The sequence below is a fragment of the Pseudarthrobacter sp. 10T415 genome (assembly GCF_056394175.1).
In genome coordinates this window covers 169,964-224,563 of the sequence record NZ_JBFTHJ010000003.1, presented here as the reverse complement: position 1 = coordinate 224,563, position 54,600 = coordinate 169,964, and the positions used below count along the sequence as shown (strand labels likewise).

At 68.6% G+C, this 54,600-nt stretch carries 60 protein-coding genes (2 of these 60 only partly in view); 42 read left to right on the top strand and 18 right to left on the bottom strand.

Features of this window, described 5'->3' with window-relative positions:
* Positions 1-800, bottom strand: partial view of a 1,2-phenylacetyl-CoA epoxidase subunit PaaA gene (gene paaA / locus AC1DBN_RS06715; protein ID WP_477722834.1) — the 5' portion only. 220 nt of this gene lie to the left of the window's left edge; the window shows 800 of its 1,020 coding nt (coding positions 1-800); the start codon lies at positions 798-800; its stop codon lies off the left edge, out of view.
* 357 nt (positions 801-1,157) lie between these two features.
* On the opposite strand from paaA, the gene AC1DBN_RS06710 reads away from it, so the two are divergent.
* The 8 genes from AC1DBN_RS06710 to AC1DBN_RS06675 all read left to right on the top strand — a co-directional run bounded on the left by AC1DBN_RS06710 (position 1,158) and on the right by AC1DBN_RS06675 (position 9,690).
* A complete protein-coding gene (locus AC1DBN_RS06710) occupies positions 1,158-2,450 on the top strand; it encodes an RNA polymerase factor sigma-54 (protein WP_477722833.1) in 1,293 nt (430 codons plus the stop codon).
* A 214-nt stretch (positions 2,451-2,664) separates the two neighbouring features.
* Complete coding sequence (locus tag AC1DBN_RS06705) at positions 2,665-3,369, top strand: hypothetical protein (RefSeq protein ID WP_477722832.1); 705 nt, start codon at positions 2,665-2,667, stop codon at positions 3,367-3,369.
* A 48-nt stretch (positions 3,370-3,417) separates the two neighbouring features.
* Positions 3,418-4,203 carry a hypothetical protein gene (locus AC1DBN_RS06700; protein WP_091722546.1) on the top strand — a complete coding sequence of 262 codons (786 nt, stop codon included), beginning with the start codon at positions 3,418-3,420 and terminating at the stop codon, positions 4,201-4,203.
* Between the two features lie 44 nt (positions 4,204-4,247).
* Positions 4,248-5,573, top strand: coding sequence for a hypothetical protein (locus tag AC1DBN_RS06695; protein WP_477722831.1), 1,326 nt, complete (start codon positions 4,248-4,250; stop codon positions 5,571-5,573).
* A 2-nt stretch (positions 5,574-5,575) separates the two neighbouring features.
* Entirely contained in the window at positions 5,576-7,138 is a 1,563-nt protein-coding gene (locus AC1DBN_RS06690; RefSeq protein WP_091722551.1) for a hypothetical protein, read from the top strand.
* 19 nt (positions 7,139-7,157) lie between these two features.
* Positions 7,158-8,267 carry an aminotransferase class I/II-fold pyridoxal phosphate-dependent enzyme gene (locus AC1DBN_RS06685; protein WP_477722830.1) on the top strand — a complete coding sequence of 370 codons (1,110 nt, stop codon included), beginning with the start codon at positions 7,158-7,160 and terminating at the stop codon, positions 8,265-8,267.
* Positions 8,267-9,088 carry an amidohydrolase family protein gene (locus tag AC1DBN_RS06680; protein ID WP_477722829.1) on the top strand — a complete coding sequence of 274 codons (822 nt, stop codon included), beginning with the start codon at positions 8,267-8,269 and terminating at the stop codon, positions 9,086-9,088. Before AC1DBN_RS06685 ends, AC1DBN_RS06680 begins: the two co-directional genes overlap by 1 nt.
* A complete protein-coding gene (locus AC1DBN_RS06675; protein ID WP_477722828.1) occupies positions 9,079-9,690 on the top strand; it encodes a hypothetical protein in 612 nt (203 codons plus the stop codon). Before AC1DBN_RS06680 ends, AC1DBN_RS06675 begins: the two co-directional genes overlap by 10 nt.
* Here the strand turns inward: AC1DBN_RS06675 and AC1DBN_RS06670 are convergent.
* Both AC1DBN_RS06670 and AC1DBN_RS06665 read right to left on the bottom strand, forming a co-directional pair.
* The gene (locus tag AC1DBN_RS06670; protein WP_477722827.1) at positions 9,687-11,099 is read right to left on the bottom strand and encodes a sigma-54-dependent transcriptional regulator; all 1,413 of its coding nucleotides are present in this window, start codon (positions 11,097-11,099) and stop codon (positions 9,687-9,689) included. The genes AC1DBN_RS06675 and AC1DBN_RS06670 overlap by 4 nt on opposite strands.
* 169 nt (positions 11,100-11,268) lie before the next feature.
* Entirely contained in the window at positions 11,269-12,024 is a 756-nt protein-coding gene (locus AC1DBN_RS06665; protein WP_477722826.1) for a bacterial transcriptional activator domain-containing protein, read from the bottom strand.
* A gap of 93 nt (positions 12,025-12,117) precedes the next feature.
* Here AC1DBN_RS06665 and AC1DBN_RS06660 point away from each other — a divergent pair, with 93 nt between their 5' ends.
* The 5 genes from AC1DBN_RS06660 (at position 12,118) to AC1DBN_RS06640 (ending at position 15,622) form a co-directional block, all read left to right on the top strand.
* Positions 12,118-12,264 (top strand): hypothetical protein, encoded by a 147-nt coding sequence (locus AC1DBN_RS06660; RefSeq protein WP_231994337.1) that lies wholly within the window; start codon positions 12,118-12,120, stop codon positions 12,262-12,264.
* A 210-nt stretch (positions 12,265-12,474) separates the two neighbouring features.
* Positions 12,475-13,236, top strand: a complete 762-nt coding sequence (locus AC1DBN_RS06655; protein ID WP_477722825.1) for a phosphatase PAP2 family protein — start codon at positions 12,475-12,477, stop codon at positions 13,234-13,236.
* A 10-nt stretch (positions 13,237-13,246) separates the two neighbouring features.
* On the top strand, positions 13,247-13,963 hold the full coding sequence (locus AC1DBN_RS06650) for a DedA family protein (protein ID WP_477722824.1): 717 nt from the start codon (positions 13,247-13,249) through the stop codon (positions 13,961-13,963).
* Positions 13,964-13,967: 4 nt separating this feature from the next.
* Positions 13,968-14,639, top strand: coding sequence for a response regulator transcription factor (locus tag AC1DBN_RS06645; RefSeq protein ID WP_477722823.1), 672 nt, complete (start codon positions 13,968-13,970; stop codon positions 14,637-14,639).
* Entirely contained in the window at positions 14,636-15,622 is a 987-nt protein-coding gene (locus AC1DBN_RS06640) for a sensor histidine kinase (protein WP_477722822.1), read from the top strand. Before AC1DBN_RS06645 ends, AC1DBN_RS06640 begins: the two co-directional genes overlap by 4 nt.
* A gap of 126 nt (positions 15,623-15,748) precedes the next feature.
* Here the strand turns inward: AC1DBN_RS06640 and AC1DBN_RS06635 are convergent, their stop codons facing one another.
* The 3 genes from AC1DBN_RS06635 to AC1DBN_RS06625 all read right to left on the bottom strand — a co-directional run bounded on the left by AC1DBN_RS06635 (position 15,749) and on the right by AC1DBN_RS06625 (position 17,453).
* Positions 15,749-16,093, bottom strand: a complete 345-nt coding sequence (locus AC1DBN_RS06635) for a YciI family protein (RefSeq protein WP_091722576.1) — start codon at positions 16,091-16,093, stop codon at positions 15,749-15,751.
* 120 nt (positions 16,094-16,213) lie between these two features.
* Positions 16,214-16,972 (bottom strand): phosphotransferase, encoded by a 759-nt coding sequence (locus AC1DBN_RS06630; protein WP_477722821.1) that lies wholly within the window; start codon positions 16,970-16,972, stop codon positions 16,214-16,216.
* A gap of 64 nt (positions 16,973-17,036) precedes the next feature.
* Complete coding sequence (locus tag AC1DBN_RS06625; protein ID WP_477722820.1) at positions 17,037-17,453, bottom strand: MmcQ/YjbR family DNA-binding protein; 417 nt, start codon at positions 17,451-17,453, stop codon at positions 17,037-17,039.
* A 100-nt stretch (positions 17,454-17,553) separates the two neighbouring features.
* Here AC1DBN_RS06625 and AC1DBN_RS06620 point away from each other — a divergent pair, with 100 nt between their 5' ends.
* Complete coding sequence (locus AC1DBN_RS06620) at positions 17,554-17,811, top strand: hypothetical protein (protein WP_314214376.1); 258 nt, start codon at positions 17,554-17,556, stop codon at positions 17,809-17,811.
* Entirely contained in the window at positions 17,808-18,299 is a 492-nt protein-coding gene (locus tag AC1DBN_RS06615; protein ID WP_314214377.1) for a hypothetical protein, read from the top strand. The genes AC1DBN_RS06620 and AC1DBN_RS06615 overlap by 4 nt, the downstream gene beginning before the upstream one ends.
* A gap of 35 nt (positions 18,300-18,334) precedes the next feature.
* Here the strand turns inward: AC1DBN_RS06615 and AC1DBN_RS06610 are convergent, their stop codons facing one another.
* Together AC1DBN_RS06610 and AC1DBN_RS06605 are read right to left on the bottom strand one after the other, a co-directional pair.
* Positions 18,335-18,715 carry a hypothetical protein gene (locus AC1DBN_RS06610; RefSeq protein WP_091722587.1) on the bottom strand — a complete coding sequence of 127 codons (381 nt, stop codon included), beginning with the start codon at positions 18,713-18,715 and terminating at the stop codon, positions 18,335-18,337.
* 96 nt (positions 18,716-18,811) lie between these two features.
* Entirely contained in the window at positions 18,812-19,714 is a 903-nt protein-coding gene (locus AC1DBN_RS06605) for a helix-turn-helix transcriptional regulator (RefSeq protein ID WP_477722819.1), read from the bottom strand.
* Positions 19,715-19,801: 87 nt separating this feature from the next.
* Between AC1DBN_RS06605 and AC1DBN_RS06600 the strand changes: the two genes are divergently transcribed.
* The 5 genes from AC1DBN_RS06600 to AC1DBN_RS06580 all read left to right on the top strand — a co-directional run bounded on the left by AC1DBN_RS06600 (position 19,802) and on the right by AC1DBN_RS06580 (position 24,596).
* Positions 19,802-20,692, top strand: a complete 891-nt coding sequence (locus AC1DBN_RS06600) for an aldo/keto reductase (RefSeq protein ID WP_477722818.1) — start codon at positions 19,802-19,804, stop codon at positions 20,690-20,692.
* A gap of 34 nt (positions 20,693-20,726) precedes the next feature.
* Positions 20,727-21,557: an oxidoreductase gene (locus tag AC1DBN_RS06595; RefSeq protein WP_477722817.1), complete on the top strand. Its 831-nt coding sequence runs from the start codon at positions 20,727-20,729 to the stop codon at positions 21,555-21,557.
* A 193-nt stretch (positions 21,558-21,750) separates the two neighbouring features.
* Positions 21,751-22,125, top strand: a complete 375-nt coding sequence (locus tag AC1DBN_RS06590; protein WP_477722816.1) for a hypothetical protein — start codon at positions 21,751-21,753, stop codon at positions 22,123-22,125.
* A 95-nt stretch (positions 22,126-22,220) separates the two neighbouring features.
* Positions 22,221-23,747: a glycosyltransferase family 39 protein gene (locus AC1DBN_RS06585; protein ID WP_157693496.1), complete on the top strand. Its 1,527-nt coding sequence runs from the start codon at positions 22,221-22,223 to the stop codon at positions 23,745-23,747.
* Positions 23,748-23,849: 102 nt separating this feature from the next.
* The gene (locus AC1DBN_RS06580; RefSeq protein WP_477722815.1) at positions 23,850-24,596 is read left to right on the top strand and encodes an ABC transporter permease; all 747 of its coding nucleotides are present in this window, start codon (positions 23,850-23,852) and stop codon (positions 24,594-24,596) included.
* A 117-nt stretch (positions 24,597-24,713) separates the two neighbouring features.
* Here AC1DBN_RS06580 and AC1DBN_RS06575 read toward each other — a convergent pair whose 3' ends face one another.
* The gene (locus AC1DBN_RS06575) at positions 24,714-25,070 is read right to left on the bottom strand and encodes an SPW repeat domain-containing protein (protein ID WP_091722609.1); all 357 of its coding nucleotides are present in this window, start codon (positions 25,068-25,070) and stop codon (positions 24,714-24,716) included.
* A 207-nt stretch (positions 25,071-25,277) separates the two neighbouring features.
* Between AC1DBN_RS06575 and AC1DBN_RS06570 the strand changes: the two genes are divergently transcribed.
* The 6 genes from AC1DBN_RS06570 (at position 25,278) to AC1DBN_RS06545 (ending at position 28,673) form a co-directional block, all read left to right on the top strand.
* Entirely contained in the window at positions 25,278-25,607 is a 330-nt protein-coding gene (locus tag AC1DBN_RS06570; protein ID WP_091722612.1) for a PadR family transcriptional regulator, read from the top strand.
* Between the two features lies 1 nt (position 25,608).
* A complete protein-coding gene (locus tag AC1DBN_RS06565; RefSeq protein WP_091722614.1) occupies positions 25,609-25,980 on the top strand; it encodes a DUF1048 domain-containing protein in 372 nt (123 codons plus the stop codon).
* The gene (locus tag AC1DBN_RS06560; RefSeq protein WP_477722814.1) at positions 25,977-26,747 is read left to right on the top strand and encodes an ABC transporter ATP-binding protein; all 771 of its coding nucleotides are present in this window, start codon (positions 25,977-25,979) and stop codon (positions 26,745-26,747) included. The genes AC1DBN_RS06565 and AC1DBN_RS06560 overlap by 4 nt, the downstream gene beginning before the upstream one ends.
* Positions 26,747-27,511 (top strand): ABC transporter permease, encoded by a 765-nt coding sequence (locus AC1DBN_RS06555; protein ID WP_477722813.1) that lies wholly within the window; start codon positions 26,747-26,749, stop codon positions 27,509-27,511. The genes AC1DBN_RS06560 and AC1DBN_RS06555 overlap by 1 nt, the downstream gene beginning before the upstream one ends.
* A 109-nt stretch (positions 27,512-27,620) precedes the next feature.
* On the top strand, positions 27,621-28,028 hold the full coding sequence (locus AC1DBN_RS06550; protein ID WP_477722812.1) for a hypothetical protein: 408 nt from the start codon (positions 27,621-27,623) through the stop codon (positions 28,026-28,028).
* A 3-nt stretch (positions 28,029-28,031) separates the two neighbouring features.
* The gene (locus AC1DBN_RS06545) at positions 28,032-28,673 is read left to right on the top strand and encodes a CDP-alcohol phosphatidyltransferase family protein (protein ID WP_477722811.1); all 642 of its coding nucleotides are present in this window, start codon (positions 28,032-28,034) and stop codon (positions 28,671-28,673) included.
* 58 nt (positions 28,674-28,731) lie between these two features.
* On the opposite strand, the gene AC1DBN_RS06540 is transcribed toward AC1DBN_RS06545, so the two are convergent.
* The 3 genes from AC1DBN_RS06540 to AC1DBN_RS06530 form a co-directional block, all read right to left on the bottom strand.
* Positions 28,732-29,721 (bottom strand): alpha/beta fold hydrolase, encoded by a 990-nt coding sequence (locus AC1DBN_RS06540; protein WP_477722810.1) that lies wholly within the window; start codon positions 29,719-29,721, stop codon positions 28,732-28,734.
* Between the two features lie 46 nt (positions 29,722-29,767).
* Complete coding sequence (locus AC1DBN_RS06535; RefSeq protein WP_314214399.1) at positions 29,768-30,142, bottom strand: cupin domain-containing protein; 375 nt, start codon at positions 30,140-30,142, stop codon at positions 29,768-29,770.
* Positions 30,143-30,333: 191 nt separating this feature from the next.
* Positions 30,334-31,536: a carboxylate-amine ligase gene (locus tag AC1DBN_RS06530; protein WP_477722809.1), complete on the bottom strand. Its 1,203-nt coding sequence runs from the start codon at positions 31,534-31,536 to the stop codon at positions 30,334-30,336.
* Between the two features lie 290 nt (positions 31,537-31,826).
* On the opposite strand from AC1DBN_RS06530, the gene AC1DBN_RS06525 reads away from it, so the two are divergent.
* Both AC1DBN_RS06525 and AC1DBN_RS06520 read left to right on the top strand, forming a co-directional pair.
* Positions 31,827-32,111 carry a DUF1540 domain-containing protein gene (locus AC1DBN_RS06525; protein WP_091722630.1) on the top strand — a complete coding sequence of 95 codons (285 nt, stop codon included), beginning with the start codon at positions 31,827-31,829 and terminating at the stop codon, positions 32,109-32,111.
* Positions 32,112-32,332: 221 nt separating this feature from the next.
* Positions 32,333-33,058 (top strand): GAF and ANTAR domain-containing protein, encoded by a 726-nt coding sequence (locus tag AC1DBN_RS06520; protein WP_477722808.1) that lies wholly within the window; start codon positions 32,333-32,335, stop codon positions 33,056-33,058.
* Positions 33,059-33,114: 56 nt separating this feature from the next.
* Here the strand turns inward: AC1DBN_RS06520 and AC1DBN_RS06515 are convergent, their stop codons facing one another.
* Both AC1DBN_RS06515 and chrA read right to left on the bottom strand, forming a co-directional pair.
* Entirely contained in the window at positions 33,115-33,852 is a 738-nt protein-coding gene (locus AC1DBN_RS06515; protein WP_477722807.1) for a GAF and ANTAR domain-containing protein, read from the bottom strand.
* A 132-nt stretch (positions 33,853-33,984) separates the two neighbouring features.
* On the bottom strand, positions 33,985-35,208 hold the full coding sequence (gene chrA, locus AC1DBN_RS06510; RefSeq protein ID WP_477722806.1) for a chromate efflux transporter: 1,224 nt from the start codon (positions 35,206-35,208) through the stop codon (positions 33,985-33,987).
* A gap of 146 nt (positions 35,209-35,354) precedes the next feature.
* Here chrA and AC1DBN_RS06505 point away from each other — a divergent pair, with 146 nt between their 5' ends.
* The 4 genes from AC1DBN_RS06505 to AC1DBN_RS06490 all read left to right on the top strand — a co-directional run bounded on the left by AC1DBN_RS06505 (position 35,355) and on the right by AC1DBN_RS06490 (position 37,590).
* Entirely contained in the window at positions 35,355-35,789 is a 435-nt protein-coding gene (locus AC1DBN_RS06505; protein WP_314214409.1) for an arsenate reductase ArsC, read from the top strand.
* Between the two features lie 53 nt (positions 35,790-35,842).
* Positions 35,843-36,820, top strand: coding sequence for a thioredoxin-disulfide reductase (trxB, locus tag AC1DBN_RS06500; protein WP_477722805.1), 978 nt, complete (start codon positions 35,843-35,845; stop codon positions 36,818-36,820).
* A gap of 222 nt (positions 36,821-37,042) precedes the next feature.
* Complete coding sequence (locus AC1DBN_RS06495; RefSeq protein ID WP_056076092.1) at positions 37,043-37,267, top strand: hypothetical protein; 225 nt, start codon at positions 37,043-37,045, stop codon at positions 37,265-37,267.
* 89 nt (positions 37,268-37,356) lie between these two features.
* Positions 37,357-37,590 (top strand): hypothetical protein, encoded by a 234-nt coding sequence (locus tag AC1DBN_RS06490; protein ID WP_314214411.1) that lies wholly within the window; start codon positions 37,357-37,359, stop codon positions 37,588-37,590.
* A 70-nt stretch (positions 37,591-37,660) separates the two neighbouring features.
* Here AC1DBN_RS06490 and nhaA read toward each other — a convergent pair whose 3' ends face one another.
* Positions 37,661-39,034 (bottom strand): Na+/H+ antiporter NhaA, encoded by a 1,374-nt coding sequence (nhaA, locus tag AC1DBN_RS06485; RefSeq protein WP_056076098.1) that lies wholly within the window; start codon positions 39,032-39,034, stop codon positions 37,661-37,663.
* 196 nt (positions 39,035-39,230) lie between these two features.
* On the opposite strand from nhaA, the gene AC1DBN_RS06480 reads away from it, so the two are divergent.
* Positions 39,231-39,668 carry a hypothetical protein gene (locus AC1DBN_RS06480; protein WP_477722804.1) on the top strand — a complete coding sequence of 146 codons (438 nt, stop codon included), beginning with the start codon at positions 39,231-39,233 and terminating at the stop codon, positions 39,666-39,668.
* 5 nt (positions 39,669-39,673) lie between these two features.
* Here AC1DBN_RS06480 and AC1DBN_RS06475 read toward each other — a convergent pair whose 3' ends face one another.
* Both AC1DBN_RS06475 and AC1DBN_RS06470 read right to left on the bottom strand, forming a co-directional pair.
* Positions 39,674-40,510, bottom strand: coding sequence for an alpha/beta fold hydrolase (locus AC1DBN_RS06475; protein WP_314214414.1), 837 nt, complete (start codon positions 40,508-40,510; stop codon positions 39,674-39,676).
* A 96-nt stretch (positions 40,511-40,606) separates the two neighbouring features.
* Complete coding sequence (locus AC1DBN_RS06470) at positions 40,607-41,431, bottom strand: PAS and ANTAR domain-containing protein (RefSeq protein WP_056076107.1); 825 nt, start codon at positions 41,429-41,431, stop codon at positions 40,607-40,609.
* Between the two features lie 299 nt (positions 41,432-41,730).
* Between AC1DBN_RS06470 and AC1DBN_RS06465 the strand changes: the two genes are divergently transcribed.
* The 7 genes from AC1DBN_RS06465 (at position 41,731) to AC1DBN_RS06435 (ending at position 50,360) form a co-directional block, all read left to right on the top strand.
* Positions 41,731-43,899, top strand: coding sequence for a heavy metal translocating P-type ATPase (locus AC1DBN_RS06465; protein WP_477722803.1), 2,169 nt, complete (start codon positions 41,731-41,733; stop codon positions 43,897-43,899).
* Between the two features lie 57 nt (positions 43,900-43,956).
* The gene (locus AC1DBN_RS06460) at positions 43,957-44,577 is read left to right on the top strand and encodes a DUF305 domain-containing protein (RefSeq protein WP_091722665.1); all 621 of its coding nucleotides are present in this window, start codon (positions 43,957-43,959) and stop codon (positions 44,575-44,577) included.
* 208 nt (positions 44,578-44,785) lie between these two features.
* The gene (locus AC1DBN_RS06455) at positions 44,786-45,442 is read left to right on the top strand and encodes an arsenate reductase/protein-tyrosine-phosphatase family protein (RefSeq protein ID WP_056076116.1); all 657 of its coding nucleotides are present in this window, start codon (positions 44,786-44,788) and stop codon (positions 45,440-45,442) included.
* A 98-nt stretch (positions 45,443-45,540) separates the two neighbouring features.
* Positions 45,541-46,680 (top strand): LCP family protein, encoded by a 1,140-nt coding sequence (locus AC1DBN_RS06450; RefSeq protein WP_477722802.1) that lies wholly within the window; start codon positions 45,541-45,543, stop codon positions 46,678-46,680.
* An 83-nt stretch (positions 46,681-46,763) separates the two neighbouring features.
* Positions 46,764-48,461 (top strand): alkaline phosphatase D family protein, encoded by a 1,698-nt coding sequence (locus AC1DBN_RS06445; RefSeq protein WP_477722801.1) that lies wholly within the window; start codon positions 46,764-46,766, stop codon positions 48,459-48,461.
* Positions 48,462-48,607: 146 nt separating this feature from the next.
* A complete protein-coding gene (locus tag AC1DBN_RS06440; RefSeq protein WP_200937682.1) occupies positions 48,608-49,384 on the top strand; it encodes a histidine phosphatase family protein in 777 nt (258 codons plus the stop codon).
* Positions 49,362-50,360 (top strand): ADP-dependent NAD(P)H-hydrate dehydratase, encoded by a 999-nt coding sequence (locus AC1DBN_RS06435; protein ID WP_477722921.1) that lies wholly within the window; start codon positions 49,362-49,364, stop codon positions 50,358-50,360. The genes AC1DBN_RS06440 and AC1DBN_RS06435 overlap by 23 nt, the downstream gene beginning before the upstream one ends.
* A gap of 376 nt (positions 50,361-50,736) precedes the next feature.
* Here AC1DBN_RS06435 and AC1DBN_RS06430 read toward each other — a convergent pair whose 3' ends face one another.
* On the bottom strand, positions 50,737-51,159 hold the full coding sequence (locus tag AC1DBN_RS06430; protein WP_056076127.1) for an Hsp20/alpha crystallin family protein: 423 nt from the start codon (positions 51,157-51,159) through the stop codon (positions 50,737-50,739).
* Positions 51,160-51,999: 840 nt separating this feature from the next.
* Between AC1DBN_RS06430 and AC1DBN_RS06425 the strand changes: the two genes are divergently transcribed.
* Together AC1DBN_RS06425 and AC1DBN_RS06420 are read left to right on the top strand one after the other, a co-directional pair.
* Entirely contained in the window at positions 52,000-54,237 is a 2,238-nt protein-coding gene (locus AC1DBN_RS06425) for a S9 family peptidase (RefSeq protein ID WP_477722800.1), read from the top strand.
* A 164-nt stretch (positions 54,238-54,401) separates the two neighbouring features.
* Positions 54,402-54,600, top strand: partial view of a hypervirulence associated TUDOR domain-containing protein gene (locus AC1DBN_RS06420; protein WP_091722674.1) — the 5' portion only. It continues 8 nt past the right edge of the window; only the first 199 of its 207 coding nucleotides appear in the window; its start codon is at positions 54,402-54,404; the stop codon falls past the right edge of the window.

Below are 54,600 nucleotides of genomic sequence, written 5' to 3'. Positions count from 1 at the left end.
GGGAGGGTGAGGCCCAGGACCCGGACCTGCTCCACCATCATGCCCACGAAGCGGCTGCGGAGCTCGTCATTGCTGAACCGCTTGATGTTCCAGGCCATGGACTGCTTGGAATTGGGCGAATCGTCATCCGGCGGGCCGAACATCATCAGCGCCGGGGCGTACCAGCGGTTCACGGCGTCCTGCGCCATCTGCTTCTGCGCTGCCGTTCCGTTGGAAAGCTCAAGGAGGATCTCGAAGCCCTGGCGCTGGTGGAAGGACTCTTCCTTGCAGACGCGCACCATGGCGCGGCCGTAGGGGCCGTAGGAGGCGCGGCAGAGCGGGACCTGGTTGCAGATGGCTGCGCCGTCCACCAGCCAGCCGATGGCGCCCATGTCCGCCCAGGTGCGGGCCGGGTAATTGAAGATGCTGGAGTAGCGGGCCTTGCCGGCGATGAGGTCGTCCATCATCTTGTCCCGGCTCTGGCCCAGGGTCTCGGCGGCGCTGTAGAGGTAGAGCCCGTGGCCGGCCTCGTCCTGGACCTTGGCCATGAGGATGGACTTGCGCTTCAGGCTGGGGGCCCGTGAGATCCAGTTGGCCTCCGGCTGCATGCCGATGATCTCCGAGTGGGCGTGCTGGGATACCTGGCGCAGCAGCGTCTTGCGGTAGGCGGCCGGCATCCAGTCCTTGGGCTCAATGCGTGAATCTTCGGCGATGACGCGGTCGAAGTGGGCCTGGCCGGCTGCGTCCGCTTCTTGCTGGGCCGCCAGGGCCTGTTCAGTTGTGGACTCAGCGGGCACTGACTGCAGGTTCTGCGCTGCCATGGTTGCTCCTATGCAATGACCTTCCGGGACGGCGCGGATTTATTTACCGACCGTTCGTTCAGGATATGCGGAAGCGTTTGGGGCCGTCAAGCGTGCCGCCCCTTTTCGACGCGCGCTCACTTGTGGCGGCTCCCCCGCCGACGCGCGCTCACTTGTGGCAGCTCCCCCGCCGACGCGCGCTCACTCGTGGCGGCTCCCCCAACTGGGTAGCAGTAGATGTCGTTTTGGGGGCTCAGCGTAACGCTGCAGTAACGGCCGTCGTGGCAAATGGAGACCAACCAACCTGAAACCAGTGAGCGCGCGTCCCCTGGGAAGACACCAAAAGTGAGCGCGCGTTTGAGGGGGTACTGAAGGGCCATGGCGAGCGGAGTGGCGGGTCAGAGCCTGCAGCTGCAGACCGGGCTGCACGCTGAACTTCGGGCGCTGCCCGGGCTTCTAAACGCCATGGGCATGCTGGCCCTGACCCACGACGAGGTCACGCAGGCCACAGAACGCGCGCTCGCCGAGAACCCCGTCCTGGAGCGCGCTGACGGCCACCCCTGCCCCGGCTGCGGCCGGCACGTCGCCTCCGGAACCTGCCCCCGCTGCACGGGGCGGGCCACCGCTGCCCAGTTCCCCGGCGGCATGGAACCGGCCTATGACCCCTTCACGACGCTTGAAGCCGACGCCGGAACGGAAGTCCGGTCCGACTGCCGCCACGCGCTCACCCTGGTCATCGCGCACCTGACCCCCCGCGGGCTCCTCGACGCCGGACCGGAAGCGATCGCCGCAGCTGAAAACCTGGAGCCCGGGCACGTCCACGAAGCCGTCCGCGCCATCAAGGCCGTGGGCCCGCCCGGCATCGCCGCCACCAGCATCACCAATTTACTGGCCGCCCAGGCTGACGCGCTCGCGGAGCAGGGCCACGTCCCGCCCTGGCTCCCCCGCCTGGTTCGCGGGCACCTCGGCGACCTGGCCGCGGGAAGCACTGCCGTCGTCGTACGCGCCATGGGACTGACCGAGGCCCAGGTCCGGGAGGGCCTGGCGCTCATCAAGGACCGGCTGAAGCCGTTCGTTTCCGCGGAAACTGCGTCCGTTGCAGAAACGGCTCCAACCGCGGACGTGTTCCTGTACCGCAGGCCCGATGGATCGCTGGAGGTGGAGGTGCCGGCGAGCGCCTGGTTCGGGCTGCAGGTGGCGGACCTCTCCGCCGGCCTGCGCGGGGCGTCAGGCACCACCGAAGCGGCGCAATGGCTCACAGAGCATGAACTTGCGGCGCAGCGGCTCCTCTACCAGATCGACCGCCGCGCCGGCGCCCTCCTCCGCATCACCGAATGCGCTGTGACGCACCAGAAGGACTTCCTGGACCGCGGCACCGGGCGCCACAAACCCTTGACGCGGACCGCCGTCGCGCAGGAACTCGGGCTGCACCCGTCCACGGTGAGCCGGGCGGTCAGCGGCAAGCGGCTCCGGCTGCCCACCGGCTCTGTCACGGATCTCGCCTGCCTGTTCGGCAAGGGCCTGGCTGCGCGGGCTGCCTTGCGGGAATCAATCACGACGGCGGGTCCCGCCTCGGACGAGCAGCTCCGGGAGATGCTGGCGCGCGGCGGGTTCAGCGTCGCCCGGCGGACCGTGAACAAGTACCGTCACACGCTGCAGCAGGGCGCCTGAGCGCAACTTCGCTGCACCAGCCCCACGCGAATCTATTTTCGCCGCGGCGAACCCCCGTTCGGCCCCGCGCTTGTCAGCGCCCGGAAACCCGGCCCCGGAGACCGCAACCCAAGCCCCCAAAGGGTTGGCACGAATTGTGCAGTAAGAGGGTATGCGGTGTTCCGCGGTGGCGCCTCCAACGGCGGCGCCTGCAAGCTCCGGAAAGGAAATACTCATGCACGACATCGATAGGGCACTGTTCGAGGGCCAGGACGAAGGCACCTGGGGCGAGGTGATGGAACAGGAGTCCGGCTACTCCTACGAGGACGAGTCACCGTTCCAGGGCGAAGACGCCGGCGAGGCCGGGAGCCTGTGGGGAGAGGCGGACAGCCGCGAAGCCGACGAGCTCGCCCTCGCCGCGGAACTGCTCGAAGTCAGCGACGAGGACGAACTGGACCAGTTCCTCGGCGACCTGGCCAAGAAGGCCTTCTCCGCCGCCCGCGACTTCGCCGGCAGCGCCGCGGGACAGGCCGTGGGCAACGTGCTCAAGTCCGCCGCAGGGAAGGCCCTGCCCCAGCTGGGTCAGGCGGTGGGCAACTACTTCGTCCCCGGCGCCGGCGGCCAGGCCGGACGACAGGTGGGCAAGTGGCTGGGCAGCAAGTTCGAATCCGGCCTGCAGCTGGAGGGCCTCTCCGCCGAGGACCGCGACCTGGAAACCGCGCGCGCCTTCGTCCGCTTCGCCACCGACACCGCGCAGCGGACCGCCGCCACCCCCAAGAGTGTGCCCGCCGTCCAGGCAGCACAGCAGGCAGCCACCGCCGCGGCCCGGCAACACCTCCCCGGCCTCCTCAAACGCCCCGGCCAGCCCGGCCAGTCCGGACGTTCCGGCGGCCGGTGGATCCGCCGCGGCCGCAACATCGTCATCCTCAACGCACGCTAACCCGGCACAACCCACCCCCGAGCACCACCCAACCCAAAGGACATTGCCATGAGCACCTACTACGAGACCGAGTCCGCCAGCCCCTGGGCGCAGGAAGAAGAGGACGAAGGCGGCTTCAGCGGCTACGAAGGCGAATCGGACCACGAGGGGAACCTCGAAACCGAACTGGCCATGGAGCTCCTCAGCGTCAGCTCCGAGGAGGAACTGGACCAGTTCCTGGGCAGCCTGGCCCGCAGCGTGGTCCGGGGCGCCTCCAAGTTCATCAAGTCCCCCATCGGCAGAGCACTGGGTGGCGCGCTCAAATCGGTGGCAAAGACGGCGCTGCCCATCGTGGGAGGCGCCATCGGCTCCTTCGTGGCTCCCGGCGTCGGGACAGCCATCGGCAGCAAGCTCGGCTCCATGGCCGGCGGCCTGCTCGAAGCCGACGAAGCCGAGTCCATGGACGAATCCGAGGCCGAGGAAGAAGCCGCCCGCCGCTACGTCCGGTTCGCCCGGGCCGCCTACCGCAACGCCGCGCGGACCCCCGTCTCGGTCCCGCCCAACGCGGCCGCCCGCGCCGCAGCCACCGCAGCCGCCCGCCGCTACGCCCCATCCCTGCTGCGCGCCCGCCAGGCCGCCCGGCGCGGATCCAGCGGTTCCGGCGGCTACCGCGGCGGCACCCGGATCTACAACAACCAGTACTCCGGAGCCACCTGGGGCGCCCCGGACGAGGGCTGGGACAGCGGCCAGCAGAACGGAAATTCCGACGCCGGCCAGGGCGGCGGCCAGGACGGCGGCGCGGATGAGGGCCGCTGGATCCGCCGCAACGGGCGCGTCATCCTGCTGGGTCTCTGACCGGCGGAGCGGACACGGCAGACGGCTGACGGCAGGCGATCGAGGTGGACACCAACAGCATCGGCACGGCGCTGATCGAGAGTGAAGCGACCGGCCTGATGTCGCGGCTGGACCAGATCAAGCCTTTCGTCATGCACGAAACAATGGTCCTCGCCGCCGCCCTCCCCCGCGACGCCCAGCTGCTGATCGAACGGTTCCTGCACACCGGACGCCACGAACTGCGTGTCCAGATCGGGGACTTCCTCGACTGGCTGCACAGCGACGGGCGGACCGCCACCCCCGCCGAACAGCAGCGCCGTTTCGTCCTCATCCGCCTCCAGTTCAACGTGGTCCTGTCCCAGTTCGACATGTTCACCGAGGTGGTCACCCAGCGCAGCGAACACTCCACGGGGGTCTGGCTTTCCGGGCTGGACATCCTCGCCCAGGATGCGCTGCGGCTGGGACGGTACGACGACGGCGACGCACGGCTGGTGGTGTACCTCGCCCGGGGCGCGGGTGCTGCGATCCGGCGCGCCAAGACCCGGCTGCCCGGCGGCAAGCCCAACCCGGTGGGCATCATCCGGCTACCCCGGGAGCGGATGGTGGGCAGCGGGATCGCGTCCTCCCTGGCGCACGAGGTAGGCCACCAGGGGGCCGCGCAGCTGGACCTGGTCACTTCACTTCGGGCCGAGCTGGACCGGCGGGCAGCGCAGGACCCGGACGGCGGCTGGGACGTGTGGTCCCTCTGGATCAGCGAAATCGTGGCGGACATGTGGTCCGTGGCCACGGTGGGTATCACCTCCACGGTGGGCCTCCTGGCGGTGGTCAGCCTTCCCCGCTATTTCGTGTTCCGCCCCGGCGGCACCGACCCCCACCCGATGCCATACCTGCGGGTGCTGATCTCCGCGGCACTGGGCAACGCCCTCTACCCACATCCGCAGTGGCGGGAGCTGGCGGCGGTGTGGCGGGCGATGTACCCGGTGGCCGGCCTCCCGGACCACCACCTCGCCTGGATCAGGAAACGCGAGTCCCATATCGGCAACCTGGTGGAGGTCCTCATGAACCACCCTGTGGCCTTGGCCGGCGGCCGGAAGCTGGGCACCATCTGGCCCGTCCGCCAGCGGCAGCCCGGCCGGCTGCTGAGCCTGCACGAAGCCTGGGGCAACGATTTCGGCATCATGGCCCGGCAACGGCCCGCCCTGGTGTTCGCCGTGCTGGGCCAGGCGAAGGCCGCCGGCCGGATCACCGCCGGGGAGGAAAGCGCCCAGCTGTCATCCCTGCTCACCGCGTGGGCCGTGCGCAGCAGCCTGGACCTCATGGGCAGCCCGGCACCACCGGGCCTGCCCGCACCGCAGAACCCCACCACACCAGCACTAACAACAAGGAGATAGCCATGGATTTCAATCGACGGCCGGTTGCACCGGTGTACGCCGGACAGGACGTGGGCATCCGGTTCCAGCTGGAATCTTCGGACCCGCTGGGCGACTACGACTTCCAGGTCCTGGACGAACGGGGCAGGAGCGTGCCCATCGGCGGGAACAAGGGCGGCGTTTTCAGCAAGACCATGAGCCGCGGCAAGGCCCTGGACCTGAAAGTCCAGCTTCCCGAGGCCATGGAGTACAGGATCCGGTTCCGGCCCAACATGCGCGGCATCGTAGGGAACTGGACCATCATCGACCGGATCGATGTGCAGGCGCCCGAGTCCGCACCGGTGGTCAAGGTGGCCCTGGAACCGAATGCCTCCCCCAACAGCGGCCATTCCCAGCTTTGGGAGTTCATTTCCGGGGTATCCGGGAACCTGACCTACACCAACTTCGCCGCATTCGCGAAGACACGGAAGAAGAGCTTCAATGCCTTCCCGCCCTTCGGCGGGATGACGTACCAGAACCTGCACGCCCTCTCGGTCGAATTCGTTTCCAAGGGGGCGCTGGGCAACAAGTTCGGATCGGGCAAGAAGGGCACCAGTTGGGGACCGGCCCCGCACAGCAGCCAGGCCATTCCGCTGTCCTACGTCAGCGACCAGGACAAGGACCTCGCCAGCCCCTTCCCGAGCGGCATCCCCAACGGCCCCTACCCGCTGGACCTGGTGCCCTTCGTCGAGCTGATCTACGTGTACTGGCTGGAGGAGGGCATGCTGTTCCAGTCGCTGAACCGGATCATTGCCCGGTTCCAGAACCGGCGGACCCCGGCCGGCGGGGACGCGTTGTCCCGGCTCGCCGTCAGCCCGCTCCTGCCGCTGAGAGGCCTCCTTTGGGGGCTGGCCGAGGCGGAGAAGGACCGGCTCTCGCTGCGCCGCCGCGCCGCCGAGTACGAGTACCAGTACGGGCTGCAGCTGATCGGCCGGGCCATCCCGCCGTCGGAGACGCTCGTGGAACGGCGGACCCAGTTCCTGGACGCCTTCCATGGCCTGCTCAACGCCTGCCACCGCTACTACAAGGAGTTCAGCGACAAGACCGTGGACGCGGACGCCTTTCCGCTGCTGAGCAACCTGCAGGAACTGCACCTGGTCCTCGCGGCCGGAGCCAACAACCAGTTCGCCGACGTTTCACTGACCGCCCGGATCGAGACCCTGGACGTGCAGTGGATGCTGGCCCAGCCGGAGATGCGCGAGTTCCTGGGCGGCCGCACCATGGTGCCCTACCAGGAGGAATGGATGGGCCGGGTGGACACCATGAAGCTGATGCAGGAGTGGGCCGATACCAGCGTGACCCACTTCTACGATCTGGCCGTCCACGGCGAGCAGCTGCTGCTGTCCGTCCGCCACGGCCGGTGGAACGAGTCAGGCATGGCCAGCGACGACGCCAAGAACTGGGCGCTCAAGTGGAAGCCGTCCGTGCAGCGCTACATCCACGCCTACCGGGCCGTGACAGGGGCGGACCTCAGCGAGCGGGTGGACACCACCATGCCGTCCGCGCTGCTGCAGCGCCGGCTGGCCCGGAAGCTTGTGCGGTACTAGGCGATGGCCGGGTCAGGAGATGCCTAGCCCGCTGCAAGGGACGGACTTCACCTCCGCACTGTTCCTGGGCCAGCGCCACCCCAGCGCCTCACTGGCGCCGTGGGCGGAGTTCACCACGGGGGTGCCGGCAGCGCTGCGGGAGCTGCCGGCCGCCGCGGACCTCGCCTCAACTGTGGCTTCCCGCCAGCACGCGGGCGCCGGGCTGGTGGCGCGCTCTGCGCTGCACGGCATGATGGACGTCCTGCAGTCGCTCCCCCGCCCGGGGGACCTTCTCCTGGTGGACGAGGGCGCCTACCCCCTCACCCACTGGGCCTGCCGGGCCGGCGTGTCCCGCGGCGTGCGGGTGACGACGTACCCGCATTTCCGGCCGCCCGCCGTCGTGCCCTCAACGCGGACGTGGCTGGTGACCGACGGCTGGTGCCAGGGCTGCGGACGGCCTGCTCCCCTGGCCCGGCTGCAGGCGCTGGCCGGAAAGACCGGCGGCCGGGTGATCGTGGATGATTCGCTGGCGTTCGGCGTACTGGGCAGGAGGAATCACGACGGCGGACGTCGCCCAGGCGGGCACGGCGGCCTTGGCGATACGGACTTTGCGGGAGGCGGCTTTGGCGACGGGACCGGCACGGCGCGCTGGCTGGGGCTGAACCACGAGCATGTGCTGTGGCTGGGGTCGCTGGCCAAGGCGTACGGCACCCCGGTCACGGTGATCACCGGCGACCGTGCCGCGATTGACCTGCTGGCCCGGCACGGGGAGAACCGGATGCACAGCAGCCCGCCGTCGGCCGCCGACCTTGCCGCCGGGATCGGGGCCCTCCGCAACGGCCGCCTCCCCGCCCTGCGGGCCAGGCTGTGGCGGCTGACCCGGTGGCTCCGGCAGGCGTTCCGCGGGCTGGGGCTGCCTCCGATGGGACAGCCGTTTCCCATCGTGGGAACCCAGGTGGCGTCGCTGCCGCTGGCGCGACGGTGGCATGCGGCCCTGGCTGCGAGGGGTGTGGAGGCACTCGTCCAGCTGCCCCGCTGCCGGCCCGGCGCCGTGCTGTCCGCGGTGGTGCGGTCCGACCACACTCAGGCTGACCTCGACCGGCTGGTGCGCGGACTTTCCGCCGTGGCGCGGGACAGGCGGGCGGCCTGATGGACATCGTGGACTCGCACGTCCATGTGGGGACCGCCGGGGTGCCGCTGGGCCCTGCCGACCCCGCCGCCTCCTTTGCGCTGTGGCGGAGGCGTGCTGCCGCCGTCGGGATTTACCGGGCGGTGCTGATGGCCGCACCCGTGGGTGCCTACGCTGCCGCCAACCGGACCATGGCGAGCCTGGCCGGGCGGGCCCCGCGCCGGTGGCTCTGGTACGTGTTCGTCAACGCCGCCGCGGATCGGGGACGGGTAGGCAGCATCGTGGCGGACGCCCACACCCATGGGGCCTGCGGGATCAAGGTGCACTGGTCCGACGGGCCGGCCACGGACGAGGTGGGCCTCGCCGCGGAACGCCACCGGATGCCGGTGCTCTTCGACCCCGGCGGCGACGTGGAGCAGGTTGTGTGGCTGGCAGAGCGCCATCCCGGGGTGGCGTGGATCGTGCCGCACCTGTCTTCCTTCTCCGATGACTGGCGGGCCCAGAGCCGGCTGATCGGTGCGCTGGCCATGGTGCCCAACATCTTCACCGACACCTCCGGAGTGCGGTACTTCGACCTGCTGGCGGAGGCGGTGGCCCGGGCGGGGGCGCGGAAAGTGCTGTACGGCAGCGACGGCCCCTACCTGCACCCAGCCCCCGAACTCGCCAAGATTTTCGCGCTGGACCTGCCGCCCGCCGAACGGGCCCTCATCCTGGGCGGCAACGTCCTGCAGCTGACCGGCCCGGCGCGCAGGACCGGCGGGCGCCGCACCGCCTTCGCTGGCAATGGGCGAAGTCGCACCGATCAAAGTGGCACCGACAGGAGGAACACGGCATGGCTATGAAAACAACCGGACTGGCAGTCGGAGGCAAGGCCGTCGGCGGGCCAGGACTTGCGGAGATCAAGCCGCACAACGATGCGGCGATCCGGAAGGGCCTGTATCAGCTGCAGCGCTACGTGCAGCAAAGCGCGGCGGCCCGGGGAACCTCCACGGGCAAGCGGCCGGCGTGGATGGCGGGCAGCGAACCGGACCGGACCTCGGTGTGGCTGGTCACCTACTCGCCCTGGTCGGACAAGGGCCCGCCCACCCACGTCCGCGTGTTCGCGCATGAGCTGAAGCGCGACGACCTGCTGAAGAAGGGCCCGCTTCCCAGCCTGGAACGGCTGCTGGTTTCGCGCCGGGAGCTGACCAAGGTTGAGCTGCCCAAGACGATGCCGTTCCCCCACCCCGGCAAGCCGGATCTGTTCGGCCTGGCGGTGGAGCCGCTGGTCCGGCAGCGGTTCGCCGGCACCTTCCACCGGCCGCAGCAGAGGCCTCAGCGGCTGCGCAGGAAGGGACCTGACGTGCTCTGGCGGGAGCTGGGGGATTTGTTCCGGGAACTCGCCGACGAGACCGGCGACCGGTACTGGCGGGAAGTGGCCAACGAGCTGTCCCACGGCGTTTAGGTGCCCTCGCCAGCGGCCGGATCTGTTTGCGGACCTGTCTTGCGGGCCTGCCGCTGCTGGACGGCGCGGTCCGTGAGCCCCAGCATGGAGGCGGCCGCATGGACGTTCCCGCCGCTGCGCTCCACCGCCAGCGCAACGGCTGCCTCCGCGGCGCGCTCCTTGATCTCGCGCAGCCCCAGGCCCGCGTCAACGGCCCAAGCCACCGCGGCGGTGAGCGGATTCGCGGCGGAGGCACCGCCGTCGTACGCGTCTTTGCCCAGCGGCCCCCGGGATGGTTGCGGCCTGTCATCGCGTGGAACGTCGCCGGGGGTGATGGCGCCGGGGCCCACGTGCCGGGCGGCGATGCGGAAGGCGAGCTGCCTGAGGTCGCGGAGGTTGCCGGGGTAGCTGCGGCTGACGAGGGCGTCCTGGACCGCCGGGTCAACCTCGGGATCGGTCCGGGCCCCAGTGGCTTCGCGGCAGAACCTGGCAAACAGGCAGAGGATGTCCTCCAGCCGGTCGCGGAGGGGCGGCATGGTGACCACGGAGGCGGCGATGCGGTGGTACAGGTCGGTGCGGAAGCCGCCGCCGGCCACTTCGCTGAGGAGGTCGCGGTTGGTGGCGCAGATGAGCCGGAACTTGCTGTGCAGCCACCTGTCGCCGCCCACCCGCTTGTAGGTGCCCTCCTGGACCACGCGCAGCAGTTCCGGCTGGAGCTCCAGCGGGAGCTCACCCACCTCGTCCAGGAACAGGGAACCCTGGTCCGCGCCGGAACACGCACCGGTCCGCACGCTGACCGCACCGGTGAACGCGCCACGCTCGTGGCCGAACAGTTCGCTGCCCATCAGGGTGGGGACGATGGTGGTGCAGTCCACCACCACCAGGTTGCCGCGCTGGCTGCTGACCGCATGGGCCACCCGTGCCGCGAGCTCCTTGCCCGTCCCCGTCTCGCCCTGGATGAGGATGGGCGCGTGTCCGAATTTCGCCGCCACCACCAGCTCCCGCAGGGCTGTCCGGAGCGCCGGGCTCTGCCCCGCCAGCTTGTCCCGGACCGGCAGGGAATCGATCACCGATTCGACGTCCTCCACCCGCTGCAGCCACGCCGAAACCGCCGCCGCCTGCTTGTGCCATGCCACGCATTCCGCCGCGCCCGCCTCCAGCACCGGCCAGGGCCGCAACGATCCGTCCGGCGGCCCGATCACCATCACCCGGCACCGGCCGTGCTCCGCAGCCGCGAGCGCCGCCTCCAGGTCCGGGGTCAGTTCCTGCGCCACGATCAACCCCGCTGCCGAACCGCTGCCCGGCGCATCAACGGAATCCAGCGCGATATCCCCGGCACGGAGGGTTGCTATCGCCTCCCCGGCCCAGGCCTGCCGGCCACTGAGGTCCATCACCCACGGCATCGAGCCCCTCGCAGTTCCGCCGCCCACGTTGCCACCGCCTGAGGAAGGAGACCACGGCCGGCGTTACTGCCCCGTTACCGGTGCGTCCCGTCGCGCGGACCGGCTGAGCGGGTGTGCCGATCTTGCGTCAATCTTTCCGTAAAAACAGCGGGTTGCAGACGGTTCCTGCAGCATGATCAGGGCTACAGAGAAGGAGTCAGGTGACAGCATGATCGACGACAGCGCCCCCGCCGGGTCCGCCGCTCCCGCCAGCGGCGGGACGCTTGTCATCCGCACGTGGATTGAGGCCGACGGCGAGCCCGCCTTCCGTGCCCGGGTGACCTTCAGCGAAGGCCCCGGACGCCACGGCAGCCTCGCCGCCGCCGACCGGGAGCAAGTGGTCCAGGCCGTGCGGGAGTGGCTGTGGGACCAGAACGGCTGAATAGTCCACCGGTGTTTTCCGGCCGCTGTGCACCTGCGGATGGACCGGGCCCTGGACTTCGTCGATGAGTTTCACGAGTTCCTCGGAAGGCACCACGCCCATTTCCTGCCACAGGGTCACCGCATACTTTTCATAGGCCAACAGGCCTGAGGCGGAATTTCCCATCCGTATTTCGGCGATGACCAAAGCCCGCACTGCGCTCTCATAAAGCGGTTCAATATCCAGCGCGGCCACCGCGGCTTCCGCAGCGCCTTCACAGTCACCTGCCGTCAGCAGCGAGCGGGACAGCGTGGTCAGGGCCCAGAGCCGGGACTGGCGCAACCGGCCTTCCTCAAAGACCACCCAGTCCTCGTACCACCCTGGCAGCAGCTCGGCTCCGCGCAAGTCCAGGAGCGCCCGGGCGGCCTGCCCGAAGCCGGCGGAGCCGTCCTGGAGCAGGGCACGGACCCGATGCAGGTCAACCTGCACCGCAGGGTCCAGGGCGAGCATCGGTCCGTTCTTCGCCAGCAGCCCCGGCACCTGACGCGTCACCAGATGAGTGCTGACCCTCAGGCTTTCCAGCGCCCTCGGCTCAGGGCAGTTCGGCCACAACAAACCGGCCAGATAGATCCGCAGGCTGGGCCCGTGGACGGCAAGCACGGCGATGAGACGCTGCTGCCTGGCGGCAACGCGGACAATTTCTCCGTCACGGCGCAGTTGCCAATACCGGAGCAAATTCAATTCCAAATGTCCACAGACGCCATTGCCCACGGGACACCTCAACCCGTTTGAATTACCTGAAACACGTAGGAACGAGCATCCCCAGCTTGAAATGGAAAGTCAATGAACGTTAGCCCCTAATCAGGTTGGGAGGGCTGTCTCTCATACACCCATCCTCACCACAGGAACAGGGCACAGGAGTTCTTAAGCCTTTCTTAAGGACGCCTTGGGAGGGTTGAACGTGGGCCGGATAGCGGCCACATCCCCTCTCCAAGGAAGCCGATGCACCAGCCACCAGACAACTCACGCGGTCAACAGCACCCCGCCCCCACGGCTTCCCCGGCCGTCGGCACCCGGTTCCGGGCACTCCCCCAGCCCCGGCACTGGCTGCCGGTGGGAGCGCTGCTGTGCGCTGCCGTCGTGATGATTGGCCTGGCCGTGCAGCTGCTGCCCGGCGATACGGCCGCGGAACTGGGCTTCGACCAGACCCTCAGCCTGCACCACGCCGCCGCACTGACTGCCGTGGCCATGGGGATCAACCTGATGTTCGGCCCGGCGGCGGGGCTCCTGCTCATCGCCGCGGCCGCACTGGCCATCTGGGTGTTCCGGCGAGACCTGGTTGGCGCCGTGGCGTTCGGCCTCACGGCATGCTCGGGCTGGGTGGCCAGCGAGGCCTTCAAGCTGATCTTCGCCCGGCAGCGGCCCAACCCGGCCCTGCTTTTCGACCCCCTTGCCCCGGAGACCGGCTCCAACAGCTTCCCCAGCGGCCACACCTGCTTCGCCGTGGCCCTGGCATTCGCGCTGTACTTCCTCTTCCGCGGCACCCGCTGGGCCAAGACCGTGGCAGTGGCCGGCGCAGTGATGGCCGTGGTGGTGGCCTGGTCCCGGCTCTACATCGGCGTGCATTACCCCACGGATGTGGCGGCGTCCTTCCTGGCCGCGAGCGCCGCAGCGGTCCTGCTCGCCGGGCTCTGGAACCGCTTCGCCCCGCAGCTCCTGGAGCGCCTGCCCGCCGCCACCATGCGCCCCTCGGGCCGGATCTAAGGGACCACACATGCACAACATTCTTGTTTCAGGCGTGGTTCACGCCGCCGGTTCACCGTCCCTGCTGGACCCGGCCAGCCTCCTGGAAGGCCTGGGGCCGGCGGCGCTGGGCGTGATCGCGGCGATGGTCTTCATCGAATCCGGTGTCCTGTTCCCGTTCCTGCCCGGCGACTCGCTGCTCTTCACGGCCGGGCTCCTGCACCAGCAATTGCAGCTGGCCCTGCCTGTGCTGATCGGCGTGATCACCGCCGCCGCCATCGCCGGCGACCAGGTGGGCTACATCATCGGGCGGAAATTTGGCCGCCGCTGGTTCAAGGACGATGCCCGCATTCTCAAGACGGCGCACCTGACCGCCACCGAAGACTTCTTCCGCCGCCATGGGGGCGCCGCCGTCGTCCTCGCCCGTTTTGTGCCCATGGTGCGCACCTTCGCGCCGCTCACCGCCGGGGCCGCCCGCTACCATTACCGGTCCTTCGCGCTGTGGAACATCGTTGGCGCGGCAGTCTGGGCGACGTCCGTGACGCTCCTGGGCACGTGGCTGGGGCACTACGAGATCGTGGCGAAGAACATCGACGTCATCGCCGTGGTGATGGTGCTGGTCTCCGTGGTGCCGTGGGTGGTGGAGTTCCTGAAGCGCCGCCGCAAGGCTGCCGCCGCTGCTGAAACTGCCACCGCTGACACCGCCATCGCCGACAGCACCGCCGCAGAGCCGGCTGCGAAAGAATAGGCGCATGACAAACGCGGAACGGCTGGCCCTGCTGCTCGTTGAGGACGATCCTGTGCTGGGTCCGCTGATCGCCGAGCTGCTGGAGCCGGACTACGCGGTCCGGCTGGCCGCCAACGGGCAGGAGGGCCTGCACCTGGGCCTGACCCAGCCGTGGGACGTGATGGTGGTTGACCGCGGCCTGCCCGTGATGGACGGGGTCAGCGTGATCGCGGCCCTGCGGTCCAAGGGCGTGGCCGCACCCATCCTCATCCTCACCGCGCTGGGCGACACGGACCAGAAAGTGCTGGGTCTGGACGCCGGTGCCAACGACTACATGACCAAGCCGTTCGACGCCGGCGAGCTGGCCGCGCGGCTGCGTGCCCTGACGCGGACCTACAGTACGCCCGGCGGGACGGTGGACATCGGCACCTGGGAGCTGGACCCGGCGTCGCGCGCTGTCCGGTCGGTGTACGGCGACACGGTGTCGCTCACCGCGAAGGAGGCCGAGGTTTTGGCGGCCCTCGCGGCCGAACCGGGCCGGGTGTTCACCCGCGACGAACTGCTGGCGGACCATTTCCACCCCACGGACCAGCCCGGGGTGATCGACACCTACGTCCACCATCTGCGGCGGAAGATTGCCCGGACGGTGGTCCGCACCGTGCACGGCGTGGGCTACCAGATCGGCGACCCGTCATGACGCCGGCTCCCGCATCCGGCGACGCCGAGACGCTCCGGCGGGCCTCGCTGAAGGTGGCCCTGCGGATCACTGCAGCGTGCGCGGTGCTGGTGCTCTGCCTCCTTGCCGCCGCCACCGCCTTCCTGATGTACAAGCTCGCCAACCCGGTGCTCCCGGGGTCCACGGCGCCCGGGAAGGCCTACACGTACCTCGATTCGAAGGACCTGATTGAAGGCATGATCCTGGCCGGGCTGGCAGGCGTTGTGCTGGCCGGCGTGGTGGGGTGGCTCAGCGCCCGCAGCGCCATCCGCCCCCTGGGTGAAGCGCTGGCCCGCCAACGGCAGTTTGTGCAGGACGCCAGCCACGAACTGCGCACGCCCCTCACCATCCTGGACACCCGCATCCAGCTGGCCCAGCGCAAGGCCGACCCCGGTTCCGAAACCGGGCAGGCGCTGGCGCGGATCAGGGAGGATGCCGGCACCATGACCGGGATTGTGAACGAACTCCTCCTGGCTGCCACCGGGGGTGCTGCGGATGCTGCGGAGCCGGTGGATGTGGCGTCCGTGGGCCGTTCGGTGACGGCCGACCTGCAGGACCTGGCGGCGCAGCAGGGGGTCCGGCTGGTGTTCACGTCCAGCGGGGCGCCTTCCGCGCGGATCGACCCCGGTTCCCTGCGCCGCGCGGTGCTGGCCCTGGCGGACAACGCGCTCACGCACACGCCCGACGGCGGGACCATCACCATCAGCGCCTCGGTGGAGGGTTCGTTTGCGGTGCTTCAGGTGGCGGACACCGGTGCGGGGATCACCGGCGTCAACCCGGACCGGATTTTCGACCGCTTTGTCCGTGCACCCGGGCCCGGTAACTCTCCCGGCAAGCGGAGCTTCGGGATCGGCCTGGCCCTGGTCCGCGAGATCGCTTCCGGGGCAGGGGGCACCGTGAAAGTGGCCCGCACCGGGCCGGACGGGACCACCATGCGGCTTGCGTTGCCGGTGGCCCGGGACTGAGGTTTCTGGGCCCGGCCCGACGCTGATCTCCGAATGCAACCCGCATCCTCGATTTCGCCAGGGGTATACGGGATGCGCTCACGGGTATGCGCGTCGAAATCGAAGAAGCGCAGCGCGGCCCGGCTGTCAGCTGGCGGGATCGTACATGAACTCGCGGAGCTCCTGGGCGCAGCGGCAGGCAGCCGCAATCTTTGCCGCCCACTGCTCGGCCTCCGCCCGGGTGGGCACCTCCAGCACGGTAAACCCGCCGGTGATGTCCGAGCCCGGGTAGATGTCCGTGCCAGCGGAGCCGTCGGCCTGCACCAGCACGGGAGCGATATCCTCCGCGATGCCGCCGCCGAAGACGTACACGCCGGCAGCCTTGGCCTCCTCAATCACAGCATGCGACTCGGCCACCACAATGGGGAACTCCTCTTCGGTGAGGTTCATGGCTTGGCCCTTGCCCGGAAACGAAATCAGGTACTTGGTCATGGCTCGATAGTGCCACGCAGCCCTTCACCCGGGAAGGCCCCGATTATGGCTCCGCACGGAGGCCGCCGCGGGTGGCTGCCGAGGCGCCGCTCCGGGTGTTACGGACACGGACGACGGCGGTCAGTCGCCTGGTGCGAGCGCGCCCGCCCAGGCTTTTTGGTTCCGTTCGACATACTGTGCGGCCGCCTGCCAGTGGGCACCGTGTCCGTTGACGTACATGTCCGCCCAGGGCTGGAAGCCGGACTGATGGGAGGATTCCAGGAGCTGGTGCATGGCCGCCGTCCGCCGCGCCATCGCAGCGGGGAGCGCAGCCCGCAAGGAGGCATCGGCGTCGTACCCGTCCACCAAGGCGCGAAGCCGGAGCGCCGCTTCCTGCACCGGCTCGCCTTCGACCAGGAGCCCGAACGACTGTGCCGAATACGCCAGGTCCCACAGCCGGGTACTCGGGCCGGCGCCGTCCCAGTCGATGAACACCCAGCGCTCGCCCATGATGAGGTTCCAGGGTGCGAGGTCGTTATGGCACATCAGGTCCGGTTTCTCGGCGGGCAGCAGCATCTCCCAGGAATCCGGGTTGGGGATGGCAAAGGCTTCGCTGGCGTCGTGGATTTTCCGGATCATGCCGCCCACCCGGATCAGGTCCTCTCTGCCCAGCGGCAGCAGGTCCATGGCTTGCTGTCCGTTGGTGAACTCGACCACGGCCCGGCCCTTCCCGTCGCGGCCCAGCGGCTGGGGAACGTCCACCCCGGCGGACCGCAGCGTGGCCAGGTAGCCCTGCACTGCGGACGAGGTCTCCAGCCAGGGTTTCCGGACAGTATTTCCTACCCGGACAACGCCTGCGGATGCGTTCCCGCCGGTCAGCTCCTGCTCGTCAGCGCTCACCCGGCCACCCTACCGGGGGTGCGGTCGTCCGGATGGTGCCGGCCGCCGTCGTGCACTCCCAAGGTCAGCGGCCGGCGAAGAACTCGGCGGACAGCTTCTTCGGCGCCCGGGTGGCCCAAGCTTCCACCAGGATCTCGGCCAGCTCGTCCCGGGGGATCTCACCGAGGCGGGATTCCTGCACCAGGACCGCGTTGTACCCGTCAAAGTGGGGGATGGTGAAGAACGGAACGGACGGGTCCTCCACCAGGGCTTCCTTCGCTGCGTCATCCGGGACCATGATCACCAGCAGGTCCTGGTACTGCTCCCCCGTGTCCGGGTCTACCGCCGTCTTGTGCGGGGCCCGGTACAGCACGAAGCCCCGCCCTTTCGGCCCGCGCGGCACTTTGTAGGTTGGCCGGTCGCCCCAGGAAATCCCGAGCTCCACCTCGGGCAGGCCACTGCAGATGGCATCGATGTCGTCGGGTACGGCCATGCGTTCCATGGCCACAAGGTAGCCCCGCTCCACGGAAAGCGGCAATACCCGGTGCCGCCGAATCCGGGTCCTGTAGGCTCGGGGAACCAACGCCTGAGGGGGCAGACGCATGGAACACGAACGCTTGAGGGACCACACCAAACCACCGGCTCACGCGAAGTCCCGGGACGAACAGGTCAACATCAAGTTCTCGGCTTGGGCTTCCAGCGTCGTGGCCCTGCTGGTCATGGCGCCGTCAATTTACCGCCTTGGCGCAGGTGCTTTCGCCGGGTGGGACCTGGCGTTCATCGCTGTGGGCATCGGGCTGATTACCTTCCACATGGTGCGGCTGGTCCGGCTCCGCAACGAACAGGGACACCCGCAGTGAAGGCGCAACGGGTCGCAGGCAAGACCCTGAACATGCCGGTCCTCATCATTCTCGCGATCGTCGCCGCGCTGGCTTTGGGGGTGCTGCTGAACCCGCTACCTAAACCCGCAGAGTTAGCCGTGCTGGACCGTCCGGCCACTGCAGCTGACACCCTCCCGGAGGGCGTGACTGCCGTGCCCGAGGGCGAGCACACGCTACGGCTCGTGGCGGACGTCGACGACATCCGCTACTTCGTCAGCCAGAACACAGAGGGCACCACATCCTGCCTGACGGTGTTCCCGGACAACCACCCCCGGCAATGGGTCGCCGGCTGCGGCACCGGGTCCAAGAGCGACCAGGAAATCGTGCGGACGGGGTCCACCGGCATCGTCACCGCTGTCCTGGTTCCGGACGGCTACAACACCGCCGAGCTCGAGCAGGGCGGGTTCAAGAAAGTCCACGAGAACGTCTACGCCGCCGCCACTCCGCGCGTTCCGGGTTCCTTCTAGGAAGCACGACGGCGGGACGGGCTTGGGAGGGTTTGTTACCGCCGGTAGCTGCCCGGGTCCGTGTAGGCCGCCCAATATTGTGCCTTGCTCACGGCCTCGTCCCCGAGGTACCAGCTGACGACGAAGGGCACCAAGGCCAGCACCGCCACCAGTCCGCCGGCAATGATGCGAACCGGCCGGCGGGGCAGGGCGAACATCGAAGCAGCCGCGGTTGCCATCGAAGCAGCGGGTACGGCAACTCCAATAGCCATGATCCACTGGCGCTGCGGGATTTCAGCCTTCCAATACTCCGGCGGATAGTCGTCCGGGTCCCAGTCGAAACCCGACCCGAACACCATGAACGTCGACAGCACTGACAGGAACAGCAACGTGACGGCAAAGACCATCAAGACGCCGCCATCCAACCGTTTCCCCATGCCAACCATCCAACCACGGCACTGGCCACGCCCCTGACCCGCACCTGACCGGGCGTGACGGCGAAACCGGCCTCCCGCCGTCGTCCGCGGTTACCGTTAGGGCCGAAGCTGCTCCTGCGCTGCCAACGAATCCCGGACAGCCCCGTCCAAACTCCGCTGCGTGGCGGCCCAGCTGGCCAGCACCTTCAGCACATCCTCCGACGGCGAGGCGGGCTCGGCTGTGTAGACGTTGATCCGCAGGCCCGGGTCCGCGGGGAGCTCAAGCGCCTCGTAGGTCAGGTCCAGGTCCCCCACCGCTGAGTGGTGCAGGCGCTTGCGGCCGGTGCGGTGGTATTTGACGTCGTGCTTGGCCCAGCGGGTGCGGAATTCCTCGCTGCGGGTGGAGAGCTCGCCGATCAGGTCCGTGAGGTCCTTGTCGAACGGATTCTTCCCGGCCGTGGACCGCAGCACGGCCACAATGTCGTCGGCGCTGCGCTCCCAGTCGCGGAAGAAGGCCCGCGCCTTCGGGTTCAGGAAGGTAAACCTGGCGCTGTTGGGCGGTGTGACTTCCTCGGCCATCATGTCCTGGTACAGCGCCCGGCCCAGCTCGTTGGCGGCCAGGACATCGCCGCGGTCGTTGCGGACCCAGGCGGGCGCCGTCGTAATGGCATCGAGGATGCGCTGCACGCTGGGCCGCACCGTTTGCGGGCTCCGTTTGCGCCGCACACGGGGCGCGGCCGCGGACGCCCGGGCCAGGTCGAACAGGTGGGCGGTCTCGGCGTCGTCCAGCTGCAACGCCCGGGCCAGCGACTCCAGGACGCTGTCCGACGCACCGGACAGGTTCCCGCGCTCCAGCCGGATGTAGTAATCGATGCTCATCCCGGCGAGCATCGCCACCTCCTCGCGCCGCAGCCCCGCCACCCGCCGGTTCCCCCCGTACGCAGGCAGCCCGGCCTCCTCCGGCGTGATCCGGGCACGGCGGGAGGTCAGGAACTTCCGCACATCGTCGCTGTGTGTCATGGCCTCCACGGTACGCGCAGGCCCGGCACCGGAGGGAGGTACCGGCGCACCCTCCCACAACCGCGCAAACCGAAATACCGTGAAGGCATGACCACGGAACTTACCCTCAACAACGGCGTCACCATGCCCGCCCTGGGCCTTGGCGTCTTCCAAAGCCCACCGGAACAGACGACGGCGGCAGTCCAGTCCGCGCTCGACGCCGGCTACCGGCACATTGACACCGCCGCCGCGTACGGCAACGAGCGCGAGGTGGGCGAAGGCATCCGCCGCTCCGGCCTGGACCGCTCCGACGTGTTCATCGAAACCAAAGTGTGGGTCAGCGATTACGGCTACGACGAAACCCTGCACGCCTGGGACAAGGCCGTGGGGAAGCTCGGGGTGGAACAGCTGGACCTGCTCATCCTGCACCAGCCCGCCCCGGACCGGTTCGCCAAGACCATCGCCGCCTACAAGGCCCTGGAGACCCTGCTCCAGGACGGGCACGTGCGGGCCATCGGCGTCAGCAACTTCATGCCACACCACCTCAAGCAGCTGCTCGCCGAAACAGACGTGGTCCCCGCCGTCAACCAGATCGAGCTGCACCCCTACTTCGCCCAGCCGGATGTCCAGGCAGCCGATGCGGCCAGCGGGATCCTCACCCAGGCGTGGTCGCCCATCGGCGGCATCACGTTCTACCCCGGCTGGGGTGATGAGCACCGGCGGAACGTCATGGAAGACCCGGCGATTGCCGCCGTCGGGCAGGCGCACGGCAAGTCGCCCGCCCAGGTGATGCTCCGCTGGCACCTGCAGCAGGGCCGCTCGGCCATCCCCAAGTCCACCAATCCGGGGCGCATCGCCGAGAACTTTGACGTGTTCGACTTCGAACTGAGCACCGAGCAGCTTGCCGCGATCGATGCGCTGGATTCCGGCGTGCGCAGCGGGCCGGACCCTGACGAAGCGCGCCTGGACCGGTTCGCGATGCCCATCCCCGAAGCCTGATCCCGCCCGACAAACACTTCGAAAGGAAAACCCCATGACAACGTGGCTCATCACAGGATGCTCCACCGGACTTGGCCGCGCCCTGGCCCAGGCCGTGCTCGAAGCCGGGCACAACGCCGTCGTCACCGCCCGGAATGCAGCCTCGGTGGAGGACATCGCAGCCGCCCACCCGGACACCTCGCTGGTCCTGCCCCTGGACGTTACGGACTCAGCTCAGGTGGCGGACGCGGTCCGGCAGGCTGAGGATCGCTTTGGCAGCGTGGACGTGCTGGTGAACAACGCCGGCTACGGGTACCGGGCGGCCGTTGAAGAAGCGGACGACGGCGACATCCGGAGTTTGTTCGACACGAACTTTTTCGGCGCGGTGGACATGGTCAAGGCCGTTCTGCCCGGGATGCGGGCACGGAAAGCCGGGGCGATCTTCAACATCTCCTCCATCGGCGCCCGCATCACCCCGGCCGGCTCCGGCTACTACTCCGCCACGAAGGCCGCACTCGAGGGCCTGTCCGGCTCGCTCCGCAACGAGGTGCAGCCGCTGGGCATCAGCGTCACGGCCGTGGAACCTGGCGCCTTCCGCACCGACTTCGCCGGCCGCTCGCTCACCCAGTCCGCGACGCCGATCGGGGACTACGCGGACACGGCCGGGAAGCGACGCAAGGAAAACGACACGATGGACGGCAACCAGGCCGGCGATCCGGTGAAGGCGGCCCAGGCGATCATCACGGTGGCGGAGTCCGCGAACCCGCCGGCCCTGCTGCTCCTGGGCACTGACGCGTACGGCGCCTTCGGCATGGTGGCCGACGCCCAGCTGGCCGAGCGGGAGCAGTGGAAGGACCTCAGCACCAGCACGGACATCACCGGCTAGGCCCCTGCCCCGCCACTGAACCCAACTAAGTCGCATTTGATGTCGTTTTGAGCCCTCATAACGACATCAACTGCGACCCAGTTGCCGGGACGCGTCAAGAACCCGTCAAAATCACCGGCAAACCGGCCTGTTTTCCGGCCCGCAGGCGTGTGATGGACGTGCAGGGTTGGCACGGGCAACAAAGGCAGGGCACATGCGCTGGGATGATCTTCCTCAACACGACAGCGGGGTCCGGTTCGCCGCCCCTCCCGAAAAGGTGGAGGGGTACGGCGGCCGCGGCGTGAACGCGATCGCTCTCCACCCGTCGGGCGGCTACGTCTTCCTTGACACGGGCGGTGCCGGCTGGTGGGTGGTTTTTCAGCCTGATGCCGGGCCTGGTCTGCACTGGCGGCAAAGCCCGGGAGACATCCTGGCGTGCAGCGCCGCCTTCGATGAGATGGTCCACGTGGTGGTGCTGGCCTCGCATATCCGGGGAGCCGACGCCCTGGCTGCCTTCCACTCCGCCATGCCCGCCACCCTGGAAGAGGCCGTGGACGTAGCCGCCGCGCTCACCACCCCAACTAACTAGCAGTAGATGTCGTTTTGGGGCCCCATAACGGCATCTACTGCGACCTAGTTGGGAGAGCGGGAAACTGCGTGCGCCGCCCCGTGTAGGGTCAACGGGTGGAATCTCAGAGGACTGCGACGCTCACGGGCATACTGGACGGACTCGGGAACCGGCGGCAGGGCCCGGACTCAGGAGCAGTAAGTAGCGGATGGAAGCTCCCGGCCGCCCTGGGGCTCCTTGCATTCTGCGTGGCCTTCGTGGGCATGTGGATCCCCTCCTTCTGGGACGACGAGATCGCCACCATCTCCGCCGCCCGCCGCTCCCCCGGCGAACTGCTGCTGCTCCTTCAGTCCGTGGACGCCGTGCACGGGCTGTACTACCTCTTCATGCACTTCTGGACCTCCGTGTTTGGATTCTCGGAGATCGCCATGCGGATCCCGTCAGCCCTGGCCGTGGGGCTGGCGTGCGCCGGAACCACCATCATTGGCCGCAGGCTGGGTTCACCTACCACGGGCATCGCCGCCGGCCTGGTCCTGGCCTTCCTTCCCCGCATGGTCTGGGCCGGCACCGAGGCCCGGCAGTCCGCCTTCGCGGCGCTGCTGGCCGTGGCCCTCACCCTGCTCCTGCTGCGGGCCTGGGAGTCCAACCGCGTCCTCGACTGGGTGCTGTACGGCCTGTGCGCGGTGGTGGGCGTCTGGATGTTCATGTTCTTCGTCCTCGCCGTGATGGCGCACGCAGCGGCAGCGGTAATCCTGCGGCGGCGGGTCCTCGGAACGCTGGTAGCCTCCGCAGTGGCCGGTGCCACGGTGTTGCCGTTCGTCCTGCACGCCCTGGGGCAGAAGGCACAGGTGGACTGGATCCAGAACCGCTCGCTCGCCCAGACCCTCATGACCGCGGCCGTGAAGCAGTTCTTCTACGGCGATGACAGGCCCACCAACAACGCTCCGCCGCAGTGGGTCCTCGGCGCCATGCTGGTGCTCGGCGTGATCGAGGTGGGCCTGGTGGTGTGGGGTATCTGGGCTTCCCGGCGCCACGGCCGGCACCGGACTCTCATCGTCCTGGGCCTCTCCATCATCCTGCTCCCGGCCCTGGGGCTCCTGCTGGTCAGCGTGCTGGCCCAGCCGGTCTACGTGGCCAGATACCTGACCTTCACCGCCCCCGCCTTCGCCCTGCTGGTGGGCCTGGGGATCTCCCAGCTGCCCGCCCGGAAAGCCTGGCTGCGCCCGGTGGCGCTGGCCGCCGTCGTCCTCTGCAGCCTGGTTCCCCAGCTGACCATCAAGAGCGTGGTCAGCGAACCCGCCGACACCGAGCGCCGCGTCGCCGGCATGCTGGACGGGGCACTCCCCCGGCCCGCCGCCGTCGTGTTCGGGGAGCCGTACCTGCGCGACCTCGCCCTGGCCTATCCGGAACACTTCGACGGCGTGGCAGACCTCGCGCTGGAGGCAAGCCCAGCGGAGTCCGGAACGCTGTGGGGCGTGAACTCGCCCGTCGCCGCCGGTGAACTGGCCCGCCGCGGAAATGTCCTCTTCGTCGGCCAGGCCGGCGCGCCGGCCGACCTCTCCGCCTTCGCCGAAGCGGGCTGCCGGGAAACGGACAACCGGCCCTTCGAGCGCATGGTGCTGATTTCCTTCACCTGTTCCTGACCGGCCGCGCTCACATCCCCAACTAGGTCGCAGTAGATGTCGTTTTGGGGCCCCATAACGACATCTACTGCGACCTAGTTGGGGGCGGGATACGCTGGCCTGATGCCCCACATTGCCGACCTGCTGCCCACCCTGGCGGCGCTCGCCATCCTGGTGGCACTCACGGTGGGCGTCCTCTGGGGCTCCCGGACGCCGCAGTACCTCGCCCCCGCCGTGGCCATCCTCCGCGGCGCCGCCCAACTGGCCCTCATCAGCCTCATCCTGGGCGGCATCATCAGCGATCCGCTGTGGGTGGGCGCGGCGTTGCTGGTCATGTTCAGCGTGGCGGCCACGACGGCGGCGCGCCGGCTGGGCTGGTCGTGGCACCGGTTTGCCGTGGTGGGCGGAACGATGGCGCTTGGCATCACGGTGACCCTGGGCGTGGTGTTCGCAACCGGCGCGATCGACTTCACGCCGCGGTACGTGCTGGCGGTGGGCGGCATTGTGATCGGCAACTGCATGAGCATTGCCACCCTGGCCGGGCGCCGGTTCTACGAGGCCGTCAACGAGCAGTGGGACCAGGTGGAAGGGTGGCTGGCGCTGGGTTCCACCGCGGGTGTGGCCACACTGACGCAGGCCCGGCAGTCCGTGCACTCGGCCCTGATCCCCTCCACGGACCAGACCAAAACCACCGGCCTGGTCACCCTTCCCGGCGCGTTCGTGGGCGCCATCTTCGGGGGTGCCTCACCGCTGGAGGCGGGCCGGTTCCAGGTGGTGGTGCTCGCGTCCATCATGGCGGCGGGTTCCATTACCGCCGTCGTACTTCTCCGCTCGCTACGCGGCGTGAAGGTGCGTCCGGCGGTTCCCTGAGCGCCCGCACACCCGGCCCCGAACCAGGGCCGCCGGACATAGCTCCGCCACGGCCTCGGCTGCTGGTGGCGGGCCCAACCCCGCTCCGCGCGGCTCCGGCCGTGGCAGATTCCGGTGCTAATGCGAGACGCGGTAGGCGTGGCGGACGTCGGTGCTCGGCTTGATGGCGGCTGCTGTAACCACCAGCGCGGCGCCACCTGCGATCCACGATGTCAGCGCCGCTCCCGTGGCGCCTGTGTAGGTCCCCAGCCATGGCGAGAGGACCAGCCCTGCGGCGAGGATTGCCTGGACATATTCCATAGCAGGCATACCGGGCATGGCCAGGTTGATCAGGCCACTGACCACCAGCAGCCCGCCGAAAACGAGCATGCAGGTTGTGGACAAGTTGAGCTGCCGGGTCCACAGGACCGCGACCGCAGTGAAGAGTCCGGCGGCGACTGTTGCCCAGTCCTGCCACCGATACCACTTAGTCACTGAATTTCCTTTCTGTCCGGAACGGTCGGGCCCGCTGCCTTTCCGCCCCGCGGACACTGCTGTCCGCAACTTAAGTCAACGCCTCCCTGACCCCATCTTCAAGGGGAAAAAGGCCCTCCGGAACAGCCAGGAAAGACCTCTTGCACCGCCGGTACCCAGTGTTACTATGTAGTGGTAGTCAGCAACACTAAGTAGCAGGAGGAGCACATGGGCAAACAGATGACGGAGATGCTCAAAGGCACGCTGGAAGGCATCGTCCTGGCAATCCTGGCCACCCGGCCCGCCTACGGCTACGAGATCACCACGCGGCTGCGGGACCAGGGCTTCGCGGACATCGCCGAAGGCACGGTGTACGCCCTCCTGGTCCGCATCGAACAGCGCGGCCTGGTGGACGTGGAGAAGGTCCCGTCCGAGAAGGGCCCGCCGCGCAAGGTGTACTCGCTGAACGCAACGGGCACGCAGGAACTTGCAGAGTTCTGGAGGACGTGGAGCTTCCTCGCAGAACGAATCGAACAGCTCCACCAGGAAGGTAACTGACATGGCCGCCAAATGGATCGAAGCACTCACCGGACCGCTGGAGCAGAAGAAGCAGTACAAGCAGGCCAAGGCACGCCTCGATGCGCTGCCCGAGCCGTACGTCACCGCCGCGGCGGCCTTCAACAGGTACCTCATGTACTACGGCGGAGTCACCGAGGGCGACACCATGGTGCAGATGATCTCCGACCTCGCCGACCTCTGGGAACGCGCCGCCATCGACGGCACCCCGGTGGGCGACATCGTGGGTAGCGACCCCGTGGAGTTCGCCGAATCGTTCGCCCAGGCCTACGGGGGCAAGCGCTGGATCGACAAGGAACGCGCCCGGCTGATCGAGGCCGTTGACGATGCGAAGAGGAAGGAATCCAAGCCATGACCGCGGCAGCCGCCCCGGAACCGGCCATCCGAGTGCGGGGCATCGGCAAGTCGTTCAAGGACCTGCATGTGCTGCGGGGCGTCGACTTTGACGTGGCGCCGGGGACCATCTTCGCGCTCCTCGGCTCCAACGGCGCCGGCAAGACCACCCTGGTTCGCATCCTGTCCACGCTGCTGGCGGCGGACGCGGGCACCGCCACGGTGAACGGGTACGACGTCGGCGCGGAGCCGGCTGAGGTGCGCGGGTCCATCAGCCTCACGGGCCAGTTCGCCGCGGTGGACGAGGTGCTCACCGGGCGGGAGAACCTGGTGCTGGTGGCCCGGCTGCGCCACCTGCCCGAACCGCGAGCCATTGCGGACGAACTCCTGGCCAGGTTTGCCCTCACCGAGGCGGGGAACCGCAGGGCCGCCACCTACTCGGGCGGCATGCGGCGCCGGCTTGACATCGCCATGAGCCTGCTCGGCAATCCGCCCGTCATTTTCCTCGACGAACCCACCACCGGCCTGGACCCGCAGGCCCGGCTGGAGGTGTGGGAGACCGTCCGGCAGCTCGCCGGCCAGGGCACCACCGTACTGCTCACCACGCAGTACCTTGACGAGGCCGAGCAGCTGGCAGACCGCATCGCCATCCTGCACCAGGGCACCATCATCCGGAACGGGACCCTCGCCGAACTCAAGCAACTCCTGCCGCCAGCCACGGTGGAATACGTCGAGAAGCAGCCCTCCCTCGAGGACGTCTTCCTGGCCCTCGTTGGAAAGGAACTGTGATGACCACGCACATTCTCAGCGACACCCGTGTGCTCACCGGCCGGTCGCTGCGCCACATCCTCCGCAGCCCGGACACCATCATCACCACAGCGGTGACCCCGGTGGCCATGATGCTGCTGTTCGTTTACGTGTTCGGCGGGGCCATCAGCACCGGCACGGGCGACCCGTACGTCAACTACCTCCTGCCCGGCATCCTGCTGATCACCATTTCCTCCGGCGTGGCCTACACCGCGTACCGGCTGTTCCTGGACCTGCAGGGCGGCATCTTCGAACGGTTCCGGTCCATGCCCGTGGCCCGGCCCAGCGTCCTCTGGGCCCATGTGCTCACCTCGCTTGCCGCAAACTTTGCCGCCGTGGCGATCGTGGTGGGCGTGGCCCTGGTGATGGGCTTCCGGTCCGGGGCGTCCGTGGCGGCGTGGCTCGCCGTCGTCGGGATCCTGGCGCTGTTCACCCTGGCGCTGACGTGGATCGCGGTGATCGCGGGCCTGCTGGCGAAGACCGTGGACGGTGCCAGCGGCTTCAGCTACCCGCTGATCTTCCTGCCGTTCATCAGCTCTGCGTTCGTGCCCACCGGCTCCATGCCCGGCCCGGTGGCGTGGTTTGCCGAGAACCAGCCGGTCACCTCCATTGTGGACACCCTCCGCGCCCTCCTCGCCCAGGAACCAGTGGGCAGCGGCATCTGGACGGCGCTGGCCTGGCTGGTGGGCATCCTGATAGTGGCCTACGGCCTCGCGGCGGCCATCTACCGCCGGAAGTCCGGCTGAACGGTGCCGGTTCAGATGGTGCCGGTTCAGGTGGTTCACCGCAGCCCGCGGTGAACCAGTTCGGCGTTTTGGACGTTTTATCAGTGTGGTCCTCCGAATACTGACGGCTGTGGCATTGTTCATCGACGCCGGGGTGCACCTCTTCCTCGCCCCGGGCCATCAGGACGCGCCGCCCGGCGTCATCAGCCAAGGCACCCTGTTCCTGCTCGAGGCCGCCGCCGCGGTCCTGGTGGGGCTGTGGGTGCTGGTCCGCGGCAGCCGCGCCTCCTATGCCGCAGCCCTGGTGGTGGCCTTCAGCGCGTTCGCCGCCGTGATGCTCTACCGGTACGTTGATGTCCCGGCGTTCGGCCCGTTCCCGGCTATGTACGACCCTGTGTGGTTCTTCTCAAAGACCTTCAGCGCCGTGGCCGAGGGCGCCGGAACCATCCTCGCGGCGGCAGGCCTGGTCCGCAGCAACCGTGCCCGGCGCGGCGCCCCGGACGCCGCTCGTCACGACACTGTGCGCCGGGATACTTAGATGGTGGAGACCATCGCAACCTGGCGTCCGACGCCGGCCGACCGGATCACCCTGGTCCGTGCCGCCCTCGCCGCCGCCTGCGCCGTGCTGGCCGTCCCGCCGCTGTTTGCCGGACCGGTGCCCGGCCAGGTTCCCGGCGAGGGGACCGGCCTGCTCCTGGTAATCCTGGGCAGCACAGCACTCCTGCTCGACGCTGTGGACGGCCCCGTGGCCCGGCGGACCGGGACCGCGTCGGAGGCGGGAGCCCGGTTCGATTCCGCCACGGATGCTTTCCTGGTGCTGGTCCTGTCCGTTGCCACGGTGGCGGTGGTGGGCCTGTGGACGCTGGCCATCGGGTCGATGTACTACGTGGTGGTGGCGGCCGGGCTGGTCCGGCCGCACCTGCGTGAATCTCTGCCGCGGAGTACGGCGCGCAAGGTGATCGGCGCCGTCCAGCCGCTGGCCCTGCTTCTTGCCTTGGTCATGGCCCTGGTCCCGGGCATGCCGTCCGCCGTTGCTGCCGCCGCTCCGGCCGCGGCACTCCCGCTGCTCCTGTTCTCCTTTGGCCGTGACGTCGTCGCGCTTGAACGGCGCCACTTTGCGTCCGCGGCTTCGTCCCGAAGGGCAACTCCGCAGGCGGCACCCGCACACGGCCCCGCCACCTGAGCCAGAGGTCCAGGTTCTCGGCCCAGAAGTTATCTGCCCGGAAATTATCCATTCAGGATTATCCGCTCTGACCGAGGAACGCCCGGATAGCCTCGGCCATCCGTGGAGCCTGGGTCCAGTGCAGGTAGTGCCCGCCCTCGAGGGGCAGCACCTGGTGGCGCCGGACGTTCTGGAGCAGGTTCTCGGCCGCCGAGACCTTCTCCGCAGTCTGGTCAGTCTTTTCATCGGCAACAAAGGCGAGGACCGGCAGGTCGTCCGGGTACGTGACGCCCCGCAGTGCCGCGGCATTGTTGGCGATCCGGGCCGTCTCGTCCTCCACGGCCGGGTTGCCGAAGTTCCAGGACCACATCATGCGCATGCGCTTGAGTTCGTCCTCGGTGAAGGCGGTGCTCCCCGGATCCACGACGGCGGGGGCCACCGACGCCACGGCCCGCAGCAGCCCGGTGGCGGACACGGCGCGGGCCCAGTTGATGCCCGGCTGCGGCTCCGGGACGGGCCCGTCCCCGGGCTTGGGGATGCTGGCGTCGATGCCGATCACCGCCGCCACCTCGCTGCGGTACCGGTTGGCGTAGTCCAGCAGGTAGAACCCGGAGATGGAGTGGCCGGCCAGGACGTAGGGCCGCGGAACCTGCAGCGATTCCAGTGCCTGGTGGAGTTCGTTGCTGATGTTCTCGTTGCTCCGCGGACCGGCTTCCGGATCGCTGTAGCCGTAGCCGAACCCCTCCACCACCGTGACGTCGAAGCCGTTGAGCTCACGGACCAGCGGCTGGAAGTCCAGGCCGGGGGCCGGTGTTCCCAGCCCGCTGAGCAGCACGATGGCCTGGCCCTGCTGCCCGTTCCGCACCACGTTCAGGCTGCCACCGGCCACCGCCACCCGCTCCCCGTACGGCTGGACGGTGGCCCGCTCCCGGGACTCCAGGAACAGGTTCAGCAGCGTGGAGGCCAGGACCAGGCCCACCACGGCGAGCAGGACGAACCCGGCCCGGCGCAACCCGCGCCGGGGCTTCTTCCGAAGCCCGGCGTCGGTGGCTTCCCTCAGGCGGAACATGCGCGGACGGCTTGGTGAGCGGTATCAGGCCGGAATCAGGCGCGGCTCACTCGGGCTTGGCGTACGCGGCGGCGCTCAGGATCTCGTAGCCCACGAAGGTCTCATCGCCTTCCACCCAGGCGTCATGGCCGGGCGGAACGGCGTAGGCGTGGCCTGCGCTGACGGTGGTCCGTGTGCCGTCGTCCATCTGAACGGTCAGCGTCCCCGAGGTGCAGATGCCCACGTGGTTGACCTGGCAGCTGTCCGTGTTGACCACCGTCTTCACCGTCTCGGACCAGCGCCAGCCGCGTTCAAAGGTGAGCCGGGCCAGGGTGGTGCCGCCAACGTGCACCACATCCACCACGGTGTTCGGGGGACGGCGCTTCTCGTCGGGTTCATCAAAGGATTTCGCTTCAAGCGCTGTGGCAGTTTCTCCGGCCATTTCATTCTCCAGACAAGGGAGCATTTTCAACTGTTCGTCCGGGGCGCCGGGGCAGCTCCGGGATGGTTGGCCGCCCGCCCGTGGGTTCAACGCCACGGGTTCCACGCCGGGCTTTCAACAGCCGCGCCGGCGTCCAGGCCGCACCAATGCAGGCCCCAGCGGTAACAGCGTGCGCCCGGGACGGGCCGCTGTCAATCCCTCGGCGTCCCCCGCTGCGCACCCTGGATTTCGGAACCCACGGTGCAGTTGGCGGCGTCGTCCACCACGTCCTCCAGGTCGCCGGTCCGGTGCAGCACCTCGAGCTGGCGGACGGCCCCGGTGCCGGTGTGCAGGAGCTGGTCCGTCAGTTCCTCCACCCGCTGCAGGTCGCCCATGTCCTCCAGCGCCGCGCGGATATGGTGCAGGAGGGAATTGACGACGCCGAGGGACGGCCCGGGCCTGCTGGTCACCGGATCCAGGAGTTCCCCGCGCAGCCCCCAGCGGCTGGCCTTCCACGTGGCCAGCCGCAACAGGGCGGTGGGCACGGGCGCGGGGTCGGTTCCGGCCTTCCATTCGTGGGCGGCCGTTTCCACCAGCCCGCGGACGATCCCGGCAAGCAGCACCGTGTTTTCGGGCATCATGCAGACGTCGGCGATCCGCACCTCCACGGTGGGATAGTGCCGGGACAACCGGGCGTCGAAGTAGATCATGCCTTCATCCATGGCGACGCCGGTGCTCACCATGTCGTGCACCAGCTGGTGGTAGGCCTCGGGGGTGCCCAGGATGTCCAGCGGCCCGGCGGACGGCCACCGGCTCCACACCTGGGACCGGTAGCTGGCGTATCCGGTGTCCTCGCCGTGCCAGAACGGGGAGTTGGCACTGAGGGCCACCAGCACCGGCAGCCAGTTCCGGATCCGGTCCAGCACCGCCACCCCTTCTTCGTCCGAGTCCACGGACACGTGGATGTGGGTGCCGCAGGTCAGCTGTTCCCGGGCGGTCAGTCCGTACTCCTCCACCATGGCCGCGAACCGGCGCAGCCGCACCGGGTGCGGGTCACTTGGCAGGGGCGAGGTGCCCAGGGCGGCCACCCGGACGCCCACGTCCTCCGCGGCCTGCCGGGCAATGTCCCGCCCCGCAACGATGTCCGCCTGGAGACCGGCGAGCGTTGAGTGCGGTGGGGTGACCACTTCGATCATTTCCTGCTGGAACTCGGCCGTCAGCACCGGCCCGGCACTGGACTCGAAGGGCCTGACGTACAGGTCCAGCAGGGCGCCGGCCATGGGCACCGCGTCACCCCTGCCCGGGTCCACCAGCAGCAGTTCCTCTTCAACCCCGAAGGTCCTGGAACCGGGTGATGCGGTGCCGTTATTCCGGAAGGTGTCCATCGCCGTGTCCGCCGTTTCATGCCCGTCCATGCCAGCCCTCCCATTGGCCCAGCCGTGGGTATCTGCTGGCGGTCGCTGCTTGCCGCCGAGAAGTACAGGATAAGCACCCGGATCGGCCGGCGGGAAGGGCGCGCCCGGCAAGCGCATCCGTTGGAAAGGGCGCAGCGCTCGGGGCGCGCACCGGCCAGGGCGAATCGGGCGAGGAAAGCGGTCAGCGGCCAATTAGGCAAGACAATTGGGTCTTTTTGATTGGCCCACCCGGGTCTACGGTGGTCAAACGGAGCTGCCCGCCCAGGGTGGCCGGCCAAGGAGGACTTTCCATGACAACGCACGTCGCAGACTGCAGCGCAACGAACTGTTCCTTTAACGACCACACGAACTGCAACGCCGCCGCCATCACCGTGGGCGGGGACGAAAACCACGCCCACTGCGCCACGTTCATCGAGGTGGGCGTCCACGGCGGCCTGCCCAAGGTGCTCGCCGACGTCGGAGCCTGCCAGCGCAGCGAATGCGTCCACAACGACCACCTGATGTGCAAGGCACCCGAGGTCCATGTTGGCCCGGGCCGGGACAACGCGGACTGCCTCACCTACGCACACGCCTAAACCGTTAATTTCAGGCTCATGCACCCGGGGCGCCTTCTGCTCCGGGTGCACTGCTGTCCCCGCCTGACTCCCGCTGTACTTCCCCCGCTAACGCAGGTACATTCTGAAACGTGACGGGCACCAGGGCCTGTCCTCCCCGGCCCCCTCTGCACAGGCCGGCGCGAGTAGCCGCTGCAGTCCACCGGCGGCAATGGATGCAGACGCGGAACAGGCCTGCAAGCATGAAGCGGCTCCCCCTCGACGACCTCTCGGACACCATCGCACGCATTCGCGGACTGCTGCTGACCGAGGAAAAAGCAAGCCACGCCGTGGCCCTGATGGCCCGGGCCATCAAGGAAACCCTCCCCGGCCACCCGGAGGCGGGGGTGTCCATCCTGGACGCCGGCGGCAACCGGATCAGCAGCGCCGCCACCCATCCCCTGGTGGAGCAGCTGGACGCCGTCCAGTACGAACTCGACGAAGGCCCGTGCCTCACCGCATGGTCCGCCGAAGAAGTGGTGATCGTTGAAGACGTCCACACGGACCAGCGGTGGCCGAACTGGCGCGCAGCTGTCCTGGACACTTCGGTCCGTTCCGTGGCCAGTGCACCGCTGATGGCCGGCGGCCAGGCGCTGGGCGCCCTTAACATCTACTCGGCGCTGCCGGGCCAGTACGACGGGGCCACCGGCCGGGTGCTCCCCCTGTTCGCCGGAACCGCCGCCACGCTGCTGGCGCACATCCAGGGCACCGAGGTTCCGCTGCGGATGGCGGGCGACCTCAAAGCCACCCTCGCCACCCGGGACACCATCAACCGGGCCTGCGGGATGCTGATGGAGCGGCACGGCATCGGCCACGATGATGCCCTGGGCCGGCTCATCACCAAGGCCAGGAAATCCGGCGGCACCCTCGCGGAGGTCAGCGCACAGCTCGTGGCAGGCGCTGCCGCCCCCGGGAACAACGGCGAGTAGGGCACCGTGGCGGCGGGCCGGCGTCGTACGCCCTGCCGTGCCCTGTGACCGCGGCGTCAGGCGTCGAAGTGGGTGCTGACGGTATCGTCGGCGGCCACCGAGGCGATCACGCGGGCAGCGACGTCCCGTAGCTTGATGTTGCGCGTGCTGGAGGCGCTCTTGAGGATGGCCATGGCAGTTTCCTGGTTGCACCGGTTCTGGCCCATGATGGCCCCGGCCGCGAGGTCGATGGTGGTGCGTGAAGCCATGGCGGCGGCGAGGTCGTCGCGCGCATCCGTCAGCTGGGCAATCCGCAGCGCCAACCGCAGGGACTGGCTGGCTTCCCGGGCGAACCGTTCGGCGGAGGCAACGGAGTCCGCGGGGAACGCATCCTTGCCGTCTGAGTAAAGGTTCAGGGCCGCCCGTGCCTCGTTGTCCACCGGGACGGGCACCGCGAGGATGGATTTGAGGGTTCCCTCGTTCACCGCCTCCAGGTACTCCGGCCAGCGGCGCTCATTATGCAGGTCCGGCACGTGGATGGTGGTGGCCAGGCGGAGGGCCGACAGGCACGGGCCGTCATTAAAGGTGTACTGCACCTCGTCCATGGCCCGGGCGCGCCCATCGCTGCTGGCCACCGTTGAGGCTTTCTTCCGCCGCACCACGGTGACGGAACAGGACACCTGCTGCCCCGTCGAGGAGAGTTCGGCTGCTGCCTCAACGGCCAGGTCATGGAGGAATTCTTCAACATGGGAACTGGTGAGGACCAGTTCGCCGAGGCGCTTGGCTACCGGCTCGTCGGTTCTGTCTGTGGCCATGGAGGGCTTCCTGGTGCTGCCCGGCACAGCCACCCACGGACTGAACCGGGACCCGAGCCGCCCAGGACCGGACGGCAATTCCAGCCTACTCCCACGGCGCGGCTTCGGGCCCAGCCACTGGCTTTCCCGGAGTCAGCCGGCGAGCGCCAGCAGCACTCCCCCGGCCGCGCCCACCAGCACCACTGCCCAGGGCGGCGCCTTCCACCCGATGAGCAGCACGAAGCAGACCAGGCCCAGGCAGAACGGGCCCGGCCCGGTGATGGCAGTGGTGAACAGGGGGTTGTACAGGGCGGCGGCCAGGATGCCCACCACGGCGGCGTTGGCGCCCCGCATCAGGGCCTGCGCCCCGGGCCGGGACCGCCATGAGTTCCAGAAGGGCAGCACGCCGGTGAGCAGCAGGAACCCGGGCAGGAAGATGCCGGCGAGCGCGACGGCGGCACCCGCCACGCCGCCCGGACCGTACCCGGACGCCGTGCCCAGGTAGGCCGCGAAAGTGAACAGGGGCCCCGGCACCGCCTGCGCGGCGCCGTAACCTGCCAGGAACTGCTGGTTGGTCACCCAGCCCGGGTCCACCACGCCGGCCTGGAGCAGGGGCAGGACCACGTGTCCGCCGCCGAACACCAGCGCCCCGGCCCGGTAGAAAGCCTCAAACAGGGTGATCCCGGCCGAGCCCGTGGCCAGCGCCAGCACCGGCAGGCCCAGCAGCAGAAGCGCGAACAGTGCCAGGCAGATGATGCCCGCGGTCCGGCTGACGGGGAAGCGCATTTGGCCGGTCAGGTCGGTGGTGCCCCGCCGGCAGACCAGCAGCCCGGCGAGCGCGCCGAACAGGATGGCCGAAATCTGGCCGACGGAACCGGCCAGCAGGGTGGCGGACAGGGCCGCGACGACGGCGATCGCCGCCCGTTCCCGGTCCGGGGTGAGCGCCCTGGCCATGCCCCACACGGCCTGGGCCACGATGGCCACCGCCACGATCTTCAGCCCGGTGAGGATCCCAGACCCCACAGCACCCTGGAACAGCGCGGCTCCCAGCGCGAAGGCCACCAGCAGGGCCGCGGACGGGAGGGTGAAGGCGAGGAACGCGGCCAGCGCGCCGAGGGGGCCGGCGCGGTGCAGCCCCATGCCGAAGCCCACCTGGCTGGAGGCGGGCCCGGGCAGGAACTGGCACAGTGCCACCAGGTCCCCGTATCCCTGCTCGTCCACCCACTTGCGCCGCCGGACCAGTTCGTCGCGGAAATAGCCCAGGTGCGCGATGGGGCCGCCGAACGAGGTGACACCCAGTTTGAGGAAGACCCGGAAGACCTCCCAGGCAGATCCGCGGGCCGTGGTTGACGCCCCGCCTGATGCCTCGCCGGTCATGGGGCTGCCACGGGGAGCTGCGGTGGGGTCATGGGCCCATTATGCAGCGGATTGACAGGGGCCGATGACCATTGCTCCACTGGTAGGGCGCACGCCACGCCGCCTGAAACGCAGGCAGCCTGCCGGCCTGCATTCAAGGAGCACCGTTGACCGCCGACCCCGCCGCGAAACCGTCCGTCCTGTTCGTGTGCGTCCACAACGCCGGCCGTTCCCAGATGGCAGCGGCATTCCTGTCCTCCCTGGCCAAGGGAGCCATCGAGGTCCGCTCCGCCGGATCCCAGCCGGCGGACACCGTGAACCCGGCCGCCGTCGAGGCCATGGCAGAGGTGGGCATCGACATGTCCGCCGAGGTCCCCAAGATCCTCACCACGGAGGCCGTCCGGGAATCCGACGTGGTGGTCACCATGGGCTGCGGCGACGAATGCCCCTACTTTCCCGGCAAGCGCTACGAGGACTGGGTGCTGGAGGATCCCGCCGGCCAGGGTGTGGACGCCGTCCGTCCCATCCGGGACCGGATCAGGACCCGGGTGGAGGCCCTGATCACCGAACTCGTCCCCGCGCAGCACCCCGACGCCCAGTAACCGCACCCGTGACCCGCAAACACCGCAGCCCCGAACCTCCCAAGGAGAACCCCATGAGCAACGAACAGCTGATCATCATCGGCTCCGGCCCCGCGGGCTACACCGCCGCCATCTACACCGCCCGGGCAGGCCTGGCCCCGCTGGTGCTGGCCGGCTCCGTCACCGCGGGCGGCACGCTGATGAACACCACCGAGGTGGAAAACTTCCCCGGTTTCCCCGGCGGCATCCAGGGCCCGGAACTGATGGACGGGCTGCAGCAGCAGGCCGAGAAGTTCGGCGCCAAGGTGGTGTTCGACGACGTCACGTCCGTGGACCTGAAGGGTTCCGTCAAGCGCGTGGTCACCGGCGCCGGGGAGACCCACGAGGCACCCGCGGTCATCCTGGCCACCGGCTCGGCCTACAAGGAACTGGGCCTGCCCGAGGAAAAGAAGCTCAGCGGCCACGGGGTGTCGTGGTGCGCCACCTGCGACGGGTTCTTCTTCCGCGAACAGGACATCATCGTGGTGGGCGGCGGCGACTCCGCCATGGAGGAAGCAACCTTCCTGACCCGCTTCGGGAAGTCCGTGACCGTCGTCGTGCGCAAGGGCGAACTCCGCGCCTCCCGCATCATGGCGCAGAGGGCCAAGGACAACCCCAAGATCCGGTTCGAATGGAACTCGGCCATCACCGCCATCCACGGCGACACCAAGGTCACCGGCGTCACCCTGAAGGACACCCGGTCCGGCGAAACCCGCGAACTCGGCGCCACGGGCATCTTCGTGGCGATCGGCCACCTGCCGCGCACCGAACTGCTCACCGGCCAGGTGGACCTGGACGACGAGGGCTATATCAGGGTGGACTCCCCCACCACGTGCACCAATCTTTCCGGCGTCTTCGCGTGCGGTGACGCCGTGGACCACCGGTACCGGCAGGCCATCACCGCCGCCGGTACCGGCTGCGCCGCGGCCCTGGATGCCGAGCGGTACCTGGCCGCCCTGGACGACGCGTCGAGCATCGCCACCGCCCTGGTGGAGGAGCCCACGCACAGCTGACCGGCCCAAGTAGGCGGCTGACCAGCCCAAGTAGGTAGCAGTAGATGTCGTTATGGATGCCCATAACGACATCTACTGCTACCCAGTTGGGCCGGAAAAAGGCCTCCGGAAAGCCTTGCCGCCCACGGACTTATAAGTACACTTAGTACATTCATCCGATGGGCTTGGGAGAGGCTGCTGCTCCTCCCCGGGGAGGGCTCCCAGCACAAAGGCGGCACCCCCATGTCCGGCAAACCCAAAACTCCGCTGTCCGTCACTGAGGAAGTGGCGCTCCTGGACCTCCAGCTGCAGGCGCTGGAAATCATCGAGGAAATCATGAGCGGCACAGACCCCGCGGAAGCCGGCGCCCGCGCCTCCCTCAGCCTGTTCGTGGACCGCAATCCGGGCCAACCACAGCGCGCCCTGCTTCTCCACATGCTGAGCACCCGGCGCACCAACCTCAGCTGACACAGGAATAACACCCTGCGGAAACACTCCTGCAACCTCGCTGCGGCAAGCTGGGCGTACGGGGACACAACCAGCAGGAGGCAGCCCGCATGGAGGCACAGGGAGTCAGTACCGCTCAGCTCCGCATTGGAGACAACATCGAGGCGTGGCACCGGGGCAAGCTGTTCCACAGCGGCCGGGTGACCGGGGTGGTGCCCGCGCTGGACCTGTTCTGGATCCTGGACGCACGGACCGGCGCACGCAAGCTGCTGGACCCGGAGGCCCTGGAGATCCGGCACATGGAGGCACCCGCGGAACCTTTGCTGGGACTCTCCCCGGCCTAGCCGGCTACAGACAGACCACGACGCCGGCACACGTGTAAGTGCCGGCGTCGTGCGTCCCTGGATAATCCGGTTAAGCGCGGTTCTGGTAGACGTCCGGGATGCCGTCCTGGTCAGCGTCCACTTTTTCCAATTCCTCGGCCTGCCGGTACTGCCGGTTCCGGGTGCGGAGGATAACGCTGGCCAGTAAGGCAGCGAGCAGCGACGCGGTCAGGATGCCCACCTTGGCATGGTCGTCGTGGAGGCTGCCCTGGCCGAAGCTGAGCTCGGCCACCAGCAGGGACACGGTGAAACCGATGCCGGCCAGCAGGGCCACGCCAAAGATGTCGATCCACCGGTAGGAGTCGTCCAGCTTGGCCTTGGTTGTCTTGGTCAGGAGCCAGGTGGCGCCGAGGATGCCCACCGGTTTGCCCAGGACCAGCGCCAGGATGATGCCCAGCGCCACCGGGTCAGCGAGCGCCGACACGAACCCGTCCCATCCGCCGATGGCGACGCCCGCCGAGAAAAAGGCAAACACCGGGACGGCAATGCCTGCGGAAATCGGCCGGAACCGGTGCTCGAAAATTTCTGCCAGACCGGGCCCGGCCTCCGGGCCTCCACTGGCCTGCGACCGGATTACCGGGACGGCGAAGCCCAGCAGCACTCCAGCCACCGTGGCGTGGATACCGGAGGCGTGCACCAGTGCCCAGGCGGCGAAACCCAGCGGCAGCAGGATCAGCCAGGCCGCCGCGGCATGGGTGCCGAAGAACCGGCGGTACTTCTGGACCAGGAACGTGAACACGGCCAGCGGAATCAGGGCCAGCAGCAGCGGGGTGGGCTGGAGGTCGCTGGAGTAGAAGAACGCGATGATGCTGATGGCAATCAGGTCGTCCACCACGGCAAGGGTCAGCAGGAAGATCCGCAGGGCGCTGGGCAGGTGCGATCCGATGACGGCCAGCACGGCCACGGCAAAGGCGATGTCCGTGGCGGTGGGGATGGCCCAGCCGCGGAGCGTGTCCGGGTTGGAGAGGTTCACGACGGCGTAGATCACCGCCGGGACCAGCACACCGCCGGCGGCGGCCAGCACCGGGACGATGGACGTACTGATCTGGCGCAGGTCTCCCGCCACGAATTCGCGTTTGAGCTCCAGGCCCACCAGGAAGAAGAACACCGCGAGGAGCCCGTCGGCCGCCCAGGCGCCGAGGCTTAGTTCGAGGTGCCAGGGTTCGTAGCCGACGGTGATGTCCCTGAGGGCAAAGTAGCTGTCCGACGCCGGCGAGTTGGCCCAGATCAGGGCGATCACCGCGGCGGCCACCAGCAGGGCACCGCCCACCGTTTCCTTGCGGAGGATCTCGCCGATGCGAAGGGCTTCCGAATAGGAGCCCCGGGCGAGGATGGAACGGCGCGGCTGGGGTTGGGCCTGGTGCTTGTTTGGGTGCTTGTGCGGGGGCTGCGGGGCGGAGGTCACGGCAGGGTCCTGACTTTGGGGGTCGACGAAACTATGCCGACCAGACTTCCCGGCGCACCTTCATCCATCCTACCGGCACGGCAGCTTCCCCTTCTACGGACACAGGCGCTGGGGCCAACTTCGGTATGACAAGACCCGCCGGGAACACTGCGGTAGCGTCATTGGCACGGCATTCACAACCTGGGGGACACGGATGATGAAGCTCAAACCCGCGGCAACGCTTGCAGCGCTGACGGTTCCGCTGCTGCTCGGTGGCTGCGCCAGTGACGGGCACGGCATTGATGCGCTGAAAGCCCCCGCAGGACCCGAGGATGCCTTCCCCGCCGATGCAGGCTTCCTGGAACAGGTCGATCCCACCACCCTGCGTTTCCTGGTCGAAGATGGCGGCAGGAAGTTCTTTGCAGCGCAGAGTTCTGATGGCGCACAAGCCTGCCTGGCGGTGGTCAACGTGGATCGGCAGGTCACCGATTACGCGGGATGCGGCGTTGCAGCCGGCAGCTCCAGCAACAAGATCGTGACCGTCAGCGGGTCCGACAGAAGACCCGCCGCCCTGGTGCCGGACTACGCCGACGCCGTCCAATTGGAGTCTGAAGGCTTAAGGCGTATCCACCAGAACGTGTACGTCGGCCCGTAGCCGGCCTACTTCGCCAGGAATTCGATCACCACGCTGTTCCACTCCTCTGCGTGGCTCACGTTGCAGCCGTGCGGCGCGTCCTTGATGACGCGGACCTCACTGTCCGCCAGTGCGGCGTGCGTCCGCCGGCCGGACCCCTCGAACGGCACGGTCGCGTCGCCGTCGCCATGAATCACCAAGGCCGGGACGGTGACATCGGCGAGGTCGCCCCGGAAGTCGGTTCCGCCGAAGGCCGCCATGCAGGCAAGCGCCGCGTTCTTGTTGGCCTGCCCGCACATGGCACCGGCTTCCTTGCGCTGCACCTCGCTGACCTTGAGGACCCCGTCCACGGAGAAGAAGTCGCGGGTGAAGGAATCGTAGAAGGCTGCCTCGTCCGTGACGAGGTCCTCCGCCATGCCGTCCGCCTGCTCCGGGGTCAGGGGCCCATCCGGGTTGCCGTCCGTCCGCATGAGGTAGGGCGTCACGGCGGAGGCGAAGACCACGCTGCGGATACGCGCCGGTCCGTACAGGCCGAGGTAGCGTGCCACCTCACCGCCGCCCATGGAGAACCCCACCAGGGTCACGTCGCTGAGGTCCAGCTCCACCAGGACCTTCTGCAGGTCCTCGGCCAGAACATCGTAGTTGTAGCCCGCCTGGGGCTTGCTGCTGAGGCCGAACCCCCTGCGGTCATAGGTAATGGGCCGGTATCCGGCCTCCTGCAGCGCCGGTATCTGCTCCTCGAAGGATTTCCCGGAGAGCGGCCATCCGTGGATGAGGACCACCGGGCGGCCCGCTCCGCCGGCATCGTCCACATGCAGGTTGGTGTCCTTGAACAGCCCGTGGTGGGCAGTAACTTCGGTCATGGCTGACCTTCCGATATGCGGTTACCGGGCCTCGGTTGACGCCCGAACACCAGTCATTCGGCAGCATGCTGACTTCTGGATGGGTCCCGCTGGGCGTCAGCCCGTGGGGCGGCGGCCGGGACCCGGGCGTCCCGTGGGAGGACGGGGCGAGGGTCCGGGGACGGCGGAGCGTCCGGCAGCTACCGCGGACGGACCTGCGGCGGTCCGGCGTTCAGGTGCTGCCCGGTGGTCCCTGGCGGCCTGGTGTTCCCTGGACTTGCTCCGGTCCCCCGAAACTGCCGGCGCCCGGTCAGCTATGGCCCTGACGGCCCTGACCAGGTACTCCCGGGCGTCTTCCGAGTTGGCCAGCTGCACCAGTTCCGCTGCCACTGCCACCAGCTTGACGTTCCGGTAGCTGCTGGTTGCCACCAGCAGCTGGAAGGCTTCATCGGAGCCAATGCCGAGCAGTCCCATGAGGATGCCCCGCGCCTGGTCGATGACGGTGCGGGTGGACGTAGCCCCGGCCACCGCATCACGGGCGGTCTGCTCGGTCTCGCGCTGCAGGGTTGAGGTGAGGTCCACCATCACGCCCTCGATCACCGTGACCTTGCCGTCCGGGCCGATGATGCCCTCGCCGGAGGACAGCACCCGTTTGGTTTTGCCCCTGGAGTCGATGATCCGGTGGTACATGCAGAAGTACCCGCCGGTCTCGGCAACCTGGGCCACAATGGCTTCGCAACGCGGCCGGTCCTCGGGATGCTTGTGCGCGAACAGCAGTTCCAGGGTGGGGACCACGTCGCCGCGGCGGTAGCCGTGCAGCTGGTACATCCCGTCGGACCAGGAAAGCTTCCAGCCATCCACCTCTGCCGTGTAGGTTCCGGCGACGCAGTCGTCGTCCCCCAAGGCACTCGAGTAGGTGTAAGGGCCGCGAACGTCCTTCACAGGGCCACCTCCATGTAGCATCCGTTCCGCCCGCACAAGCATGCTCTGCCCGTGTGGGCCTTTATACAAGTATGACGGGAGCAAGATCAAGTTGGTAGCCCGGGCTGCTAGCTCTCCCCGGTCACAAGCCGCGCCGAACTCTTGACGACGATACCCCCTAGGGGTATATTAAAGGTGTTGTCAGTGAAGTGGTATGTCCCGGCCGGCGTTTCCAAGCGCCCCGCTTTCACAGCCGTTCAACCCCAGCGCCTGCTTGTCCACAAGGATTCTTCCTTCGCCAAGAAACGGACCTGACTCCCATGCAAGACCATTCCCATCACCATCACGACGGCGGCCGCCAGTCCGCGGGCGGGGTCACCGACGCTCCGGCTGCTGCCGCCCCTGCCGGGCAGGGCCACGCTCCCGGCCACGCGCACACCGCGGCACCCCTGCAGCACGGCGCCCACATGCACCACGATGACGGCCACACCGTGCACACGTCCGGCCAGCACGCCGGGCACAGCACCGCCATGTTCAAGAACAGGTTCTGGCTCACGCTGGCCTTATCTCTTCCCGTGGTCTACTTCAGCCCCATGGTGGGCCACCTCCTGGGCTACATGGCGCCCGTGTTCCCGGGCTCCGCCTGGATCCCGCCTGTATTGGGAACCGTTATATTCCTGTACGGCGGCCAGCCGTTCCTCAAAGGCGGCCTGCAGGAACTGAAGGACCGCCAGCCCGGCATGATGCTGCTGATCGCCATGGCCATCACGGTGGCGTTCGCCGCCTCCTGGGTCACCAGCCTGGGCCTGGGCGGCTTCGACCTCGATTTCTGGTGGGAGCTGGCGCTCCTGGTGGCCATTATGCTGCTGGGCCACTGGATCGAGATGCGCGCCCTCGGATCGGCACAGGGAGCGCTGGACGCCCTCGCCGCGCTGCTGCCGGACGACGCCGAACGCGTCACAGCCTCCGGCACCGAGACAGTACCCGTGTCCGGGCTGAGGCCCGGCGACCTCGTCCTGGTCCGCCCCGGCGCCCGGATGCCCGCCGACGGCACGGTTGCGGAGGGCCGCGCCGAGTTCGACGAATCCATGATCACGGGCGAATCCAAGACCGTTCCGCGCGGGCCCGGTGACGCCGTGGTGGCCGGCACCGTGGCCACGGACTCCGGGGTGCGCGTCCTCGTCACAGCAGTGGGCGACGATACCGCCCTGGCCGGCATCCAGCGGCTGGTGGCCGAGGCACAGGCATCGTCCTCCCGTGCCCAGGCACTGGCCGACCGCGCCGCTGCCTTCCTCTTCTATTTCGCCGCCGGAGCGGGTGTGCTCACGTTCATCGCCTGGACCCTGCTGGGCAGCGTGCCGGAAGCGGTCACCCGGACGGTGACGGTGCTGGTGATCGCCTGCCCGCACGCCCTGGGCCTGGCCATTCCGCTGGTGATCGCGATCTCCACCGAACAGGCTGCCCGCGCAGGGGTGCTGATCAAGAACCGGATGGCCCTGGAGCGCATGCGGACCATCGACGTGGTCCTCTTCGACAAGACAGGCACCCTCACCAGGGGCGAACCCGAGCTCCGGGACATCGCCACAACCGGGACCCTGGATGCTGACGGCCTGCTGTCCCTGGCCGCCGCTGTCGAATCCGACAGCGAGCATCCCGCAGCCCGGGCCATCGTCCGTGCTGCGCGGAGCCGTAGCCTCACCGTTCCTGCCGCGTCCGGGTTTTCGGCACTGGCGGGCCGCGGCGTGCAGGCAACCGTGGACGGCCGTCCGCTGCACGTGGGCGGACCCGCGCTCCTTCGCGAGCTTGGCGTCGTCGAACCTTCCGGCCTGGCTGAGGCCACGCGCAGCTGGCGGGAGCGCGGCGCGTCCGTCCTGCACGTGCTCGACGGCGGCCGTGTCCTGGGTGCCGTGAGCCTGGAGGATGCGGTGCGGCCGGAGTCCCGGCAGGCGGTGGCGGCGCTGCAGAACCGCGGCGTCAAGGTGGCCATGATCACGGGCGACGCGCGCCAGGTGGCGCAGGCCGTGGCCGCGGACCTGAAGATCGACGAGGTGTTTGCCGAGGTGCTGCCGGCGGACAAGGACAAAAAAGTGGCGGAGCTGCAGGGCCGCGGGCTGAAGGTGGCCATGGTGGGCGACGGCGTGAACGACTCCCCCGCTTTGGCCCGCGCCGAGGTGGGCATCGCCATCGGCGCCGGGACGGATGTGGCGATGGAATCCGCCGGCGTGGTGCTGTCCGGCAACGATCCGCGTGCCGTGCTGTCCATGGTGGACCTGTCCCGGGCAAGCTACCGCAAGATGTGGCAGAACCTGGTGTGGGCCACCGGCTACAACGTCCTGTCCGTGCCGCTGGCCGCCGGGGTGCTCGCATTCGCCGGGGTGGTCCTCTCGCCGGCCGCCGGCGCCGTCCTGATGAGCGCCTCCACCATCGTGGTGGCGCTGAACGCCCAGCTGCTGCGGCGGCTCAAACTCAACCCCGCCGATGTGCGCTGACACCGCCACATCCACAAACACTCCATTGCCAGCTACTTTCCTGAAGGACGTTCAACCATGACCACCAAGACCAAAACCCTGATGCTCGCCGTTGCCCTCACAGCCTCCCTTGGCCTGGCAGGCTGCGCCGCCGGTTCGGGAAGCTCCGGTGGAAACACCATGCCCATGAACCACGGCAGCTCCGCACCGATGTCCAGCATGATGCCGGACGCAAACTCCGACCATAACCAGGCCGACATCATGTTTTCCCAGATGATGATTCCGCACCACCAGCAGGCCGTGGAGATGAGCGGCATCATGCTGGCCAAGCAGGATACGCCCGCCCCGGTGGCCTCGCTCGCCACCCGGATCAGGGACGCGCAGACGCCGGAAATCAAACTCATGACCGGCTGGCTGGAGGGCTGGAACGTGCCCACCATGATGAGCGACCAGTCCGGCCACGGGATGGGCGGCATGGTGGACGGGGACGGCATCGCCAAACTCAAGGCCGCGCAGGGCACCGAAGCGGCCAGGCTCTTCCTCCAGCAGATGACCGGGCACCACGAGGGCGCCATCGACATGGCCCGGCAGGAGATCAGCTCCGGCAAGTACCCGCAGACCATCCAGCTGGCCCGCGACATCATCAAAGCCCAGGAAGCCGAGATCGCGGAGATGAAGGAACTCCTGGCCGGCTTCTGACCCCCCACCACCGAAACGCACGCTCACTTCCGGCGGCTCTCACCGAAACGCGCGCCCACCATTCCAGCGCGAGGTGAGCGCGTCAGCTCCCAAGCAACCAAAGGTGAGCTCGCGTGCGGGGTGGGGCGGCCGCCGTCGGGCGTGTGCGTGTTAAGTTGAGAGGCACGGACTGTACGGTCCCGGCACCGGCTGGAAAGAGTAACTTCCCTTGGATATCCCCGCACCAGTAAGAATCCTGACCGTCTGCACCGGCAACATCTGCCGCTCGCCCGTGGCCGAGAGGCTGCTGCAGACAGGACTCAACCAGGTGGTGCCCGGCGGGTTCGAGGTGGCCAGCGCCGGAACCAGGGCCATGGTGGGCGATCCCATGCAGCCGATTTCGGCGGACATCGTGCGGACCTACGGCGGGGACCCGGACGGCTTCGAGGCTCGGCAGCTCAACTCCAAGATCCTTCGCGGGGTGGACCTGGTGCTCACCATGACTTCCGGCCACCGCGGCGAGGTGCTGCAGCAGGACGCGTCCATGCTGAAACGGACGTTCACCATCCGCGAGTTCGCCCGGATGCTCGACGTGCTGGACGGCCGCGCCACGGACGCCCCCGCCGAGGATCCCGGTGACGCCGACCCGCTGGCCGCGAACACCGCGTACTGGCGGAGCCTCCCGGCCCGTGCCGCAGGCGTCCGGCACCTGGCCCTGCCGGCGGATTCCGCGGAGAACGACATCATTGACCCCTACCGGCGCTCCCCCGAGGTGTACCGGCAGATGGAGGACGAGCTGGCCCCCGCCATCGTGTCCATCCTGCGGCATGCCCGCCTCAACTCGGTGCCATCACGACGGCGGCACCCGGCGGTGTCCGGCCCGTGACCACCGTGCAGGTGACAGTTTGGCCACGGCAGTAGCCAACCGGGCACCGGCGGGCGGACACTGATCCCACCACAGTCACGGTGAGGTGAGGGGCCACTATGAGCACACCAGGCGGTTCGGACCCATCCGGTCCTGCGGGACCCGCTTCCCCGGGCGCCCACACGCACGGGCGCTGGCTGGTGGCGCACGGCCGCCGCCGCTGGATCGCCGCGCTGCTGGCCCTGGTCCTGGTGGCTGCTGCCGTCGTGGCCGTCATCAGCCTCAACCGCGCCGGCACCGTCACGCCGCCGGCCGCCCAGGGCACAGCGACCCAAAGCGAAACCACCACCCCCACGCCGTCGGAGACCCCGTCCGAAACGCCCCCGCCACCGGCGCCGGCAGCTCCTCCGCCGCCCCCGCCCATCGCGGAACTGCCTCCCGGGGCCATGAACGTCCTGGTGATCGGCAGCGACATCCGCGGCGGCACACCAGCAAAAGATGCCGCCGCGCACACGGCAGCCACCGGCGAAGCGCAGGACCACCGGGCGGACACCCTGATGGTGGTGCACGTCCCCGCTGACCGCAGCACGCTCTACCTCATCTCGATCAACCGCGACACGTGGGTGAACATCCCCGGCTACGGTGGCGCCAAAATCAACGCCGGGTTGGAATACGGCGGCATCGACATGCAGACCGCCGCCGTCCAGGAGCTGCTGGGAATCACCATCAACCACACCCTGATGCTGGACTTCGGCGGGTTCAAGCTCCTGGTGGACGGCCTGGGCGGCATCGACGTCAACGTGCCCATCGCGTTCCAGTCCACCATCGAGACCCAGCATGTGTTCCCCGCCGGCATGAACCACCTGGACGGCCAGGCGGCGCTGGAGTTCTCCCGGGAGCGGTACGCCTTCTCCGACGGCGACTTCCAGCGGGTCCGCGACCAGCAGATCATGCTCCGCGCCATCCTGGCCCGCCTCACCGCCGGCGGGGCGCTGAACGACGTCACGGCCGTGCGGTCCCTCGTGGAGTTCGCCTCCTGCTGCCTCACCGTGGACAAGGGCTTCGACCCGATCCAGGCCGCCATCCTGGCCTACAGCCTGCGGAACCTGGATGCCAACGCAATCCGCAGCATGACGCTTCCGACGGCGGGGTCCGGGTTCATTGCCGGGCAGTCGGTGCTGTTCCCGGATTACGGCGGCATCGCGGCGGTGGGTGCAGCCCTGCGGGAGGGCCGGATCGGCGAGCTCGCGACGCAGTAGTCAGGGCGCTGTTCAACCCGGGCTTACCCGCAGTTCACCCTGCCGAAAAGACCTGTGTGCACGGCGCCTGAAGGGTGGAGGGCATGACTGACATCTCGCGCCGCACCATCGTCAAGGGCTCCGTGCTCGCCGCCGCACTTGCCTCCGCCCCGGCCGCAGCGAACGCCGCCAACACAGCCACGCCCGCCGCACCCACCCGGTCACCGGCCGGCGTGGCCCTGGTCCGCAACCGGCTCACGCTCCCCAGCGGCATCGCCACCGGGGACGTCACCTCGGATTCGGCCGTCCTGTGGTCCCGGTCCTCGGAGGCTGGCCGCATGACGGCGGTGCTGCGGGCAGTGGACGACGGCGGCGCGGTCCTGCGCGGTCGGGGCGCCTTCGAGCGGGTCATCCGCGGGCCCCGGGCCACCCAGGCGTCCGACTTCACCGCGAAGATCCACGCGGGCAACCTCCCGTCCAACACCCGCTTCGCCCTGGAGATCAGTTTCGAGGACGACGGCGGCGCCACCGGCGAGTCCGCCCGCGGCACCTTCCGCACGGCACCGGACAGGGGCGCGGTCAACGGCAAGGGACGCACCGGCGGGACGGGCAACGGCGGCGACGTCCCGGCGTCGTACGCGCAAAGCTTCGTCTGGACCGGCGACACCGCAGGCCAGGGCTGGGGCATCAACGAGGAGGTGGGCGGCATGTTCGGCTACCGGGCCATGCACCAGACCCGGCCGGACTTCTTCATCCACTCCGGCGACACCGTGTACGCGGACGGCCCGCTCACCGACACCGTGGTGGAAAAGGACGGGCAGGTGTGGCGGAACCTGGTCACCGAGGAGGTGTCCAAGGTGGCCGAGACGCTCACCGAATACCGCGGCCGGCACCGCTACAACATGATGGACGCCAACATGCGGGCCATGTTCGCGGACGTCCCGGTGATCGCCAATTGGGACGATCACGAAACCACCAACAACTGGTACCCCGGCGAGGTCCTGGACGATCCCCGCTACACGGTCCGGGATGTCAACACCCTCGCCGCCCGCGGCCGGCAGGCCTGGCAGGAAAACATGCCCATCGCGGACAGTTCAGCGCTGTGGCGCCCGGGCACGTTCGACGACGGCGGCCAGTACCAGCCGGCCCGCATCTACCGGAAGATCTCCCGCGGCCCGCAGCTGGACATCTTCTGCCTGGACATGCGCACCTTCAAATCCCCCAACACGGACGGCAAGGAGGCGTACACCACCAACATCCTGGGTCAGGAGCAGGTGGACTGGCTGATCCGGGAGGTCTCGAAGTCCAAGGCCACGTGGAAGGTCATTGCCGCGGACCTGCCGCTGGGCATCATCGTTCCGGACGGTGCGGTGAACCAGGAGAGCCTGGCCAACCGCGACGACGGCGCTCCCCTGGGCCGCGAGCTCGAGATCGCCGGGGTGCTGAGCGCCTTCAAGAAGAACCGGGTGAAGAACGTGGTGTGGCTGACCGCCGACGTGCATTACTGCGCGGCCCACCACTACTCCCCCGAGCGCGCAGCCTTCACCGATTTCGACCCGTTCTGGGAATTCGTGGCCGGCCCCATCGCCGCGGGCTCGTTCGGACCCAACTCCATGGACGGCACCTTCGGCCCCGAGGTGGTGTTCGCCAAAGCAGGCCGCTTCCCGGGCGAATCACCGCGCGACGGCGAAAACCAGTTCTTCGGGCACGTCCAGCTGGGCGAGGACAACAGTTTCACCGCCAGCCTCCGGAACGCCAACGGCGCCACGGTGTTCTCCAAGGTGCTGACCCCGGAGCGGTAGGACGCACGACGCCGGCCGGGGCACCCTGGACTCCGCCACCGGGGCACCCCGCCGCGCCCGTCCGCCCGTTTATCTTTCCGGCCCCGTGGGTACGGCCGCTGGTAGTGTTCCGGATTCGGCACGGACGCGGACGGGGAGTGATTTTCATGAACGACGACGGACTGACGGAAGCGGTGCAGGAAGCCGGCGCGGTGGAACTGCTGCTGATCCGGCACGGCGAGAGCGAAGGCAACGTGGCCGCCACCGAGGCCCACCTGGCGGGTGCGGAGATCATCGAGGTCCCGGCACGCGATGCCGACGTGAACCTCTCTGACGTGGGCCAGGACCAGGCTGCGGCACTGGGGACGGCTTTGGCCCGGATCGCCGAGGACTACCGGCCGGACGCTGTGGTGTCCTCCCCCTATGCCCGGGCACACCAGACGGCGGAAATCGCCGTGGGAACTGCCGGCTGGTCCGTGAAGGTGCAGGTGGACGAGCGGCTGCGTGACCGTGAGCTGGGCATCCTGGACCGGCTGACCCGGGTGGGCGTTGAGACGCGCTACCCGGAGGAAGCCGAACGGCGGTCCTGGCAGGGGAAGCTGTACTACCGTCCGCCGGGCGGGGAGTCCTGGGCTGATGTGGCGCTCCGGCTCCGCTCCGTGCTGGCCGAGCTGAACAACCTCGGCACCGGGCACCGGGTGATGCTGGTCTGCCACGACGCCGTGATCCTGCTCTTCCGCTACCTGCTGGAGGGCATGACGGAGCAGGAGCTGCTGGACCTCGCGGCCAGTACCTCGGTGCTGAACGCGTCGATGACCCGGTATGTGCGGCCGTCCGGTGCGGGGCCGTGGACGCTGGAGAGCTTCAACGTCGCTGACCACCTGGCCGAACAGGGCGTCGAAGTCACCGAACATGCCGGAGATGCCAGTGTCCGCCCGCGGTGACTCCGGCCCCGAGCTGGTGACGCCCTCGCTGCTGCGGGACTGGCGGCTGCCTTCCCCGGGCGAGGACAAGTATTCGCGCGGCTCGGTACTGGTGGTGGGCGGTGCACGCGCCACCCCCGGCGCTGCGCTGCTGGCCGGCACCGCCGCGCTGCGTGCCGGCGCAGGGAAGCTGACGCTCGCCGTGGCCGAATCCGTGGCGGTCCAGGTAGGTATTGCCCTGCCCGAGTGCGGTGCCATCGGGCTGCCGGAAACCGTTGACGGCTCGGTCACCGCGGAGGGCGTGGACCGGATGGCGGCCAACCTGGACTCGGCCGACGCCATCCTGGTGGGGCCCGGGCTCGATGATCCGGACCTGGCACGGGAGCTTCTTGAGGCCCTCCTGGCACGCGAAGAGGCAGCCGGCACTTCAGGAGGGGACGCTGATGGTGACGGGCAAGCCGGCGGGAAGCCCGACGACGGCGGCGCAGGCCTCGGCGCGTCCGGCCGGGAAGGAGGTCCCGCGGTCGTCCTTGACGCGTTTGCGCTGGCCGCGCTCGCGGAGCTGGAGGACCGGGTAGGGCCGTGGCGGGGCCGGCTGATCCTGACCCCGAACCCCACCGAGGCCGGCATCCTGCTGGGCCGGGATACTGAGGACCTGGAAACGGACGTGGCCGAAATCGCCCGCCGGTTCGGCGCGGTGGTGAGCTGCCAGGGGCTGATCGCGCGGGCGCCGGGCGTTGGCCCGGAGGAGTCGGGGCTGTGGAAGATCACCACGGGGTACGGCGGGCTGGGGACCTCGGGCAGCGGGGACGTCCTGGCCGGGGCGATCGCCGGAGTGCGGGCCCGCGGAACCACCGGCGCGCAGGCCGCCTGCTGGGGCACGCACCTGCACGCGGCGGCGGCCGACCGGCTGGCCAGCAGGATGGGACCGCTCGGATTCCTGGCCCGCGAACTCGCCGACGAACTGCCGGCGCTCATGCTGGAGCTCGGTACCTGACCCGGCCCGGGCAAGCGGATGGCCCCCCTGCATTAACGTGGAGGGCCACCGTCTCGGAGGGGATCACTCGCAACTGCCGATGCGCTACCGGCGCTGTGGCGTTCCATAGTGGCAATCGCCCAAAACTGGCAGATACAACGCGTTCGGATCCTCCCGGTATCCCCGTTCTACACCCGCCGGGACGCCCATCACAAGGCATCCCCGCCGGTAACTTGGACGGCCCCCGGCCGAAACCGGGGGCCGCCGTATCAGGAAGCGCGAGCACAGCTGCCGGTGCGCTGGCTGGCACTGTGGCGTGCACAAAGTGGCGAATCGCCCAAGAAGGCAGTCAACACAAAGGCCCGGCGTCCCGATCCCTTAGCGAGTTTCAGCGGGGCTAGGCTGCGATTTCCTGCTTGGCCCCCTTCATCTCGATTTCGATCTTGCGCGGCTTGGCCTTCTCGGCAACCGGGATCCGCAACGTCAGGACGCCGGCGTCGTAGCTGGCCTTCACGTTTTCCGTGTCCAGGGTGTCGCCAAGGATCAACTGGCGGCTGAAGACACCGCGCGGCCGTTCGGAGGCGATCAGTTCGGTGTTGTTGGCGGCAGGGTCCGGGCGTTCGGCGCGTACTGTCAGCACGTTGCGTTCAACATCCAGGTCCACGGACTCGGGCGAAACTCCGGGAAGGTCGAAGGCGACCACAAAGTCATGGTCCTCCCGCCAGGCGTCCATCGGCATGGCTGCCGGACGGGCTGCCGTGCCGAGGACCTGCTGGGCCAGCCTGTCCAGCTCGCGGAACGGATCGGTTCGCATCAACATGGCTTCCTCCTCATAAGGGTGGTCCAACACTGAGTAAGTTTTCAGCCGATCTATGGTGGCTGATATAGATTTTTTAGCACCAGCGGCACAGGTATGCAAGCCCGTCCGGCGAAAATTTTTTGGCGGCCAGGGCACGCACCGGGGCACGCCAAAGGGCCCTCCGCCAGATCTGCAGAGGGCCCTTCGATGGGGTTCGTGATGGCTGGCTAGTCCCGCGTGGGATCCGGGCGAAGGGGTGCGGGCCCCGGGTCTGGGACAGGCAGCGGCCCGGGAGGCTCGGGGGTGGGGAACGGGCTGGGCGCCGGAGGTCCGGGGTGGCCGGGCTGCGTGGGATCGGGCGATGTCGGATCCGGGCCGGGCTCCGGCGGGAACGGCGAAGGTTCGTGCACTGGCGGGATGGTCATGGATCTTCCCCTCTCACGCTGGGCGGCGCCTGTACCGAGCTAGGTGCCTTGAACTGAACACGATACGCCTGCCACCCCCGCCCGGACAGGCCCCAGCTTCCCTGCAACGCCCGCTCACATCCGGCGGCTCCCACCCCCACGCGCGCTCACATCCGGCGGCTCCCACCCCAACGCCCGCTCACTCTCTTCAGAAGAGTGAGCGGGCCTTGGGGGTCTCAGGCACCACGAGTGAGCGGGCGTTGGGGTTTTAGGCACCACGAGTGAGCGCACGTTGGGGTTTTAGGCACCACAAGTGAGCGCGGGTTCCCACTCCCCTCCCCGCCCTTTCCCGCGTCCAGAAAATCTCGGCGCCCCATCAAGTAGGGAAACGAGCGGGGTTTCTTCCCCGGTAGCGAACGCCGGCCACGGCGGGGTGCCCGGTCTATATATTGAGTCCATGACCTCCACTCCGCTGCAGAACTCCGCCAGCACGCCAGCGTCCGCCGCCGCCCCGCCCGTGGCCAAGAAGGTGCCCACCGAAAGGACGCACCACGGGGACACCTACGTGGACAACTATGAGTGGCTGCGGGACAAGGAGTCCGCCGAGGTGGTGGAGCACCTGAAGGCCGAGAACGCCTACCAGGAAGCGGTCACCGCCCACCAGGAGCCGCTGCGCGAAGCCATCTTCCAGGAGATCAAGGGCCGCACCCAGGAAACCGACCTCTCGGTTCCGCACCGCAAGGACGGCTGGTGGTACTTCAGCCGCTCGGTGGAGGGCAAGGAGTACGGCATCCAGTGCCGTGTCCGCGCCCACGACACCGATGACAGGATCGCCGACTGGACCCCGCCGGCCGTGGAGCCCGGCGTCGAAATCCCCGGCGAAGAAGTCCTGCTGGACGGCAACGTTGAGGCCGAGGGCAAGCCGTTCTTCTCCGTGGGCGGCACCGCCGTGACCGTGGACGGAACCCTGTACGCCTACGCCGTGGACAACTCAGGCGACGAACGCTTCACCCTCCGGATCAAGGACCTCCGCACCGGCGAACTGCTCCCGGACGTCATTGAAAACATCTTCTACGGCGTCTCCTTCTCGCCCGACGGCTCCCGCCTCTTCTACACGGTGGTGGATGATTCGTGGCGCCCGTACCAGGTGAAGGCGCACGTCCTGGGCACCCCGGTCAGCGAGGACACGGTGATCTACCAGGAGGACGACACCGCCATGTGGCTCGGTTTCGAGCTCTCCTCGGACCGGCGTTACCTGGTCCTGGGCATCGGCTGCTCCGAGTACAGCGAAACCCGGCTGCTCCGCTTCGACGACCCCGCACAGGAGGTCACCACCGTCATTTCGCGGGACGAGCGCGTCCTGTACGAGGCGGAGCCGTTCCTGCTCGAAGGCCCGGACGGCGCCAAGGCCGAGAAGATCCTGCTCACCCACAACCGCGGCGCCATCAACTCCATGGTCTCCCTGGCGGACCCCGCCGAGCTGGGAAAGCCGCTGGCTGAGCAGGCCTGGCAGACCGTCGTCGAGCATTCCGACGACGTCCGCGTCAACGGTGCCAGCGTCACCTCCACGCACCTCATCGCCTCCATCCGCAAGGACACCATCGAGCGCGTCCAGGTGATGGGGCTGGCCGGGCTGGGCACGCCGGCGCAGCAGGCCCCGGTGGAACCCGCGTTTGACGAGGAGCTCTACACCGCTGGGGTGGGCGGCTCTGACTATGAGGCACCCGTCATCCGGCTGGGCTACACGTCCTACTTCACGCCGTCGCGCATTTACGACTTCGTCCTGCCCACCGCGGAGCAGCCCTCCGGCGCGCTGCTGCTGCGCAAGGAAAGCCCCGTCCTGGGCGGGTACGACGGCAGCGACTACGTAGCTACCCGCGAATGGGCGACGGCGGCGGACGGCACGCGCATCCCGCTGTCCGTCCTGCGCCACAAGGGCATCAGGCAGGATTCGACGGCGGCCGGCCTGGTGTACGGGTACGGTTCCTATGAGCTGAGCATGGACCCCGGATTCGGGATCGCGCGGCTCTCGCTGCTGGACCGCGGAGTGGTGTTCGTGATCGCCCACATCCGCGGCGGCGGTGAGCTGGGCCGGCACTGGTACGAGGACGGCAAGAAGCTCACCAAGAAAAACACCTTCACGGACTTCGTGGACGCCACCGACTGGCTGGCCGGTTCGGGATGGGTGGACCCTGCACGGATCGCGGCGCTGGGCGGCTCAGCGGGCGGCCTGCTGATGGGAGCCATCGCCAACATGGCGCCGGAAAAGTACAAGGCCGTGGTAGCCCAGGTACCGTTTGTGGACCCGCTCACCAGCATCCTGGACCCGGACCTGCCCCTCTCCGCCCTCGAGTGGGAGGAATGGGGCAACCCGATTACCGACGCCGATGTGTACGCGTACATGAAGTCCTACTCGCCCTACGAAAACGTGCGCGACGTGGCCTACCCCAAGATCGCCGCCGTGACGTCCTTCAACGACACCCGCGTCCTCTACGTGGAGCCCGCCAAGTGGGTACAGGAACTGCGGAACCGCACCACCGGATCCGAGCCCATCCTCATGAAGATCGAGATGGACGGCGGGCACGGCGGCGCCTCCGGGCGGTATGTGCAGTGGCGCGAACGGGCGTGGGACTACGCTTTCATCGCCGACTCCCTGGGCGCTACCGAACTGCTGCCGGGGGCCGGGCTGAAGTAGGCCTCCTGAAGCGGAGCGTACGACGTCGGCCCCACGCCGCCGTCGTACGCCCGCCTTCTCCCCCGCGCCTGGATGCCGTCCCCTCGACGGGTATCCAGAAATGATCACCATGCTTACCATTGTTGGGCAGTTGTTTTCCGCCGCACGAAGCCGAAGGAGCAGCAATGTCACTCAGCAAGGGAACGCACGTGGAGTGGAACACCTCCCAGGGCAAGACGCACGGCAAGGTCGTGGAGAAGAAAACCAGCGACTTCGAACTGGACGGCAACACCCACCGCGCCAGCAAGGATGAACCGCAGTACGTGGTGGAGTCGGACAAGACCGGCGCCCGGGCAGCGCACAAGGCGTCGGCACTGACCGAGA

Coding starts and splice junctions, on each gene's coding strand:
- AC1DBN_RS06705 (WP_477722832.1), top strand. CDS start 2,665: ATGCACGACATCGATAGGGCACTGTTCGAGGGCCAGGACGAAGGCACC.
- AC1DBN_RS06710 (WP_477722833.1), top strand. CDS start 1,158: ATGGCGAGCGGAGTGGCGGGTCAGAGCCTGCAGCTGCAGACCGGGCTG.
- AC1DBN_RS06625 (WP_477722820.1), bottom strand. CDS start 17,453: ATGGAACGCATGGCCGTACCCGACGACATCGATGCCATCTGCAGTGGC.
- AC1DBN_RS06565 (WP_091722614.1), top strand. CDS start 25,609: ATGGCCGCCAAATGGATCGAAGCACTCACCGGACCGCTGGAGCAGAAG.
- AC1DBN_RS06450 (WP_477722802.1), top strand. CDS start 45,541: ATGAGCACACCAGGCGGTTCGGACCCATCCGGTCCTGCGGGACCCGCT.
- AC1DBN_RS06685 (WP_477722830.1), top strand. CDS start 7,158: ATGCCTAGCCCGCTGCAAGGGACGGACTTCACCTCCGCACTGTTCCTG.
- AC1DBN_RS06650 (WP_477722824.1), top strand. CDS start 13,247: ATGCACAACATTCTTGTTTCAGGCGTGGTTCACGCCGCCGGTTCACCG.
- AC1DBN_RS06535 (WP_314214399.1), bottom strand. CDS start 30,142: ATGGCCGGAGAAACTGCCACAGCGCTTGAAGCGAAATCCTTTGATGAA.
- AC1DBN_RS06655 (WP_477722825.1), top strand. CDS start 12,475: ATGCACCAGCCACCAGACAACTCACGCGGTCAACAGCACCCCGCCCCC.
- AC1DBN_RS06440 (WP_200937682.1), top strand. CDS start 48,608: ATGAACGACGACGGACTGACGGAAGCGGTGCAGGAAGCCGGCGCGGTG.
- AC1DBN_RS06590 (WP_477722816.1), top strand. CDS start 21,751: ATGCGCTGGGATGATCTTCCTCAACACGACAGCGGGGTCCGGTTCGCC.
- AC1DBN_RS06610 (WP_091722587.1), bottom strand. CDS start 18,715: ATGGGGAAACGGTTGGATGGCGGCGTCTTGATGGTCTTTGCCGTCACG.
- AC1DBN_RS06600 (WP_477722818.1), top strand. CDS start 19,802: ATGACCACGGAACTTACCCTCAACAACGGCGTCACCATGCCCGCCCTG.
- AC1DBN_RS06490 (WP_314214411.1), top strand. CDS start 37,357: ATGGAGGCACAGGGAGTCAGTACCGCTCAGCTCCGCATTGGAGACAAC.
- AC1DBN_RS06605 (WP_477722819.1), bottom strand. CDS start 19,714: ATGACACACAGCGACGATGTGCGGAAGTTCCTGACCTCCCGCCGTGCC.
- AC1DBN_RS06635 (WP_091722576.1), bottom strand. CDS start 16,093: ATGACCAAGTACCTGATTTCGTTTCCGGGCAAGGGCCAAGCCATGAAC.
- trxB (WP_477722805.1), top strand. CDS start 35,843: ATGAGCAACGAACAGCTGATCATCATCGGCTCCGGCCCCGCGGGCTAC.
- AC1DBN_RS06700 (WP_091722546.1), top strand. CDS start 3,418: ATGAGCACCTACTACGAGACCGAGTCCGCCAGCCCCTGGGCGCAGGAA.
- AC1DBN_RS06560 (WP_477722814.1), top strand. CDS start 25,977: ATGACCGCGGCAGCCGCCCCGGAACCGGCCATCCGAGTGCGGGGCATC.
- AC1DBN_RS06445 (WP_477722801.1), top strand. CDS start 46,764: ATGACTGACATCTCGCGCCGCACCATCGTCAAGGGCTCCGTGCTCGCC.
- AC1DBN_RS06675 (WP_477722828.1), top strand. CDS start 9,079: ATGGCTATGAAAACAACCGGACTGGCAGTCGGAGGCAAGGCCGTCGGC.
- AC1DBN_RS06480 (WP_477722804.1), top strand. CDS start 39,231: ATGAAGCTCAAACCCGCGGCAACGCTTGCAGCGCTGACGGTTCCGCTG.
- AC1DBN_RS06425 (WP_477722800.1), top strand. CDS start 52,000: ATGACCTCCACTCCGCTGCAGAACTCCGCCAGCACGCCAGCGTCCGCC.
- AC1DBN_RS06475 (WP_314214414.1), bottom strand. CDS start 40,510: ATGACCGAAGTTACTGCCCACCACGGGCTGTTCAAGGACACCAACCTG.
- AC1DBN_RS06525 (WP_091722630.1), top strand. CDS start 31,827: ATGACAACGCACGTCGCAGACTGCAGCGCAACGAACTGTTCCTTTAAC.
- AC1DBN_RS06435 (WP_477722921.1), top strand. CDS start 49,362: ATGCCAGTGTCCGCCCGCGGTGACTCCGGCCCCGAGCTGGTGACGCCC.
- chrA (WP_477722806.1), bottom strand. CDS start 35,208: ATGACCGGCGAGGCATCAGGCGGGGCGTCAACCACGGCCCGCGGATCT.
- AC1DBN_RS06520 (WP_477722808.1), top strand. CDS start 32,333: ATGAAGCGGCTCCCCCTCGACGACCTCTCGGACACCATCGCACGCATT.
- AC1DBN_RS06580 (WP_477722815.1), top strand. CDS start 23,850: ATGCCCCACATTGCCGACCTGCTGCCCACCCTGGCGGCGCTCGCCATC.
- AC1DBN_RS06555 (WP_477722813.1), top strand. CDS start 26,747: ATGACCACGCACATTCTCAGCGACACCCGTGTGCTCACCGGCCGGTCG.
- AC1DBN_RS06530 (WP_477722809.1), bottom strand. CDS start 31,536: ATGGACGGGCATGAAACGGCGGACACGGCGATGGACACCTTCCGGAAT.
- AC1DBN_RS06430 (WP_056076127.1), bottom strand. CDS start 51,159: ATGTTGATGCGAACCGATCCGTTCCGCGAGCTGGACAGGCTGGCCCAG.
- AC1DBN_RS06690 (WP_091722551.1), top strand. CDS start 5,576: ATGGATTTCAATCGACGGCCGGTTGCACCGGTGTACGCCGGACAGGAC.
- AC1DBN_RS06640 (WP_477722822.1), top strand. CDS start 14,636: ATGACGCCGGCTCCCGCATCCGGCGACGCCGAGACGCTCCGGCGGGCC.
- AC1DBN_RS06465 (WP_477722803.1), top strand. CDS start 41,731: ATGCAAGACCATTCCCATCACCATCACGACGGCGGCCGCCAGTCCGCG.
- AC1DBN_RS06645 (WP_477722823.1), top strand. CDS start 13,968: ATGACAAACGCGGAACGGCTGGCCCTGCTGCTCGTTGAGGACGATCCT.
- AC1DBN_RS06595 (WP_477722817.1), top strand. CDS start 20,727: ATGACAACGTGGCTCATCACAGGATGCTCCACCGGACTTGGCCGCGCC.
- AC1DBN_RS06460 (WP_091722665.1), top strand. CDS start 43,957: ATGACCACCAAGACCAAAACCCTGATGCTCGCCGTTGCCCTCACAGCC.
- AC1DBN_RS06515 (WP_477722807.1), bottom strand. CDS start 33,852: ATGGCCACAGACAGAACCGACGAGCCGGTAGCCAAGCGCCTCGGCGAA.
- AC1DBN_RS06680 (WP_477722829.1), top strand. CDS start 8,267: ATGGACATCGTGGACTCGCACGTCCATGTGGGGACCGCCGGGGTGCCG.
- AC1DBN_RS06495 (WP_056076092.1), top strand. CDS start 37,043: ATGTCCGGCAAACCCAAAACTCCGCTGTCCGTCACTGAGGAAGTGGCG.
- AC1DBN_RS06570 (WP_091722612.1), top strand. CDS start 25,278: ATGGGCAAACAGATGACGGAGATGCTCAAAGGCACGCTGGAAGGCATC.
- AC1DBN_RS06620 (WP_314214376.1), top strand. CDS start 17,554: ATGGAACACGAACGCTTGAGGGACCACACCAAACCACCGGCTCACGCG.
- AC1DBN_RS06540 (WP_477722810.1), bottom strand. CDS start 29,721: ATGTTCCGCCTGAGGGAAGCCACCGACGCCGGGCTTCGGAAGAAGCCC.